Genomic DNA, 57113 nt, shown 5'->3' with positions numbered 1-57113 from the left:
GCAGTCGCCTGGATATCTGGCGCCATTTCCTGCAGCCGGCGGGCATCAGCCCACAGCTGAAAAGCGTGGATAATACGTTGCTGTTGATTCAGATGGTTGCCGCCAGAATGGGCATCGCGGCGCTGCCGCACTGGGTGGTAGAGAGTTTTGAACGCCAGGGCCTGGTGGTCACCAAAACCCTGGGAGAAGGACTGTGGAGCCGGCTGTACGCCGCCGTGCGCGATGGCGAGCAGCGTCAGCCGATCACGGAAGCGTTTATTCGCTCAACGCGGAACCACGCGTGCGACCATCTTCCGTTTGTGCGGAGCGCGGAGCGACCCAACGGCGATGTACCCACAGCGAAGCCAGGATCACCGCTCCCCCAATAAGGAAACTCGGCCAGTGGGGCTGTTGCTGCCAGATAGCAAGGTTTACCAGTAGCCCCGCGGGCACATGCACGTTGTTCATGATACCCAGCGTACCGGCGTCTACCTGAGTTGCGCCATAGTTCCACATGAAGTACCCCAGCCCCGAGGCCACCACGCCCAGCCAGACCAGAATGCCCCACTGCACGGTGGTGGTAGGTAATTTTTGCGGGTTACCCAACATAAACCAGGCTGCGACCGCGACCACCGCCGCCCCCATATAGAACCAGGCAAACGCGTTGTGCTGTGGCATCGGGCGGGTTTCCATCAGGCGCTTGTAGCCCACCATACCAATAGCGAAGCTGATGTTTGCTAACTGCACGAACATCAGGCCGGTCCAGAAGTGATCGCTCACTTTATCGTAGCGAATAATCGCCGCGCCAATCACCGCCAGCGCTGCGCTCAACAGATAGCCCCAACGCAGACGACGCCTGCTGAGCAGGTCGTAAATCAGCGTGATATAGAGCGGCGTCAGCACCGTAAAGAGCAGGAACTCCGAGACGGACAAGTAGATATACGCCCGAAAGCTGAACAGATACATGATGCCGAGCTGCATCGCTCCCACCAGCATATACAGCAAAACGGTTTGCAGGGATTGTCCGCGCGTACGCAAAAAGGGCAGGAACACCAGCGCCGCCAGCCCCACGCGCATCAGCACCGAGAAATAGCTGTCGACCGATCCGGCAAGGTATTCGCCAATCAGGCTAAAGGAGAAGGCCCACAGGATAGTGGTGATAATGAGTAGCGCCACAATGCTTGTCTCTCAGAAAGAAGGAGAGGCATTGTAGCGAACTCTTTAGTTGACAACTGAGCAATAAACAACCAAATGAAGATTATTCAAGGAACAGCTTGCGCAGATATTTTGGTACCGCATTGTCTGCGTTGGTGCCGATCACTTCCAGCTCCGGGTGCAGGTCTTTCAGGCGCTGGTGCGCGTTCTGCATGATGCAGCCTTTACCCGCCATCGAGAGCATCTCAGCATCGTTCATGCCATCACCAAAGGCGATACAGTCTTTCAGCTCAAAGCCCATGCGTTTGGCCACCGCTTCCAGAGCGTGCCCCTTGGAAACGCCACCCGCCATCACTTCCAGGCAGGTCAGCGTTGAGAAGCTTACGTTGACGCGATCGCCCCAGCGGGCGTTGATTGCCTGCTCCAGCGGCAGCAGTTCTTCGTGACTTTCGCAGGTAAAGAAGACTTTGCTGATCCCTTCCGGCTCGAGCAGACCTGGCTCATACAGGGAGTAGTTAAACACCGCTTCTTTGAAGAAGCGCATCTCTTCCGGACGGTGGCGGTTCATGAACCAGTCATCGTCGCGGTAAACGTTCGTGACGATAGCCGGATTATTATGCACCACACCGAACAGATCGGCGGCAATATCGCGATCCAGGTTGTGGGTAAAGATCAGATTGCCATCGGTGTCGTGAACACGCGCACCGTTGGAGGTGATCATGTACGATTTAATCTCAAGATTATCGCGGATCTGCCCCACATCCACGTGGTGGCGCCCGGTGGCAAACACAAAGTGCACGCCACGGGCAGTCAGCAGCTTTAAGGTCTCTTTCGCGTACGGCGACAGGGTGTGGTCGGGGGAAAGCAGCGTGCCATCTAAATCAGATGCAACAACCTGGTACATAGGAAAATTTAACCTCAATAGAAAATCAGTTATGCCGGTCGAAAAACTCGACGATGGCGTTAAGCGCGACTGAGCGCATAGCGTCCTTTTCAAAAAGGATCTCATGGTACGCGCCGTTGATGACCAGCGGTTTACCCCCTTCACAAGGGTGACCGGCGGCAGCGCGCAGTTCACAAAAACGGTCATGCATGCGGTTATCCACCACACGCTCTTCTTCAGCCTGAATCAGGAGTGTCGGCGTGTCATCATCACCTACGCCCGCCAGAACCTGCTCCCCGGCATGTATCCCCTCCCGCACCCAGTGCCAGGTGGGGCCGCCAACGCGCAAGCGAGGCTCATCGGCATAGAAGCGCAGGTTGCGGCGATAACGCTGACGGCTATGGGTTAAGACGTTGAGGGCAAACGGCAAAGCCCGCCAGCGCCCTGTTCCGATGGCGTAACCTTCACGAATGCGCTGATGGCCCTCAGCCCAGTCGAGAAGATGGCGCACCATCCAGTCCGGAAAACGTATCACAATGCCATACATCGGCGCGGTCAGCGCAATGGCATCGCACTGGTGATCGTAGCGCTGCAAAAAGAGCGTAGAGATCGCGCCGCCCATGGAGTGCGCAAGAATATAGCGCTTACGCCACGGGCCAGGCTGCACTTCCTGCTGCCAGAAGGCGGCAAGATCGTCGACATAATCGCTGAAGTTATCTACGTGGCCACGATGGGTATCCGGCAACATTCGACCAGAAAGCCCCTGCCCGCGATGATCGATAATTAACACGTCAAAACCCAGATGGAACAGGTCGTACGCCAGCTCGGCATATTTGATGTAGCTTTCGATACGCCCGGGACAGACCACAATCACCCGGTCATTTTTTTCATCACGGAAACGAACAAAGCGCACCGGGATATTCCCGACGCCCGTAAACTCATCTTCCTCACGCTGACGCCAGAAATCGGTCAGCGGCCCCATGGAGAAAGCAGCAAATGCGTTTTCTCGTGTTTCCCAGTCCTTTTTCTGCTGCAACATCGGGTTTCCACCCCCCGTCATTCAGGGAATATCGTTTTTTTCGTAACTGGTCACAAAATGACTCAACAATAGCGTATTGTGGCATAAAAACAGACGATTCGGGAGTTTCAAATGACCTTCGAGTGGTGGTTCGCTTACCTGCTGACATCCATCATCCTCAGCCTGTCACCGGGTTCGGGGGCAATTAATACCATGACAACCTCCATTAACCACGGTTATCGCGGGGCGGCAGCATCCATTGCCGGTTTGCAAACCGGACTGGGGATTCACATTGTGCTGGTGGGCGTGGGTTTAGGGACGCTCTTCTCCCGCTCGGTGCTGGCATTTGAAGTGCTGAAATGGGCCGGTGCGGCATATCTGATTTGGCTCGGTATTCAGCAGTGGCGAGCAGCAGGCTCAATTGATCTCAACACTCTTGCCCGGACGCAAACGCGCGGTCGCCTGTTTAAGCGGGCGGTGTTTGTGAATCTGACCAACCCAAAAAGCATCGTTTTTCTGGCTGCCCTGTTCCCGCAGTTTATCGTCCCGCATCAGCCGCAGGTCATGCAGTATGTAGTCCTGGGCGTGACCACCATTGTTGTCGATATTATTGTGATGATTGGCTACGCGACGCTGGCGCAGCGGATTGCAGCATGGATTAAAGGGCCTAAGCAAATGAAGGCCCTGAACAAAGTGTTTGGTTCGCTGTTTATGCTGGTTGGCGCGCTGCTTGCGTCAGCGCGTCATGCTTAGCGAGAGATAATAAGGTGAATACCAAAGCCGGCGAACAGCGCGCCGGCGAAGCCGTCAATCCACTTCGCGATGCGCTGATAGCCACGGCGCATCGCCGGTAAGGCAAACAGGCTGGCAACAACGGTGAACCACGCAAACGTCTCAACCACAATCAGCAGGAAGATACCCCAGCGTGCACCTGCCCCCACGCTGTCGCCCACGAACAGGGAGAAGACGGAACCGAAATAGATAATCGCTTTCGGGTTCGCCAGGTTGGTCAGCAGCCCTTTCACAAAGCTACGGCCGCCCGTTGCCAGCTCAATTTTTGGCTCTTGCGGTTTTTTCTCTTCTTTCTTCAGCGCCCCGCGCAGCATCTGGTAGCCCATCCAGCACAGGTACAGACCGCCACCGACCATGATGATGTTATGCAGCCACGCCATCTTCGCCAGGATGAGGTTCAGGCCAAGCAGCGCCACGGACGCCCAGACCATAACACCCATAGTGATACCCAACACCCCCATCATTGCTTCTTTGCGGGAGCGGCTGACGGCGGTTTGTGACACGAAGAAAAAGTCAGGGCCCGGGCTCATCAGCGCAACAATGTGCACCAACGCCACGGTAAGAAATAGCATTAACATAATTCGCTCGCGGGGAAATAATTCAGTGAGTCATCATCCTGGCACTTTTTTGCGCGGCTGACTACTCCTCATCATCACCATCGACATGTGAACGGATGAGCGCCATGAATTCTTTACCAAAGCGCTCCAGCTTGCGCGTGCCCACGCCGTTGACGCTGAGCATTTCGCTGGCGCTGAGCGGCATCTGCTCGGCCATCTCGATCAGCGTCGCGTCGTTGAAGACCACATATGGCGGAATGTTCTCTTCATCGGCAATCGCTTTACGCAGCTTGCGCAGTTTGGCAAACAGCTTGCGGTCGTAGTTGCCGCCGTAGGATTTCTGCATCACCCGCGGTTTCAGGGCAACTACGCGCGGCACGGCGAGCTTGAGTTCAACATCCCCACGCAGCACCGGGCGCGCGGCTTCGGTGAGCTGAAGCGCGGAGTGCTGGGCAATGTTCTGTGTGGCAAAACCGAGGTGAATCAACTGACGAATAATGCTGACCCAATGCTCGTGGCTCTGGTCTTTGCCAATACCGTAGACAGGCAGCTTATCGTGGCCCATGTCGCGGATACGCTGGTTATTGGCGCCGCGCAGCACTTCCACCACGTAGCCCATCCCGAAGCGCTGATTAACACGGTAAATGGTCGAAAGCGCCTTACGCGCGTCCATCAGGCCATCGTACTGCTTTGGCGGGTCGAGACAGATATCGCAGTTGCCGCACGGCTCCTGACGCCCTTCACCAAAGTAGTTGAGCAGCACCAGACGACGGCAGGTCTGCGCTTCCGCAAACGCGCCCATGGCGTTGAGTTTGTGACGCTCGATATCCTGCAGCTGTCCCTGCGGTTTCTCTTCAAGGCAGCGGCGCAGCCACGCCATATCGGCCGGATCGTAAAACAGCATCGCTTCCGCAGGCAGGCCATCACGGCCTGCGCGGCCGGTTTCCTGGTAGTAGGATTCGATATTTCGCGGAATGTCGAAGTGCACCACAAAGCGGACGTTGGGCTTGTTAATGCCCATGCCGAACGCCACCGTCGCCACCACAATCTGCAGGTCATCACGCTGGAATTTTTCCTGCACGTCGGCGCGGATGTGGTTTTCTAACCCGGCATGATAGGCCGCCGCGCTAAAGCCGCGGTTTTGCAGACGCGCAGCGGTGTCTTCCACCTTCGCGCGGCTGTTGCAGTAGATGATGCCTGACTTGCCGCGTTGCTCCTGCACATAGCGCAGAAGCTGATCCAGCGGCTTGAATTTTTCCATCAGCATATAGCGGATGTTCGGGCGGTCGAAGCTGCTGACCTGGATCAGCGGGTCGTTCAGCCCCAGCAGGCGGACGATATCCAGCCGCGTGGTGTCATCTGCCGTGGCGGTCAGCGCCATAAACGGCAGTTCAGGGAAGCGCTGACGCAGCTGACCAAGTGCCGCATATTCCGGGCGGAAATCGTGGCCCCACTGCGAGATACAGTGTGCTTCATCAACGGCCAGCAGAACGGGATTCCAGTGCGCCAGATGGTCGAGGAAGTTATCCAGCATCAACCGTTCTGGTGCGATATACAGCAAGCGAACCTGTCCGGTACGGCAACCGGCCATCACCTCTTGCTGCTGCTCGCGGGTTTGCGTGGAGTTAAGACAGGCCGCCGCCACGCCGTTGGCGAGCAGCTGGTCAACCTGGTCTTTCATCAGAGAAATCAGCGGCGATACCACGACCGTCAGGCCATTAAGTACCAGCGCGGGCACCTGATAGCAGAGCGATTTACCGCCACCGGTCGGCATTACCACCAGGCAATCACGGCCTTCCAGCACGGTTTCAATGATGGTTTCCTGGCCAGGACGGAACTGCTGGTAGCCAAAGGTTTCATGCAAAACCTGTTTAGCCAGCGACTCCTGATTCAATACTTCCACCTGCGCCACGTTAACCCCATATGCCAGAAATGAAACAGGCGCTATTTTCAGCGCCTGAGAGAGAAACTTCAACGTTTAACGCAAAAACATTCGAGCGTCTTAGAAAATATCGTTCAGCATTACGCCGACACCCACGCGGGTCTGATTGAAGTTGTAATCGATGAGCGACTCGCCGTAACCGCTGTAGACCTGCGTATAGATACGCACGTGTTTGGTCATCGGGTAGCTTAAGCCCACTTCTGCGCCGCCGTAACCGGTGTTCCAGTTGTACTGGCCCCTGGCGCTCAGCACCGCATCACCCAGCTGATAGCCAATCCTGAGCTGATAGTAGCCCATATATTTGGTGATATCCGGGTTGTCATCGGTGCTGCCCACCACGTACCACGGCTTCACTTCCACCATCATATTACCGTTTTGCGCCATCAGGCGCGTATAGGCGCGGTTCCAGCTACGTGAGGTTGGATCGGAACGGCCGTTGGAGTCATGGTTGAAGCCCACTTCAACGTCACGCAATGTCCAGCCTGCAAACTCATAATCCGTGGCGAAACCCAGGAACAGCTGGGGCTCATAGTTGGTTTCACGAAACGGTGAAGATTCACCGCTGTTGGAAAGCTGCCACCAGGATTTCTGGGTATAAGACGCACCGAGAACCGAATTCGGCCCCAGAATGCCGCGCCAGAACGGAAACGCGAGGCTGAGCTGATATTTCACCTCATCTTTGCGCGCATTCTCAGCCCAGTCATAGGAGCGAATCGCCTCTTTGTTGAGATCGCTGGTCCAGGTATAGAGCACATAGTTGGTGTCGTACGGGTAGAGCGTGAAGGGATTATCATGCTCCTGCAGCAGGTTAGCGATAATGCTACCGCGAACTGCTGGCGTATCATGCACCTCTTTGACTGTCGCTTCCTGCGCATAGGCTGTGAGGGGCAGCGCAACCGCTGCCAGTAACCCTGCCAGATACGTCCGCATCGGTGGTGTTCTCCTGCAAAATGTTAAATGATCTGAATCGTTATATGGCGCACATTCTACAGACTTCTGCAGCAACTGCTGCATCCTCGTTTCTGAAAGTGGCATTCTTGCCTGTCCGGGCATAAAATCAACATTTTATTAACATTAAGGATGTGATGTCTCATGTCAGCCATGCTAACCGCCGAAGAAGCGTTAAAACTCGTGGGCGAGATTTTTGTTTACCATATGCCGTTTAACCGCGCGCTGGGACTGGAGCTGGAGCGTTACGAAAAAGACTTTGCCCAGCTCAGCTTTAACAACCAGCCGATGATGGTAGGCAACTGGGCACAGAGCATTTTACATGGCGGGGTGATTGCCTCCGCGCTGGACGTGGCTGCAGGGCTGGTATGTGTTGGCAGCACCCTGACCCGCCATGACACCATCAACGAAGACGAGCTGCGTCAGCGCTTATCCCGCATGGGTACCATCGATTTACGCGTCGATTATCTGCGTCCCGGGCGCGGAAACCGCTTCACCTGCAGCAGCAGCCTGCTCCGTGCGGGTAATAAGGTCGCCGTGGCGCGTGTTGAACTGCATAACGAAGAACAACTTTATATCGCCAGCGCAACCGCCACTTATATGGTGGGTTGAAGCTGAAAAATCGGGTAAAGTTAATTCACTTTTTTGTCACGGATTTTCCCGATGGATGCTAAACAGACGCGGCAGGGCGTGTTACTCGCCCTTGCCGCTTATTTTATTTGGGGTGTCGCACCCGCCTACTTTAAATTTATCGCTTACGTACCGGCTGATGAGATCCTCACTCACCGCGTCATCTGGTCCTTCTTCTTCATGATCGCGCTGATGAGCGTTAGTCGTCAGTGGTCTGGCGTCAAAACGCTGCTACAAACCCCGAAGAAGATCTTCCTGCTGGCACTCTCGGCAGTACTGATTGGCGGAAACTGGCTGCTGTTTATCTGGGCGGTGAATAACCATCACATGCTCGAAGCGAGTCTGGGCTACTTTATTAACCCGCTGGTGAATATTGTGCTGGGGATGATTTTCCTCGGCGAGCGCTTCCGCCGGATGCAGTGGCTGGCGGTGATCCTCGCCTTCTGCGGCGTGCTGGTTCAGCTGTGGACCTTCGGTTCACTGCCTGTTATTGCGCTGGGGCTGGCGTTCAGCTTTGCGTTCTACGGGCTGGTGCGTAAGAAGATTGCCGTGGAAGCGCAAACCGGCATGCTGTTTGAAACCCTGTGGCTGTTGCCGGTGGCCGCTATCTATCTGTTCGGCATTGCCGACAGCCCGACCAGCCACATGGGCAGCAACCCGTGGTCCCTGAATATGATGCTGATGGCCGCAGGCGTGGTGACGACTATCCCACTGCTCTGCTTTACCGGTGCGGCAACGCGCCTGCGTCTGTCCACGCTGGGCTTTTTCCAGTACATCGGCCCGACGCTGATGTTCCTGCTGGCGGTGGTGTTTTACGGCGAAGTGCCGGGTGCGGATAAGATGGTGACGTTCGCGTTTATCTGGGTGGCACTGGCGATTTTTGTCGCTGACGCGATTTATACCCAGCGCCGGGTGCGTAAAGGGCTGTGATTTTCCCCTCTCCCGGTGGGAGAGGGGGTTCGATCATAGGGCGGGTAAGCACAGCGCCACCCGCCAGATTTTTACAGCCAGTTGCGACGCTTGAAATAGAGATACGGCGCCAGCCCGGCGAGGATCATAAAGATAATCGCCCCCGGATAGCCGAAACTCCACTTCAGCTCTGGCATAAACTCAAAGTTCATCCCATAGCTGGATGCCACCAGCGTCGGCGGCAGGAACACCACGGATACCACCGAGAAGATCTTGATAATGCGGTTCTGCTCGATGTTGATAAAGCCCATCGCCGCCTGCATCAGGAAGTTGACCTTCTGGAACAGTGATTCGTTGTGCGGCAGCAGGGATTCGATATCGCGCAGGATCTCACGCGCCTGTTCCAGCTGGCCGCCCGGCAGACGCGCCTTGCGCACCAGGAAGTTCAGCGCGCGCTGGGTATCCATCAGACACAGACGCACCTTCCAGCCGATATCTTCCAGCTCCGCCAGCGTGGAGAGCGCTTCGTCGTATTCATCGCCCTGATGGCCTTCCATGATGACGCGGCTCAGTTTTTCCAGATCGCTGTAGATATTTTCAATCTCATCCGCCAGCTGCTCAATTTTGGTTTCGAACAGATCGAGCAGCAATTCGTAAGCATTGCCGTCCACCATCGCCTGGCTGCGGGCGCGCATACGATAGAGACGAAACGCCGGCAGTTCGCGCTCGCGCAGGGTAAACAGGCGACCGTCGCGAATGGTGAATGCCACGGTGGAGTTCCCCGCGTGGTCTTCGGCATCTTCAAAGAAGAAGAAGGAGTGAATGTGCAGGCCGTCTTCGTCTTCAAAAAAACGTGCGGATGCTTCGATGTCTTCCAGTTCCGGGCGAGTTGCCAGACTCTGCCCCAGCTCAGATTGTACGCGCAGGCGTTCATCGTCGTCCGGCTCGACCAGATCCACCCATACGGCATCAATGAGGGGCTGTGACTCTTCGGCTTCAAGCCGAGTCAGTCGGTTATTTTCGAGTTGAAATGCGCTCAACATGACCGGGACTCCCAATGCAAAAAATATCGGACAGTTCGGTGGGCACACAGAAACAAATTGGGTTTCAGACCATTAAACAGCCTGACTCAGCGCGACGGGAATAATGCAGGTCGCTGACAACCACTAAGGCCATCAGCAAGAGGAGATAGCCTTAGGAGTTGTTCCTGGATGACAGGGAATTGAGCCAGTATCTACTGGGTGTGTCCAAGGCGAATGTCCTCTTAGCGTAATCGTGCGCGCATGTTACGCCAGCAGCAACTGTGGCGTCAACACGCAACGAAACGCTGAAGGGCATTAATTGACCTTCAACGTATAAGGCTAGCAGATTATTACAAAATAATGATATTTTTCTGAAAGTTACACTGCTTCCAGCTTGGCATACGCGGCCACCAGCCATTTGATCCCCTGCCCCTGGAACGCCACCTGCAGGCGGCTGTGCTCGCCGCTGCCTTCCAGATTGACGATGGTGCCTTCACCAAACTTCGAATGACGCACGCGCTGGCCCAGCTTATAGCCGGTGTCGGTTTCCGCAATCGGCGAGCCCATCCGCTGATGGCTGACCGGGCGGCTGATACTGGCACGCAGACGCACCTCTTCGACACACTCTTCCGGCAATTCGCCGATAAAGCGCGACGGACGGTGATAGACCTCTTTACCGTACAAACGGCGGGTTTCAGCGTAGGTCAGCGTCAGCTTCTGCATCGCTCGTGTCACGCCTACGTAAGCCAGACGGCGCTCCTCTTCCAGACGCCCGCCTTCATCCAGCGACATCTGGCTCGGGAACATGCCCTCTTCCATGCCGACGATAAACACCTGCGGGAATTCGAGGCCTTTGGCAGAGTGCAGGGTCATCAGTTGAACCGCATCCTGCCAGGTATCTGCCTGCCCTTCGCCCGCTTCCAGCGCGGCGTGAGAAAGGAACGCCTGCAGCGGCATCAGGTCTTCGTCTTCTTCGTTGTAGCTGAACTGGCGCGTTGCCGTCACCAGTTCCTCTAAGTTCTCAATACGGGTCTGGCCCTTCTCGCCTTTCTCCTGCTCGTACATGGTGCGCAGGCCGGAGTCTTTGATTACCCGGTCAGTCTGCACGTGTAGCGGCATGTCGGCGGTTTCCTGCGCCAGCGCGTCAATTAATTCCAGGAAGCGCTGCAGCGCGCTGGCGGCGCGTCCGGCGAGGGCTTTTTCCTGCAACAGCTCGCGGCACGCCTGCCAGAGCGTAAGCTGACGATCGCGCGAGGCCTGACGCACCACGTCCAGCGTTCGGTCACCAATGCCGCGGGTTGGCGTATTCACCACACGTTCAAACGCCGCATCGTCGTTTCGGTTAGCGATCAGGCGCAGATAAGAGAGCGCGTCTTTGATCTCCTGACGTTCGAAGAAGCGCATGCCGCCGTAGATACGGTACGGCATGCTCACCTGCAGCAGCGCCTCTTCCAGCACGCGCGACTGGGCGTTGCTGCGGTAGAGAATGGCGCACTGTTCCAGCGCGCCACCGTTGTCCTGCCAGGTTTTGATGCGGTTCACCACGAAACGTGCTTCGTCGAGCTCGTTGAAGGCGCAGTAAATCGAAATCGGCTCACCGTCGACCCCATCGGTCCACAGCTTTTTACCCAGGCGCCCGTTGTTGTTTTCAATCAGGGCGTTGGCCGCGCTCAAGATATTGCTGGTCGAGCGGTAGTTCTGCTCCAGACGGATAGTTTCGGCGCCGGGGAAGTCGTTGAGGAAGCGCTGAATGTTTTCCACCTGCGCGCCACGCCAGCCGTAGATGGACTGGTCGTCATCGCCTACGATCATCACCTTGCCGGTATCCCCGGCCAGCAGGCGGATCCAGGCGTACTGGATGTTGTTGGTATCCTGGAATTCGTCCACCAGGATATTGGTGAAGCGTTCACGGTAGTGCTGCAGGATATGCGGTTTGTTCAGCCACAGCTCGTGGGCGCGCAGCAACAGTTCGGCAAAGTCCACCAGCCCGGCGCGGTCACACGCTTCCTGGTAGGCCTTGTAAACGTTCTGCCAGGTCTGCTCCACCGGGTTACCAAAGCTCTGAATATGGTGCGGGCGCAACCCTTCGTCTTTCTGGCCGTTGATGTACCACATCGCCTGACGTGGCGGCCACTGTTTCTCGTCGAGGTTCATCGCCTTAATCAGGCGTTTCAGCAGACGGAGCTGGTCTTCGCTGTCGAGGATCTGGAAATCCTGCGGCAGATTGGCGTCCATATGGTGCGCACGCAGCAGACGGTGCGCCAGACCGTGGAAGGTGCCGACCCACATGCCGCCCTGGCTGGTGCCCATCAGTTGGGCAATACGGTGGCGCATCTCCGCCGCCGCCTTGTTGGTGAACGTGACCGCCATGATGGAGTACGGAGAGCAGTTTTCCACGCTCTGCAGCCAGGCGATACGGTGAACCAGCACGCGCGTCTTACCACTGCCCGCCCCAGCCAGCACCAGCAGGTTGGTACGCGAGGCGGCAACCGCGTCACGCTGTTTGTCATTAAGGCTGTCGAGCAGGTAAGAAACGTCCATTGGCACCGTCACATAGTATTCAGGAACACAGCAAAGCGCCCGGTGGCGCTTTGCTTACCGGGCCTACAACTGCAAAAACCCTGGTAATTTATACAATATTACTGGTGATTATATCAGCGTCGTGAGGGATGCCAACCGTGAAATTTCCAGGTGCGGCAGAAGACGGCTGTCCGGGGCGATCATCAGGTCCGTCTTTTCTGGCTTGATCCAGCAGGCCTGCATACCGCAGCGGATGGCACCCGCTACGTCTGTGGTCAGGTCATCACCCACATGCAACATTTCGCCGAGCGGCAGGTTCAGCTTCTCCGCCGCCAGATGATACATATCGTTAAACGGCTTCGAGCGCCCGTGCGGACCCGCCCGCAGCACAAATTCGAAGTAATCCCCCAGACCAAACAGCTCCGGCTGCGCATTGCCATTGGTGATTGCGACCAGCGGCCATTTTTCTGCCAATTTTGCCAGCGTGTCGTGCGTTTCCTGCGGCACGTCGATACGGCTGCGCCATTTGGCGAAGTTTTCCATTGCGGCTTCAGCCCCGACGGCCGCATCCTGTGCGCTCAGCCCAGCGTTGAGCATCGCCTGCTCCACCGCACGGCGACGCCATTCGGTTACATCGTGATAAATATCCGGCTCGGTCTCACGCAGGGACTGGCGCAGCAGCTGAAAGTCCTTGTTCTGCATCGTCTTCAGCGCCGGATGGTAGTTCTGAACAAACGCCAGCGACTCCTGCTCAGTACGCAGGATCACTTCACGGTTGTCATAAAGGGTGTCATCAAGATCAAAAGTCAGGGCTGAGATGTGACCCAGTGGGCGGTAAAAACGCATTATTTCCCCCGTTTGGCGCGTGGATGCGCCGCGTCATACACCGACGCAAGGTGTTGAAAGTCTAAGTGGGTATAGATTTGGGTGGTGGAGAGATTCGCGTGGCCGAGCAGTTCCTGCACGCCACGCAGATCGCCACTCGATTCCAGCATATGGGTAGCAAAGGAGTGGCGCAGCTTATGTGGATGGACGTGGCTGTTGAGCCCCTGCTTAATGCCCCACTCTGCAAAGCGTTTCTGCACGTTACGCGCCGAGATCCGCTTGCCGAGTTTCGACAGGAACAGCGCATCCTCCTCGGCGCCAAACAGCCCGCGCAGATCCAGCCAGTGCTCAATCCACGAGACGGCATTACGGCCAATCGGCAGGCGGCGCTCTTTGCTGCCCTTACCCATCACCCACACTTCGCCGGACTCCAGATCGAGATGTTTTAAATTGAGATTAACCAGTTCGGAAAGACGCAGGCCCGCACCGTACATGACCTCCAGCATCGCGCGATCGCGCACGGCCAGCGGGTCGTTGAGGTCAATATCCAGCAGGCGGTTTACATCGTCGACGTCGATATTTTTCGGCAGGTGACGCGGGGCTTTCGGCGTGGCGATGCCTTTCGCCGGGTTGGCTTTTAAGCCGCCCTGGCTCACCAGCCAGTCGAAGAAACTGCGCAGCGCAGAAAGCCTGAGCGCCAGACTCGCCGGGCTTAGGTTTTTTTTACGGCTACGCACAACAAATCCGCGGACGGTCGCAGCGTCACATTGTTGCCAGCTTTTCAGGCCGATCTCATCGGCAATCTGCATGATGGCATCAAGCTGACGCTGATAGTTCAGCAGCGTAATGGGGCTTAGCTGACGTTCAACGCCCAGGTAGCGCAGAAAGCGCGAGACGTCAGTCGCGAGCAGGGCGTCCGTCATACACGTTCAATCCAGCGCTCCAGCAGCTCAGGCAGCATCAGGGCGATCTCCTGCAGCAGCTGCGTGCCTTGTCCCTGCTCGTAATGATGCGCGTCGCGGCTGGTAAATAACATCACCCCCAGATCGCCATCACGCCCCATCATCGACATCGCCACCGAGCCTATCGCTTTCGCCTCCGGCAGTACCACCAGCAGTTCCGGCCCGTTAAGCGGCCCAAGATAGTGATGTTCGTGGCCCAGACGCTGAATACGCAGGGGTTCAAACGCCTGGCGACTCAACGCCAGATGGTTAAAACCGGACGGCGCGCCAATGCGCCAGCGGTCAGGGAAAAGACGAATCGTTGCACCAGCCAGCCCCAGTTCACGCGCCCAGCGGTGGAAGCGGCTGAGAAATTCTTCAAGGCTGTGCGCCGAGGCCAGACGCGCCTGCAGATGCAGAAGACGATAGAACAGGCTTTCGTTCGTGTTGGCCTGCTCCATCAGCAGCGTCATGTTCTCTTCAAGCTGATTGATGTGGTTGCGCGAGCGTGCCATGTGCCATTCGACCAGCGACACGGTCCCGCGAACCGGATGCGGCACACGCATCGCTTCGACGACGCGTGCATTGCGAATAAAAAACTCAGGATTGCGCAGCAGATAATCAACAACAGCCCTGTCGTCCAGTTCCGTCACCGTTTCCTGCAGTTCTTCCCCTGGTTGTTTCATAGATGGATAAACCCGTCATAGACATGTGCCGCCGGGCCAGTCATATACAGTGGATGACCCGGTCCTTTCCAGGCGATATCAAGACGACCGCCTGGTAACTCCACGCGAACCTCTTCGGCCAGTAACCCTTGAGAGATGCCGACGGCCACCGCAGCACAGGCACCGCTTCCGCAAGCCTGCGTTTCGCCCGCGCCGCGCTCGTACACGCGCAGACGGATATGCTCACGCTTCACCACCTGCATAAAACCGATATTCGCCCGTTCCGGGAAACGTTCATGGCTTTCCAGCACCGGACCCAGGGTTTCAACCGCGGCCGTTTCCACGTTATCGACCTGAATCACACAGTGTGGGTTGCCCATCGAGACGACGCCACACAATACTGTCTGCTCGGCCGCACGCATAATATAGGTCTTTTCCGCTTTGTTTGCGCGAAACGGCACCGCAGAAGGCTCGAAGTTTGGTTCGCCCATGTTCACGCGCACCAGCTCGTCATCGGTAACGCTGAGCACCATGCGGCCATTCGCCGTGCTGACTCGGATATCGCGTTTGTTGGTCAACCCTTTCAGGCGGACAAAGCGGGCAAAACAGCGCGCGCCGTTGCCGCATTGATTCACCTCGCTGCCATCCGCATTGAAAATACGGTAGTGGAAATCGAGGTCGGGATCGTACGGCGGTTCAACCACCAGCAGCTGATCGAACCCCACGCCCAGGTGTCGATCCGCCAGGCGGCGGATCAGTTCCGGGGAGAAAAAGACATTCTGCGTTACCGCGTCGACGACCATAAAATCGTTACCAAGGCCATGCATTTTAGAGAACTGCATCATTTGCTCCATTGCGCGGGTACAGAACGTGATCGTCAGAGATTAACCTGAGTCGGGCCACCGTTGTTGCCACGATCGTTAGTGTCTGGCGTAGATGACTCAATGCCGCTGTTCACAGGTTTCGTCGGCGGCGGCGCGGTTTTATCCGCTGGCGGGAAGTACAGCGGCCCCTTCAGCCCACAGCCAGTCAGACTAAACAGCGTGATGAGAACGGCAAGCGTTCGGAAAGCGTTTTTCATTATAAAGTTGCCCGTAAGTTCAAATCTGTTTCTATCATCGCAGGAGAAGACACAAAAGCAAGAGTTTGCCGCTTTCCTGCAACGGGAATTATTTAGGGTTATACTGCCGGCATCACGAAAAACAGGAACAAAACCATGAACGACAGTGAATTCCATCGCCTTGCCGACACCCTGTGGATGACCATTGAAGAGCGCCTGGACGACTGGGAAGGCGACAGCGATATCGATTGTGAAATCAACGGCGGTATCCTGACCCTCAGTTTCGAAAACGGCAGCAAAATTATTATTAACCGCCAGGAGCCGCTTCACCAGGTATGGCTGGCGGCCAGACAGGGTGGCTACCATTTCGATCTGAAAGGGGATGAATGGGTTTGTGACCGTAGCGGCGAAACCTTCTGGGATCTGCTGGAGCAGGCTGCAACCGCGCAGGCAGGTGAAGATGTGAGTTTCAGGTAGTGTTGTTGCCCGGTGGCGGCTACGCCTTACCGGGCCTACAACGGCTCGGACCGTAGCCACCCGGCGAAAAGCATCACGAGAAATACTGCTGCAACAGCGGTGCGGTATCCTGATTCGCAGGCACGGCAGGCGTGACGGCCTGAGTACGGAACGGAATAACCTGCGCACGGCCATCGACATTCACAATCTGGTAGAACTGCGGCAGGTTGAAGTTGATGAAGCTGGAGCCGTAGGTGAAGCGGTCGTGTGATGAGGAGTAGAAGCGGCTAACGTCACGCACCAGCTCCTCTTTACTGCCTTCGCAGTGGTGATACACCTCTGCGCGGTTGGTCTCATCAAGAATATAGATGTTGAAACCGGCATCGTCTCCCGACTCTTCAAAGAAGAACTGGATAATCCCTTCACTGGCAAATCCATCCACCACCTGCGGCAACTTGACGTGGTTGGTCTCCACCTGAACCGACAGACCATGCAGTTTGTTGTGCGAAATCGCGCCGTAAAACTCAATGGCGTTCTCCAGCTTCTGCACCGACACGTTCAGGCGTTCGAAGAACAGACCCCAGGTTTGCCCTGAAACACGCAGCGCTTTAAAGCGACCGGTTTCCTGACGGGTACTGGAAAGACGCAGCTCAATACACTCTGAAACTAACTGCTGCACGCGGGTACGAATCAAACCACGCAGGTGCTGGCTGTAGCAGAACACTTCCACGCTGTCCGGCGGCGCGGCATCCTGGTGCATCTTACCTAGAATGGTTTTCAACGCTTCGATCATCGCCTGCTCGCCGTTGAAGTGCAGCGTACGCACTTCGTTCCACGAGTTGCGGTACAGCAGATCCACGCTGCCGACCAGGCAATTTTGCTGCTCGCCAAAGCTGAAGACGTCCAGCTTGCGGAAGTCAAAATGCACGACCTGATTGCGGAAGGCCGCCGTCGGGTCATATTCCAGGTTGACGATAATCGCCAGATGGCGAATTTCACACGGGCTGTAGAGCGCTTTTGGCGTGGGTGCCGGCAGACGCAGCGGGAAGTGATGGGAGACATCTGCCACCATCTCCTGCAGTTTGGCTAAATCGACCACCTCGTTGCCTTTGATAAACAGGCGTGTGCGCGAGGTCAGCAGGCCGTTAAACCAGGCCCAGGCCACCAGCTTGTTCAGGTAGCGGTTATACTCCAGCGGCTGATGGCTAATGATTGAATCCATGCTTGGGGCACGGTTATACAGATACCACCCGGTGCGGTTCGCGCGGCCCGGCGGCACATAGATAAAGGTCAGGTTTGGCTCTGACAGATCGGGCGAAATTTGCGGGTTAACCAGAGTGACTTTGCCCGGCAGCGCTTCAAACGCGGCATACAGTTTGCGGGTCAAAACCCCGATGTCCTGCGGGCTGGCGGACACGCTGAGATTGTTACGGCGCGCAAAGCGGATCAGGTTACGGTAGCTTTGCATCATCGCATCAAGCAGTTCGTTGTGCGCTTCACGCACCTGATCGATTTTCCAGTTGGCGCGATTGTCGAGCATGGAGAGACGCTCTTCGCCCCATCCCCACTCTTTGACGAGCTGAGAAACCACTTCACGACGCCAGCCCACGCAGGCGCGTTCGCGGCTCAATTTCTCACAAACTTTGAGATAGAAACATCGACGCACCAGGTCGAGACGCGTGGTGTCATCAATGGCTTTCAGGTATTCGGTAACGCGTTCCAGCATCATGCAGTAGGCATCAAGCCCAAAGGAGACAATCTCCCCGTCGTGCAGACGCTGCTTGATATCTTTCGCCAGCAGGCGTGGGGTTGGGTATTCCCAGGAATAGGCTTCGAGCAACAGCGTTTTCAGCACCGCTTTGTACGGTGAGTCGATGCTCTTATAAAGCTGCCAGAGGCTCGCGCCAAAGTACTCTTCGGCTGACAGGGAGCTCAGGCCGCCCAAATCCAGCCATTCGTTTGGCGTCAGTACGCCCTGCGCGTAGAGCGACATCACGTAATCATCGTAATGCTCTTCTTCTTCGCACGGGACCATATTCCACAGAATACGCTTCCCGGCCAGACGCACTGCCGTACGGTAAAATTCGTCCAGCAATAAGATGTGCTGCGTGGAGCCGCAGTCCTCACCACCCAGACTGCCGCTTTCGTTATGGCGGAAACGGTTTTCATCAATCAGGAAGAAGCTCACTTCCACGCCAAGCGATGCCGCCCAGCTTTCCAGCAGGCTACATTTACGCTGCAGCAACTGACGCTCTTCGTTATCGAGCCAGGATTGATGGCAGACCCAGATGTCCAGGTCAGACGAACAGCTTTGCCCTACCGAAGAGGTGCTCCCCATGGAGTAAACGCCGGTGATAGGCAGTTCACCTTTCGGGGATTCCTGCGGCGGCATGCCACGGTAGAGTTCAAGTTCGTTGAGATAATGCTGTTGGGTTTCATCAGGCGTGAAAAGGCAAATGCCCTTGGGAACGTTACCGTCAAGGTAACCCGGCATCAGCGGATGGTGATAGTGCAATAATGTCGGCAGCAGACTGTATACCTGCTGGAAAGCAGGGCCCATGGCAGCAAGCGCGCGATCCACACGCAGTTGATTGATGGCATCCAGTCTCTGTTTCAGAGTCTCAATATAGAGGTACAAGACGTATCGCCTGATGTTTCCGGGTGTCGCAAGCTATTCAAAAACCAAAATATCAGCGAGCCCGCAGTATTTCAAAAAGATAACCGTTACCCTTTTTCGCCCTTATCATTATGCTGGTACCGACGAAAAAATGGTCTAAAACGTGATCAATTTAACACCTTGCCGATTGACCGTAAAGAAAGTTGCGCTACATACAAAGTGTAGCACCGTTCTGTACGTGTAAATTCCTTAATACGGCTGTGGCTGACGAGAACTCCCGCCCTGTCCCTCTCTTCTTCATCACCGTAAAACTGCCATCCCAGAGTCAACAATGTTAGGATGGTTAGCGATTGATAATGACGGTAACAAGCATGTTAGACAATGTTTTGAGAATTGCCACACGCCAAAGCCCTCTTGCGCTCTGGCAGGCACATTATGTTAAGCAGCGCCTGGAAGCCTGCCACAGCGGCTTGCGCGTCGAGCTGGTGCCCATGGTCACGCGCGGCGATGTGATCCTTGATACGCCGCTGGCGAAAGTGGGCGGCAAAGGCTTGTTTGTCAAAGAACTGGAACTGGCATTGCTTGAGAACCGCGCCGATATCGCCGTGCATTCGATGAAAGACGTGCCCGTCGAGTTCCCGGAAGGGCTGGGGCTGGTGACCATTTGCGAGCGCGAGGATCCGCGCGATGCGTTTGTCTCTAACCAGTTTGACTCGCTTGATGCGTTGCCCAAAGGCAGCGTGGTTGGCACGTCCAGTTTACGCCGCCAGTGTCAGTTGGCTGAACGCCGTCCGGATCTGATCATACGCTCGCTGCGCGGTAACGTTGGCACGCGTCTGGGCAAGCTGGATAACGGCGATTACGATGCCATTATCCTCGCGGTAGCAGGTCTTAAGCGTCTGGGGCTGGAGTCACGCATTCGCGTCGCATTGCCACCAGAGCTCTCTTTGCCGGCCGTGGGACAGGGCGCTGTAGGTATTGAGTGCCGTCTGGATGACAGGCGTACCCGTGAACTGCTTGCGCCGCTGAATCATGACGAGACGGCCATTCGCGTCAAAGCCGAGCGTGCGATGAATACCCGCCTTGAAGGGGGGTGCCAGGTGCCGATTGGCAGCTATGCTGAATTAATTAACGGTGAACTGTGGCTGCGTGCGCTGGTTGGCGCGCCGGACGGTTCGCAGATGGTACGCGGTGAGCGCCGCGGTAAACCGCAAGATGCTGAGCAGCTTGGCATTTCGCTGGCGGAAGAGTTACTGGATAACGGTGCCCGCGAGATTCTGGCTGACGTTTACGATGGAGAGCCCCCTGCATGAGTATTCTCGTCACCCGCCCTTCTCCCGCAGGAGAGCAGTTAGTGAGCCGTCTGCGCGCACTGGGGCAGGTGGCCTGGAGTTTTCCGCTTATTGAATTCTCCCCGGGTCGGGAGCTGTCCGCGCTCGCCGACCATATGAATACCCTTCAGGAAGGCGACCTGCTGTTTGCCTTGTCGCAACATGCCGTGGAATTTGCCCATGCGCAGCTACAACAGCAGGGACTGAACTGGCCTACCGCGCCACGCTATTTCGCGATTGGCCGTTCCACCGCCCTGGCGCTGCATACCGTAAGTGGAGCAGACGTACGTTACCCGTTAGATCGGGAAACCAGCGAAGTCTTGCTACAATTACCTGAATTACAAACCCTAATCGGAAAACGTGCGCTGATTTTACGCGGTAACGGCGGACGCGAACTGTTAGGCGAAACGCTGCGTGAACGCGGAGCTGACGTCACGTTTTGCGAATGTTATCAACGCTGTGCAAAACATTACGATGGTGCACAAGAGGCGATGCGCTGGCATACGCGCGGCATTACAACGCTGGTGGTGACCAGCGGCGAAATGCTGCAGCAACTCTGGTCGCTGGTGCCGCTTTGGTATCGTGAAAACTGGTTACTCCACTGTCGGCTTTTGGTCGTCAGTGAGCGTCTGGCGAACCTCGCCCGGGAACTGGGCTGGCAAGATATTCGGATCGCTGATAACGCCGACAACGATGCGCTGCTGCGCGCATTACAATAACTCTCATAATGGGATGCCATAATGACGGAACACGACAAATCCTCCGCCGTGGTTGAAGAGACCAGGGAGACTGTGGACATGACGCCACAGTCAGAAACGACTGAGAAAACCGTTGAGAAGAAAAACGGCAGCAACAAGACCAGCCTTGCGCTGAGCGCGATTGCCATCGCCATTGCGCTGGCAGCAGGCGTCAGCCTCTACGGCCTGGTGAAACAGCAAAGCACCAATCAGACGGCAACCAGCGACGCGCTGGTTAATCAGCTCGCTGCGCTGCAAAAAGCGCAGGAGACACAAAAAACCGAGCTGGAAGGCGTCATCAAACAGCAGGCTGCCGCGCTTGCCGATGCGAACAGCAAACAGGAAGAGCTAACCAAACAGCTGGACGAAGTACAGCAAAAAGTGGCCACCATTTCCGGTACCGATGCCAAAACCTGGCTGCTTTCTCAGGCTGATTTTCTGGTGAAACTGGCCGGGCGTAAGCTCTGGAGCGATCAGGATGTCACCACCGCCGGCGCTCTGCTGAAAAGCGCAGATGCGAGTCTGGCGGACATGAACGATCCAAGCCTCATCACCGCACGTCGCGCCATTACCGAAGACATCGCCAGCCTCTCCGCCGTTTCTCAGGTGGATTATGACGGCATCATCCTCAAGGTAAATCAGCTCTCGAACCAGATTGATAACCTGCAACTGGCAGATAACAACGACGACGATTCTCCCATGGATTCCGACGGCACCGAGCTGTCCAGCTCCCTGAGCGAGTGGCGTGTAAACCTGCAAAAAAGCTGGCAGAACTTTATGGACAGCTTCATCACCATTCGTCGCCGTGATGAAACCGCCGTGCCGCTGTTAGCGCCGAACCAGGATATCTACCTGCGTGAGAACATTCGTTCCCGTCTGCTGGTCGCGGCCCAGGCCGTGCCACGTCATCAGGAAGAGACCTACAAACAGGCGCTGGATAACGTCTCCACATGGGTACGTGCTTACTACGATACCGATGATGCCACCACCACGGCGTTCCTCGATGACATAGACAAACTGAGTCAGCAGAACATCACCATGAACGTGCCGGATAAACTGGCCAGCCAGCCGATTCTGGAAAAGCTGATGCAAACGCGCGTACGTAACCTGCTGGCTCAGCCGGGCGTTCCGGCTGAGCAGACGGGTGAACCTGCACCAGCCGCTGCGCCCGCGCCTGAAAGCGCCCCACAAGGAGAGTAACGATGCTTAAAGTACTCTTACTCTTTATCCTGCTGATCGCCGGGATCGTCCTTGGGCCGATGCTTGCCGGTCACCAGGGTTACGTGTTGATCCAGACCGACAATTACAACATCGAAACCAGCGTAACGGGTCTGGTGATCATTCTGATCCTGGGCGTTGTGGTGCTGCTGGCGCTGGAGTGGATCCTGCGCCGTATTTTCCGCACCGGTGCCCATACCCGTGGCTGGTTCGTTGGCCGCAAGCGCCGTCGCGCCCGTAAGCAGACCGAGCAGGCGCTGATTAAGCTCGCCGAGGGCGACTATCAGCAGGTGGAAAAGCTGATGTCCAAAAACGCCGATCACGCCGAACAACCCGTCGTGAACTATCTGTTGGCTGCTGAAGCAGCTCAACAGCGTGGTGACGAGGCCCGTGCAAATCAGCATCTGGAGCGCGCATCGGAGATGGCGTCCGACAACCAGATCCCGGTTGAGATCACTCGCGTTCGCCTGCAGCTGGCACGTAATGAAAACCATGCGGCGCGCCACGGCGTTGACCGTCTGCTGGAAATCACTCCTCGCCACCCTGAAGTGCTGCGCCTTGCCGAGCAGGCCTATATCCGTACCGGTGCCTGGGGTTCACTGCTGGACATTATTCCTTCGATGGCGAAAGCCGACGTGGGTGATGATGAACATCGTGACGAACTCCAGCGCATGGCGTGGATTGGTTTGATGGATCAGGCGCGTGCCGATCTGGGCAGCGATGGTCTGAAAACCTGGTGGAAGAATCAGAGCCGCAAAACGCGTCAGCAGGTTCCTCTGCAGGTGGCAATGGCGGAACACCTGATTGAATGTGACGATCATGACACGGCTCAGGAGATCCTCCTCGACGGTCTGAAGCGCCAGTACGACGATCGTCTGGTCATGGTGATCCCGCGTCTGAAAACCAACAACCCTGAGCAAATCGAAAAAGTGCTGCGTCAACAGATCAAAACCGTTGGCGATCGTCCGCTGCTCTGGAGCACGCTGGGCCAGTCGCTGATGAAACACGGTGAATGGCAGGAGGCGAGCCTCGCCTTCCGTGCGGCGTTAAAACAGCGCCCGGACGCGTTTGACTACGCGTGGCTTGCCGATACGCTTGACAAGCAGCATAAACCGGAAGAAGCTGCCGCCATGCGGCGCGACGGGCTTCTGCTAACGCTACAGAACAACGGAACGCAGCAGTAATTATCAAGGAGGCCAAACGGCCTCCTTTTTTAGGCATAAAAAAACGCCTGCTTTAAAAGCAGGCGTTAAAACAGGTCTGTAAGACAACATATTTGGTGCTTCACTCAACGTTATGCCCATGGTGTCTGATGAGGCCGAAGCGACATCTGTCAGTGGACGATAAGCACCGTAAATGGCTCTGCATCATTCCTGAGTTTATGAGGCACGAAGGCGAACATAAGAGATGGAATGAGCATCTACACGTATATTATTGCACGTTACATGCCAACGTTACACGAACAAATTTTACATCGCGCAACATTTTAAGATAAAAGGAATTTCTGCTGCAAAGACCCGTCTGACGCACCATAAGATATCGATAAAAGCGCAGAAGTGTCGTCAGAAAGAGACGGTTAAGACACTTATGAAATATTAGTTTAGTTTTCAACTAATTAAGTGTCGCTGGTTCGCGACAACAGGAAACGCGTATGTCGGGGAATGGATACAGAGGTGAAAAGCCGCAGAAAACAAAAAACCCCGCCGAAGCGGGGTTCAAAATTGGTCGGCGAGAGAGGATTCGAACCTCCGACCCACTGGTCCCAAACCAGTTGCGCTACCAAGCTGCGCTACTCGCCGATGTACTGCTTTTTGAATTTTTAGTTCAATTCATTAAAGTCGTGGTGCGAGGGGGGGGACTTGAACCCCCACGTCCGTAAGAACACTAACACCTGAAGCTAGCGCGTCTACCAATTCCGCCACCTTCGCAATTCACAACTCTTCAATAATGGGGTGGCTAATGGGATTCGAACCCACGACAACTGGAATCACAATCCAGGGCTCTACCAACTGAGCTATAGCCACCACTGTATTCTTTCACGCGGTACTGACTACTTCTCAGACCACCGCAGCTCTAGCGCCGGGACTAAAATGGCGCGCCCGACAGGATTCGAACCTGAGACCTCTGCCTCCGGAGGGCAGCGCTCTATCCAGCTGAGCTACGGGCGCTTAGCGCCGTTGCGGGGCTGGATATTACGTACCTCCGACCCCGCTGTCTAGTGCTTTTTTGAAAAAAATGCGCGTTTGGTTATGGTTTGCACATTTTGCCGCTTATTCCTCCACTTTCTGCGTGGTGACGCGGCGCCCCAGCCCAAATAGCTTATAGGCTGCAGTGACTGCCGCCAGGAAGATCATCCCGACAAACAGCGACATGCGGGTATCATCATTAAAGTACATCCCGATTAATACGCAAATCAGGAACGCCATCGTCAAATAGTTCGCATACGGGAACAGAATCGAGCGGAACGGATGGCTGGCAATCGCCTGTTTATGCGCATGGCGGAAACGCAGCTGGCTAATCAGAATAACGAACCACGGCACCATCCCCGGCAGCACGCTGGCGCTGTAGACATAAACAAATACGCGCTGCGGGTTTGGAATAATGTAGTTCAGGCATGAGCCAATCAGCAGGATGGCAATCGACACCGCCACACCCGCAACAGGCACACCCGCGCGGGACACTTTACTCATTGCCGCAGGCAATTGATTGTTCTTCGAAAGCGCATAGAGCATACGACCACAGCTGTACATTCCGCTGTTACAGCCAGACAACGCCGCCGTCAGGACGACAAAGTTGATAATACCTGCTGCCGCCGTAATACCAATCTTCGCGAATGTTAAGACAAACGGGCTGCCTGTCGTGCCGATCTCATTCCACGGGAAGATGGTCACGATAACGAAGATCGCCCCCACATAGAAAATCAGGATACGCCACAGCACCTTACCCACCGCACTACGCAGCGTGACCTGCGGGTTCTTCGCTTCACCGGCTGTAATACCGATAAGCTCAACGCCCTGATAGGACGCGACAACGATACACAGCGCCGTCAGGAAGCCTTTCCAGCCACCAGCGAAGAAGCCACCGTGCCCGGTCAGGTTACCGAAGCCAATCGCGTGACCACCGTTGCCAAAGCCGAAGAAAATGACGCCGAGTCCAACCACAATCATCACGATGATGGTGGTGACTTTAATCATCGCAAACCAAAACTCGATTTCACCATAAAGGCGAACGGCTGCCAGGTTTGCCATTGCCACCAGCCCCACAGCAATCAGCGCCGGTATCCACTGGACCATATCCGGGAACCAGAACTGCACATACACCCCGATTGCGGTAATCTCCGAGATACCCACCGCCATCCACATAAACCAGTATGACCAGGCCGTCAGGTAGCCGAAGAACGGGCTCATGTAGCGGTGCGCATAGACGGCGAAAGAGCCGGTCACTGGCTCCAGGAAAAGCATTTCGCCCATCGAACGCATGATGAAGAAAACGAACAGGCCAGCAATAATATACGCCAGCAGAACGGATGGCCCGGCCCATTTGAGCGTGCTTGCAGAGCCCATAAACAGGCCCACACCAATAGTGCCGCCCAGCGCTATCAGTTCAATATGACGAGCTTCCAGCCCACGCTGTAGCTCCGGTTTTTTCTCTGCCATAGATCCTCGGTTGTGTTTGCTGTTTCCCGGCTTAATACCAGGTATTGTTTTTTAGGGGTACTAAAATACGGAGCGAATGGTTTCTTAAATTCTGCAAAATGGCAAACAATGCATTAAAAAAATAAATGCATTGCACAGTTTCGCAGCAGTTTTGCAGGGGAGTTGCAGCGCGAACAGCATATCGCGCTACATTTTGATTACATTTTCCCGGTGTAGTGCCAGGCGAGATAACGCAGCAGACGGAGCTGGCGTTTAATACGTGTTGGTTGCGACAGCAGGCGGTACAGCCACTCCAGTCCCAGGTTTTGCCATACCTTCGGCGCACGTTTTACATGGCCAGTGAAGACGTCATAGGTCCCGCCGACGCCCATATAGAGGGCATCCGGGCAAACCAGACGGCAATCACGCATCAGGATTTCCTGGCGCGGTGAGCCCATCGCCACGGTGACAATTTTCGCCCCGCTGTCGCGCACGCGGTCAAAAAGCGCCTGCCGATCCTCTGGTTTAAAATAGCCGTCCTGACTACCCACAATATTAACATTCCACTGACGCCGCAGCTTCTGCTCGGTCTGTGCCAGGACCTCAGGCTTACCGCCAATAAGAAATACGGGCGTGCCTTCTGCCCCTGCACGTGCCATCAGCTGTTCCCAGAGATCGGCCCCCGCGACGCGTGAAACATTAGCACCAGGAAACTTTTTGCGGATCGAGCGTACCACGCTGATACCGTCCGCGTATTTAAACTCGGCGGCCTCGATCAGACTTCTGACTTCAGCGTTATCTTCTACCGCCAGCATTTTCTCCGCATTGATGGCGACCAGCGTACCGGATTTCATCTGGCCACCCGCAAAGAGAAAATCCAGCGCGTGTTGCATATCGCGCCAGCCAATAAGCTGCAGGCCACGCAGCGCGTAGCGCGGTGCAGAGGTTGTGTCGGTCATGACTATCCTTACTCAGACTTGCGACAGCGTTCTGCTGCCCTGTGGCTCGCGCTTATGCACAAGCCCTGCACTGTCAAACAGCCAGTACAGCAGTTTGGCCAGCAGCAGGCAGACGCCGAAAACGACCATAAAGAAAACCACGCGCGAGACGAAGGAATCCAGCCCCTCGCGCGCCAGAACGATCATATTGAAAATGGCACCAAAGCAGAAACTGTGCAAAATGGCGGCCTTGTAGCGGTTAGTCTCTTCGTTGCCGAGCACATAGAGCCAGTCAAACCATTTGATAATCAGCCCTACCACAACCGCGCCCGGCAGAATAAACCAGCTTCCGCCCATTACCACCAGCGAACCAATCAGCGTAGGGGAAATGGCCAGACCTGAATGGTTGTTCAGCACTTCCCAAGTGAAGTAGTTCGCTGTGTTGAGCACGGCACCCGGGCGGTCAGGCCACAGCCACGACGGGATAAACACATAGAAGTCACGCACAATGGGCGCCAACCCCTGGAAATCGATCTTGTCGTAGTTTTGCAGCAGTAAAGCGAGGTTTTCCCACGGCGAGAAGGTGTCGCGCGTGAGATACAGGAAGGTGTAAAACGCTTCGTCACCGGCCACGTTCAGTCCATAGCGCTTAAGAGCCAGCCAGAACATCCCCACAATGCCAAACACGCCCGCTGCCGCCAGCATCCACAGGGAGATCCACCCGCGAATGATGCCGATAAACAGGAAGATCGCAAAGGCGATAATAATGTTGGCGCGCGTCCCACCCACAATCATGTAGGTCAGGAAACCAAAGGCGACCGTGCTCACCAGGAAGAAGAGCCAGGCCTTACTGTCCTGGCGCAGGAAAAAGATCACCAGCATTGCCGGGATGAAGAAATAGAAGAAGCGCTTAAGCGCCACGCCCGAAACTTCGGCAGAAAAAATCTGGCTGTAGGAGTGCAGCTTAAACAGCAAAAAGCCGTTATGCATGAAGAAGATCCCCACGCTGACCAGCGCGATGGTCATCAGCATTACCCACGTCAGATGGGTCTCTACCCGGTTCATGGTGAACAGCGGACGACGCGGCGCACTCGCTTTCACCGCACGCAGACGCGTTTTATAGGTGACGTAGTACACCGCATAGAAGCAGGTCGCCGACAAGAGTGCCTGGAGCAGGATTTCCGGCGGCGCGACGCTCACGTCAAAACGGAAAACCAGAATACTGGTCAGCGGAAAACCGAAGAAGAAGGTCAGAAGAAACAGTAACGAGAAGAAGACGTTAAAGTTAAAACGCACGCGGCGGAACTCAAACCAGGTCAGAGTGGCGATAAATAGCGTGCTCAGAAGCCATACCACTAACAAGCCGCTGAATTGCAACTGGCTCATGCGTTGTCTCCTGAAGCGATACGCAGCGCACGATGCCACGGCGTAAGATAGTTCGGGCTAAAGAAATCGATGGTACTTTTATCCACCAGCGCCAGTTGACGCTGAGCTTCGCGTACCACCTCCACGTTCAGGGTATCCGTGGTGAACAGCACCGGAATGTGTTGTTCAGCCATATCCTGCCAGAACGGATTATCGCGATTAAGCACACAGGGAACGCCTGCCTGAATCAGCAGGCACAGCGTGCCAATTCCCTGCTGGCGGGCAAAGATGAAATAGCCTAGATCGCACTGGCGAAGCAGCGCCAGATATTCATCAAATCCCAGCTTATCGCGCAGGATGTTCACATTCTCCGGGCTAAACAATCCCAAGGCCTGCTGGCGAACGTCATTGATGTAAGCATCATTATTGGCCGGATAGCCCATCGGCACAACGACATTCACCGTGTCACCAAACTGCTGATGTACCGCCTTCAGCGCAGCAATATGCTCATTGCTGCGATCGCCAGAGTTACCCACCAGGATCGTCAGCTTACCCTCACGCGGCGTATCGTTTGCCATGTTATTCAGCGCCGGGTTCATGCGTGTCGGGAAATAGAGCAGCTCACCGCGAACGTTGGGGTGCTGTTTCGCGAAGTAATTGAGATCGCCACGGGTGGCGAAAACACAGCCAACCCGCCCCTGCGCCATACGCCGTAGCGGGTAGAAGAGTCGGAACTTCCAGCCGCGGGAGACTTCATAGAGATCGGCTCCCCAGATATGCCAGCTGCACTGGGAAGGTTTAATCCCGCCGCTCAGGAGAGCCAGCCACAGACCGGTATTAAATTGCCCATGGAAGAAGAAGCGCTGCTCACGATCCGCTTTCGCTTTCGCGACAACTGCCTTCGCCAGGGCGGCTTTATCCGGCCAGAAGGTAAGCGTCAGCGCCGGACACATCTCGCTAAGCCCCCTGTCCTGGCCTGCAACCATAAACTCGCGTGCATCGGGATTGTCCGGGGCCAGCTCATCGTTGAAGAACCGCAAAACGGTCTGGTTATGGTGTGGGATATCCGATCCCAGTATGTGAATCAGTGCAGTCATGCGCGTTTACGCCAAAGTAAAAATACGCCGCAACAGGCAGCGAAATAAACGATATAGGTTGCCATATAGGCCTGAGCCGCCCCCAGTGCACCGTGTGCCGGGATCAGCCAGTGTGAGAACGCCGTCAGGAGCGTAAACTGGCTTATCTCTGCCAGGATATACAAACGCAGCGAGGCTTTCGCAATCACCAGATACCCGAATACGTAAGCGCCTACTTTCAGTACATCCCCCACCAGCTGCCAGGCAAACAGATCGCGCATGGCGATGAATTTCGCCGAAAAGAGCAGCCAGATGGCGACATCGCGCAATAACCACACGGTAAAACTGGCCGCCGCCACGGCGGGAAGTACAAAACGCAGCGAGCGGGTAATCTCGCGGGTAATATCCTGTCGGGAGCTCAGACGCGATAAGGTTGGCAGCAACCAGACGCTAAAGGAAGCCGTTATAAATTGGAGGTAGGCGTCAGAAATGCTGCTTACGCCCTGCCAAATTCCCACCTCATCCCAGCTGTAATGCGCCGCCAGCAGGTTTCGCATCATTACGTAAGCCACCGGCAGCGTTACGGAGGTAATAAGCGCCATCAGGGTAAATTTACCCAGTTGACCCGCCAGCCCCTTGTCCCACTGCGGTTTCAGGTAGCTTAAGGGGATAACGCCACGACGCATGAGCATAAACGCCGCCGGAACGACCACTAACGCAGGTACCAGCGCCAGACCCAGCAGCGCGCCTTCATACCCGCCCAGGCGATAGCAGAAGTAATAGGCGATAACACCTATAACGCTGCCCAGGATCAGCGCAAGCGCGTTCCCGGCTGCATCACGAAATCCTTTCATCAGCGCCAGTAGCAGGTTAGCCCACGCGATCCCCATCTGAACCAGAGCGACCAGACGCACCAGCCCTTCATAATGCGTGTGTCCAAACAGCCCCTGACTAATGGGGGCCGCCGCCAGCAGAAACACCGCGGCCAGCAGAGTAGAGAAACCTAACACCATCGCCGACGATGTGCCGACGACTTTGCGCAGCTGCGCTGCGTCATCCTGATGCTGTGCAACGTATTTCGTAACGCCGTTGAAGATCCCGGCGCCGGCCAATACCCCAAGGACGGTGACAAGCTGGCGGAAATTGCCCGCCAGACCCACCCCAGAAGGGCCGAATGAGACGGCCAGCAGCTTGACGACCAGCAGCCCGGCGCCAATTTTGACAAGCGTGGACGCGGCGGTCCACACCGATGCTTTTGCCAGAGACATATCAGCCGAAATAGCTCAGAAGGGTATTAATCACCGTACGCTGGTTAACCGGCGCGAGGTTGTAGAACAGTGGCAAGCGAAGCAAACGCTCACTTTCTTTCGTGGTATAGCGGTCTTCACCCGCGAATGTCCCGAACGCTTCACCGGCCGGGCTGGAGTGCAGCGGAATGTAGTGGAATACCGCCATAATCTCAGCCTCTTTCAGCCAGGCAATCAGCTTGCTGCGATCGTCGTTATCGCGCAGTTTGATGTAGAACATATGGGCATTGTGGACGCAGTCTGCCGGAATGGTCGGCAGCGCAATACGCCCGGCTTTTGCCAGCGGTGCCAGCGCGTCGTAATAGGTCTGCCACAGGGACAAACGCTGCAGGTTAATGCGCTCTGCCGCCTCCAGCTGTGCCCACAGATACGCCGCCTGCAGATCCGCCATCAGATAGCTTGAGCCAATATCGCGCCAGGTATACTTATCAACCTGGCCACGGAAGAACTGGCTGCGGTTGGTGCCTTTTTCGCGGATCACTTCCGCACGCTCAACCAGCGCGCGGTCGTTAATCAGCGTCGCGCCGCCTTCACCACCTGCGGTGTAGTTTTTGGTTTCGTGGAAGCTAAAGCAGCCGATATGGCCGATGGTGCCGAGCGCGCGTCCTTTGTAAGTGGACATCACGCCCTGAGCGGCATCTTCCACCACAAACAGGTTATGCTTTTTCGCGATCGCCATAATGGTGTCCATTTCACAGGCCACGCCCGCGTAATGGACCGGAACAATCGCCCGCGTTTTATCAGTGATCGCCGCTTCAATCAGCGTTTCATCGATATTCATGGTGTCCGGACGAATATCCACAAAGACGATTTTCGCCCCGCGTAACACAAACGCGTTTGCCGTGGAGACGAAGGTGTAGCTCGGCATAATCACTTCATCACCGGGCTGAATATCGAGCAGCAGCGCAGCCATTTCCAGCGACGCCGTACAGGAAGGGGTCAGCAGCACTTTAGCGCTGTGAAAACGCTGTTCCATCCACTGCTGGCAGCGACGGGTAAACCCACCATCACCGCAGAGTTTGCCGCTGCCCATAGCAGACTGCATATAGTCGAGTTCGGTTCCCACGACGGGTGGTGCGTTAAATGGAATCATCTTGTCACCTGTATAACCAGTAGGCGGTGGCGTCGATGTTGGCACCACTCGCAATATAACGTTTAAGCGCAGCGGTGTTGCCCATCTGGGTTGCCACCCGCAGCGTCGAGACCTGTTGCTGCTGCGCCCAGTGTAGCGCCGCCTGCATGAGTTTCTCGCCCATACCCCGGCCAGCTAATAAGCCGATACGCGCCTCGCGCTCGTTGAGCTTGCGAAGCGAAACAAAACCCTGGATCTGGCCGTCCGCCGCGCGGAACACCAGACAAACATGATCGAACGTCCCTTTTACCGCATTCTCAATCCACTGGGCATAGAAACGTCCGCTGTCCTCAGGTGCATACCAGGGGGCACGAAAGCGGCTGCGGGCAAACGCCTGCGCTGCCATTTCGCGCAGCACCGGGATATCCTGCTCAGCGGCAACTTCCGCGCCTGGCGCCTCATGCCGGGTTAGCGTAATGGCAAGATCCACTTCGCCTTCCACCAGCTGAAAACCGTGTTGCTGAAGCGCATCAAGCAGGTCGGCGCGGTCCGCCGGGATCTTCGCCTGTACCCGCTGCCAGACGCGAAAGTCGGCGTCAGTCAGTGCCGGTGCAGTTTCGCGCAAACGCAGAATGGCTGAAGGCAGGCCAAAAAAATGGCTCTCCCACTCAAGGGACTCAAGCGTCCCGTTCAGGTTGCTCAACGCCAGACACCTTTGGTATCAACAATGTAACGCTGCTGTACGGCATCAGCGGGGGTCGCTTTAAACTCTTTATGATCCACCAGCAGCACCAGTACGTCCGCCGTGGCCAGCGCGTCATCCAGCGCGGTAAGCGTGCAGTTCCCCGCCAGTTTTGCCGGCAGTTCATGAATATTCGGCTCGACTACCAGCGTTTCGCCCGTGTGCCATTGGGCAATCATCTCAGCAATTTCCATCGCCGGGCTTTCGCGCAGATCGTCGATGTTAGGTTTGAATGCCAGGCCAAAACAGGCAATTTTCAGTTCGCTGGCCCGTTTGCCACTCTCAGCCAGACAATCTGCCACCGTGGTTTTAACCTGGTTGAGAACCCAGTGTGGCTTGCTGTCGTTAACTTCGCGCGCGGTGCGGATCAGGCGTGCCTGATCGGGGTTTTGCGCCACGATAAACCATGGATCGACGGCGATACAGTGACCGCCCACGCCCGGGCCTGGCTGCAGAATGTTAACGCGCGGATGACGATTCGCCAGGCTGATTAATTCCCAGACGTTAATCCCCTGATCGGCACAAATGAGCGACAGTTCGTTGGCAAAAGCGATGTTCACGTCGCGGAAGCTGTTTTCCGTCAGTTTGCACATTTCTGCGGTACGGGAGTTCGTCACCACGCATTCGCCTTCGAGGAAAATCTTGTACAGCGCGCTGGCACGAGCGGAACAAACAGGCGTCATCCCGCCAATCACGCGGTCGTTTTTAATCAGTTCGACCATCACCTGCCCCGGCAGCACGCGCTCCGGACAGTAGGCAATATTGATATCGGCCTGCTCTCCCGCCTGCTGCGGGAAGCTTAAATCCGGCCGGGCTTCTGCCAGCCACTGTGCCATCTGCTCGGTTGCGCCAACCGGAGAAGTGGACTCCAGGATCACCAGCGCCCCTTTCTTGAGCACAGGTGCAATAGATTTCGCAGCGGCCTCGACGTAGACCATGTCGGGTTCATGGTCGCCTTTGAATGGCGTCGGCACAGCAATGAGATAAGCATCGGCTTCAACCGGCGTGGTACTGGCGCGCAGGTATCCCCCATCAACGGCCTCTTTGACCACGCGGTCGAGATCGGGCTCCACAATATGGATTTCGCCACGGTTAATGGTTTCCACCGCGCGCGCATTGATGTCCACGCCTACAACCTGTTTTTGACGAGAGGCAAATGCTGCCGCAGTAGGCAAGCCAATATAGCCAAGACCAATGACAGAGATGGTAGTAAAACTCATAGCGATACCCGATTGTGTTTAAGTGCATGCAAAATACGGCCACAAGCCAGCCCATCACCGTACGGGTTATGGGCCCGGCTCATCGCCTGATACGCTTCTTCGTCGTGCAGCAGGTGTGTCACTTCATCGACGATACGCTGCTTATCCGTGCCGACCAGACGCACCGTGCCCGCTTTTACCGCCTCCGGGCGCTCGGTGGTTTCACGCATTACCAGCACCGGCTTGCCGAGTGAAGGTGCTTCTTCCTGAATACCGCCTGAATCAGTGAGGATCAGCCAGGCATGATTCATAAGCCAGACAAACGGCATGTAGTCCTGCGGCTCAATCAGAAGGACATTTTCAACATGTCCCAGAATGCGGTTGACCGGCTCGCTGACGTTAGGGTTGAGATGCACCGGATAGACAATCTGCACATCTTCGTTTTGCGCGGCGATTTCAGCCAACGCATGACAGATTTGCTCGAAACCCCGGCCAAAGCTTTCACGACGGTGGCCGGTCACCAGAATGGTTTTTTTGCCGTTGTTCAGGAACGGGTAACGCGCAGCGAGTTCTGCCTGAAGTTCATTGTTAGCCAGCACACGGTCACGCACCCAAATCAGGGCATCAATAACCGTATTGCCGGTCACAAAGATTTTATTGTCGGCGATATTTTCACACAGCAAGTTCTGGCGCGAATTTTCGGTGGGTGCAAAGTGGTACATCGCCAGATGCCCGGTAAGCGTGCGGTTGGCTTCTTCCGGCCACGGCGAGTAAAGATTGCCGGTGCGTAGGCCCGCTTCAACGTGGCCGACAGGAATACGTTGATAAAACGCAGCCATGCTGGCCGCCACAGTAGTGGTGGTGTCGCCATGCACCAACACAACATCCGGCTTAAAGGATTCCAGAATGGGCTTAAGCTCTTGCAAGATACGGCAGGTAATCTCCGTTAATCCCTGCCCCGGCTTCATAATATTCAGATCGTAGTCCGGGACGATGGAAAAGAGCGTTAAAACCTGATCGAGCATCTCCCGGTGTTGCGCCGTAACGCACACTTTCGCTTCAATATCAGGATCGCTGGCCAGCGCATGCACCAGAGGCGCCATCTTGATGGCCTCCGGCCTGGTACCAAATACGGTAAGTACTTTCACATCGATTCTCTTCGATTAGGCGATGAAGGCCGTGGCCTTCATCGTCAATGGCGTTCTTAATTTGTGCGACGACGTGTTAACGCCACGCCAGCGCCCGTCAGTGCGCCTACAATCCCCCACATGATCATCAGGAATGCACGACGTGGGCTATCGCGTTTTACAGGTTCTTCAGGCGTTCGCAAATAACGATAGGTCTGAAAACGCGGGTCCAGCGTTGGACCTACATTCAGGGTGTTGAGCATGGCGCGGTTTTGATCGTAGTCGAGGTCAAAATCAGGGCCAACGGCCTGCAGGTTTTCCAGACGAGCCTGCAGCATCGGACGACCAAGCAGGAACATTTCAGAATCAGGCAGTTCATCCGCCGGAACGTCCGTTTCGCTGCGAGAAATATTGTGCTGTTCCGCAATTTTGAGTGCCTGTTCAATGTTATGAACACGGCGGGAGAATATGGCTTTAGCCACCTCTTCCTGACGTTTTACCTGCGCTTTCATCTGGATGGTACGGGCCGCCCAGGCGCCTTTTAGTTCTTCATTAAGATGACTTGCGGCGCGCTGGCTGGCAAAAGCGACATACTGGCGCAACAGGTTATTGGCATCCGGCGCCGTCTCTGCAATCAGTTTGACGCTGTCATTAACATTACGCAGCGCATCGCCCGGCATAAACTGAATGTTGTTAATCAGGTCATCCAGCAGCGCGGCATCGGCTTTGCTGTTGCCCACCATGCGTTGCTTGTAATAATCCGTCTGGCTCCAGAAATCACGACGCGTGTCCCAGGAGGCCAGTTGCATGACAAACTCTTTATACGCCTCATCCATGACGGAAGCCTGATCGGGCGTCGCCAGATTTGCCTTGATATCCAGGTTGCGCAGGAACTGCTGCTGGGAATAGTATCCCCCCAACATGTTAACAGTGGGTTTGTCAGTTATCGCCGTTGCACTCCATTCCTGTTTTGCAAAAAAGGTATACGCGAGTGCAACTAATGCGAAGCCCAGTGCAATGCCTGCAATCCACAGTTTTCCGGCCCATAAAGTGCGAAACAAGCCACGTATATCCAGCTCATTCTCGGTCATCTCTGATTTTGCTCCCACCAACGGTTGAGTCATCACAATCCCAGTTTATTTAGTTAAAGTTGGATTATTACCACTATTTCGACGCATCCTGCGTTTTACACGCTTAATGAAACGAGCGACTTTCCATGCGCGTTTAATGCAATAGCCATACAGAGAAAACGCTAGCAAGAACAGTACCAACATAACCCACTCAGGTACAAACTGTGCGTATTCAGCTGCCACACCAATTCCCGCCAGAATAGCAGCAGCCAGTGTAATAAGCACAAATGCCTGACGGGAAGTGAACCCGGCTCGCATGATTAAATGATGAATATGCTGGCGGTCAGCGGAGAACGGACTCATCCCTTTACGCAATCGGCGATACATAATCGCAACCATATCCATCAATGGGATGGCAATGATCCATAACGCGGTTACCGGGCTAATGGGATGGACTTTACCTTGTGTGGTTTCCAGCAAGATCCAGATGATTGTAAAGCCGATCAGAGTGCTACCGGCATCACCCATAAACACTTTATATCGGCGGCCTAACGCTCCCAGATTTAATAAGATATAAGGAAGGATGGCCGCGATCATGGCAAAACACCACATGGCCAGGCTGTATTGACCGTCAAACCATAAAATGAAACCGATAGCAGCAAATGAGACGCAGGACAATCCACCGAGCAAGCCATCTATGCCGTCCACCATGTTGAATGCGTTTATTGCAACCCATACAGCAAATAGTGTCAGGAAATAGCCAAACGGGCCCAGTAACATCTCCCACGACCCAAAAATATAGCCGAGGCTGCTTAGATGAAGCTTTGCGAACACCATCATAGCAATGCCGACCGCGGCCTGAACGATAGCGCGAATTTTGACACTGATGTCGTAACGATCGTCGAGCGCCCCAACCAAAACCAACACCGTCGCACACATCAGGTACAACTTAACATGCGGAACATAGTAGTCAGCAATGGTGAAGGTGAAGCAAAGGCCAGCAAAAACAGAGATTCCCCCTACAAGAGGGATCATCCCCTGATGGCGCTTCCGGAAGTTGGGTTTATCCACTAACCCCAGATATTTCGCCACCTTACGTGCAAAAAACAGAAAGCAGGTGGTGAATAAAAAAATACTGGTTAGTTCAGTAAACGTATCAAGTAGGTCCACAATGGATGTTCTCAACAAATGTTAGTCGCGGAAGTATAACCATGAAGGCGCAAAGCCTGAAGGCATAAAGCAAACCTCTAACAACCCCATTTGTTTATTATTCAGACAATTAATGTTTTTACTGTGCCAATAGTCTTAATTGTCGCACCGACCGGTCAAAATTGGGAGTGTGTGGTAATAGCGTATAGTCCATAAAAGAAAAACGCCACGTAAAAACGTGGCGTTCACTGGCTTTATTTGCGTTACGAGCGCTTCATCATGTCGAAGAAATCGTCGTTGGTTTTGGTCATCGCCAGTTTGTTAATGAGGAATTCCATGGCGTCGATTTCACCCATTGGGTGGATAATTTTGCGCAGGATCCACATTTTCTGCAGCTCTTCCTGAGTGGTGAGCAGCTCTTCCTTACGGGTACCGGAACGGTTGTAGTCGATAGCCGGGAAGACACGTTTTTCTGCAATCTTACGAGAGAGGTGCAGTTCCATGTTACCTGTCCCTTTAAACTCTTCGTAGATCACTTCGTCCATTTTGGAGCCGGTATCGATAAGAGCCGTCGCGATGATGGTCAGGCTACCGCCCTCTTCCACATTACGTGCAGCACCGAAGAAGCGCTTCGGACGATGCAGGGCGTTGGCATCTACACCACCGGTCAGTACTTTACCGGAAGCCGGAACCACGGTGTTGTAGGCACGCGCCAGACGGGTGATGGAGTCGAGCAGAATGATAACGTCTTTCTTGTGCTCAACCAGGCGTTTCGCCTTCTCAATAACCATTTCCGCAACCTGAACGTGACGGGATGCTGGCTCGTCAAAGGTCGACGCCACAACTTCACCTTTCACCAGACGCTGCATCTCGGTCACTTCTTCCGGACGTTCGTCAATCAGCAGTACCATCAGCACGCAGTCAGGGTGGTTGTAGGCAATGCTCTGCGCGATGTTCTGCAGCAGCATGGTTTTACCCGCTTTTGGCGGTGCCACAATCAGACCACGTTGACCACGACCAATTGGCGAAGCCAGATCCAGCACGCGCGCGGTTAAGTCTTCGGTAGAACCGTTACCACGCTCCATACGCAGACGAGAGTTCGCATGCAGCGGCGTTAAGTTCTCGAAGAGGATCTTGTTACGCGAGTTTTCCGGTTTGTCGTAGTTAACTTCGTTAACTTTCAACAGCGCAAAGTAGCGTTCACCCTCTTTTGGAGGACGAATCTTACCTGAAATGGTGTCACCAGTGCGGAGGTTGAAACGGCGGATTTGGCTGGGGGATACGTAGATGTCGTCAGGGCCGGCGAGGTAGGAACTGTCTGCAGAGCGGAGGAAACCAAATCCGTCTTGCAATATCTCCAGCACACCGTCGCCAAAGATATCTTCGCCACTCTTAGCGTGCTGCTTCAGGATGGCGAAAATGATGTCCTGCTTGCGCATACGAGCCTGGTTTTCCAGTCCCATATTTTCGCCGAGAGTGATCAGCTCAGAAACCGGCGTATTCTTTAATTCGGTAAGATTCATAATGGTGTGGGTTCTTAAACTCGGGGTGATTCTCGAACTTAATGTTGTGAATGGTATGGCAGGGTCATCCATGCCTGTTTAGCGGCCATCAACTCATGTCTGTTCGCTGTCTGGTCACAGGGAAAGAACGCAGATCTGAAACGACAAGACGGATTGAGTGACAAGCCCGGAATTTAGCCACTTCACGCACTGTTTAAGTTAACAACGGGAAGTTTCGGGTAAAACAAGATTCAAACAACAAGATATGTTTAAAACGAAGTCATAGCTAACTTAGCACGACTTAAGCCGGGCGTCCAGAGTTGCACATCATTTTGGCCTCTGGACGCGCAGCGGAGAAACCTTACGCCAGGTTAGCGTCGAGGAACTCTTTCAGTTGACCTTTGGACAGTGCGCCCACTTTGGTCGCCGCCACTTCGCCGTTTTTAAACAACAGCAGGGTCGGGATGCCACGGATGCCGTATTTTGGCGCGGTACCCGGGTTCTGGTCGATGTTCAGCTTGGCAACGGTCAGTTTGCCCTGATATTCGTCAGCGATCTCATCCAGAATCGGGGCGATCATTTTGCAAGGACCACACCATTCAGCCCAGAAATCGACGAGGGTCAGCCCGTCAGCCTTAAGTACGTCCGTGTCAAAACTGTCGTCAGTCAGGTGAATAATTTTATCGCTCATATATAACTCCACAGGAATAAGCCTGGTGCGTTGGTTTCGCCTTCATCAACGACGTGTTGATGTCGCATTAACCAACTAAAGGTTGACTTTATTTCACCGGATACGCTTTCGTAAAGCAATAGTAAGCTGATATTCTACCACACTATGAGCAAAACACATTTAACAGAACAGAAGTTTTCCGACTTCGCCCTGCACCCAAAAGTGATTGAAGCCCTTGAAAATAAAGGCTTTCATAACTGCACGCCCATTCAGGCTCTCGCCCTGCCGCTGACGCTGGCCGGTCGTGACGTAGCAGGGCAGGCGCAAACCGGTACTGGCAAAACGATGGCGTTTTTAACGTCAACGTTTCATTATTTACTTTCTCATCCAGCGATTGCAGACCGCAAAGTTAACCAGCCGCGCGCGCTTATCATGGCTCCGACGCGAGAACTGGCGGTACAGATCCACGCAGACGCTGAACCTCTGACGCAGGCGACCGGCCTGAAGATTGGCCTGGCTTACGGCGGCGATGGCTACGATAAGCAGCTGAAAGTACTGGAAAGCGGCGTGGATATCCTGATCGGTACCACTGGCCGTCTTATCGATTATGCAAAACAGAATCACATTAACCTCGGCGCAATCCAGGTTGTGGTGCTGGATGAAGCCGACCGTATGTACGATCTGGGCTTCATCAAAGACATCCGCTGGCTGTTCCGTCGCATGCCTCCGGCGAACCAGCGTCTGAACATGCTGTTCTCCGCTACCCTTTCTTATCGCGTACGCGAGCTGGCGTTCGAGCAGATGAACAACGCCGAATATGTGGAAGTGGAGCCGGAGCAGAAAACAGGTCACCGCATTAAAGAAGAGCTCTTCTATCCTTCCAATGAAGAGAAAATGCGCCTGCTGCAAACGCTGATCGAAGAAGAGTGGCCAGATCGCGCCATTATCTTCGCGAACACCAAACACCGCTGTGAAGATATCTGGGGCCATCTGGCTGCGGATGGTCACCGTGTGGGTCTGCTGACCGGCGATGTGGCACAGAAAAAACGCCTGCGTATTCTCGACGAATTTACCCGTGGCGATCTCGATATTCTGGTCGCAACCGACGTGGCCGCGCGTGGTCTGCACATTCCCGCCGTCACGCACGTCTTCAACTATGACCTGCCGGATGACTGCGAAGACTACGTACACCGCATTGGTCGTACCGGTCGTGCAGGCGCAAGCGGTCACTCCATTAGCCTTGCGTGTGAAGAATATGCGCTGAATCTCCCGGCGATTGAGGCCTACATTGGTCACTCTATTCCACAGAGTAAATACAATCCGGATGCGCTGTTAAGCGAACTGCCGCCGCCTAAGCGCCTTACCCGCGCCCGCTCCGGCAATGGCCCGCGTCGTTCTGGCGCACCGCGTAATCGTCGTCGTTCAGGTTAAGAAAATATGCTCAGCTCCACCTCGCTTTATGCGGCAATTGATCTCGGTTCGAATAGTTTTCATATGCTGGTTGTGCGCGAGGTGGCGGGAAGCATACAAACGCTGACGCGCATTAAGCGCAAGGTCCGCCTCGCGGCGGGCCTGAGCAGCGATAATTATCTCTCCCCCGAAGCCATGGAACGTGGCTGGCAGTGTCTGCGTCTCTTTGCCGAACGCCTGCAGGATATTCCCCATTCGCAAATTACCGTTGTCGCCACCGCGACGCTGCGCCTGGCAGTCAATGCCGTGGATTTTATTGCCAAAGCGCAGGAAATTCTCGGGTGCCCGGTTCAGGTTATCAGCGGTGAAGAAGAAGCACGTCTGATCTATCAGGGTGTTGCGCACACGACGGGCGGCGACGATCGCCGTCTGGTCGTCGATATCGGGGGTGCCAGCACCGAGCTCGTCACCGGCACGGGCGCGCAGGCGACCTCGCTGTTCAGCCTGTCGATGGGCTGTGTGACCTGGCTTGAGCGCTACTTTGCCGATCGAAATCTCGGTAAAGAGAACTTCGACGAAGCGGAAAATGCCGCCCGCGAGGTGTTACGTCCGGTAATGGACGAACTGCGCTATCACGGCTGGAAAGTCTGCGTGGGTGCGTCAGGTACCGTGCAGGCGTTGCAGGAAATCATGATGGCCCAGGGGATGGACGAGCGGATCACGCTTACCAAGCTCCAGCAGTTAAAACAGCGCGCGATTCAATGTGGTCGCCTGGAAGAGCTGGAAATAGAAGGCCTGACGCTGGAACGCGCGCTGGTCTTCCCGAGCGGCCTGGCCATTTTGATCGCCATTTTTACCGAGCTGAACATCCAGTGTATGACGCTGGCCGGTGGTGCGCTGCGTGAAGGGCTGGTCTACGGAATGCTGCATCTTTCGGTTGATCAGGACATCCGCACCCGAACCCTGCGTAACGTACAGCGTCGCTTTATTGTCGATACCGATCAAGCGCAACGGGTAGGTCAGCTGGCATCACTGTTTGCCGATCAGGTAAAAAATAGCTGGGATATTGACCCGTTGAGCCGCGATCTGCTGCTAAGTGCCTGCGCGCTGCATGAAATTGGGCTGAGCGTCGAGTATAAGCAGGCGCCGCTGCACGCAGCCTGGCTGGTGCGTAATCTCGATCTGCCGGGCTACACGCCGGCACAAAAGAAGCTGCTGGCAACGTTACTGTTGAACCAGACCAACGCCGTTGACCTCTCCTCGTTACATCAGCAAAACGCTGTGCCGCCACGCGTGGCCGAGCATCTGTGCCGCCTGCTGCGTCTGGCAATTCTGTTTGCCAGCCGACGTCGCGATGATTTGCTGCCCAATATTCATCTGGTGGCGGATGACGAAAGGCTGTCTCTGACGCTGCCGGAAAACTGGATTGATAATCACCCGCTTGGGGCAGAGATGATTGAGCAAGAGTGCCAGTGGCAGAGCTATGTCCACTGGGCGCTTGAAGTGAAGTAACACGCTGTGCATTGCCGGGCGGCGGCTTCGCCTGACCCGGCCTGCAAGTTTTTATCCCTTCTCTTTGGCTTTTGCCAGCATGGCGCGAATGTTCGCGACGTTAGCCTGACCTTTGTGCATCCGTTCTTCAGCGGTAATCACCTTGCGCTCCTGCTCCCAGATCAGGTCATCCTGCGGCAACTCCAGCAGGAAACGGCTCGGCTCAGGGCGAACCAGTTCCCCATACTGACGGCGCTCTTTACACAGCGTAAATGTTAATTCTTTCTGCGCGCGGGTAATGCCCACATAGGCCAGACGACGCTCTTCATCGACGTTATCTTCATCAATGCTGCTCTGGTGCGGCAGTAAGCCCTCTTCCATGCCGACCAGGTAGACATACGGAAACTCCAGCCCTTTAGACGCATGCAGCGTCATCAGTTGAACCTGATCGGCTTCCTCTTCGCTCTCTCCGCGCTCCATCATGTCGCGTAGCGTAAAGCGGGTAACGACCTGGGTCAGGGTCATCGGCTCGTCGATTTCTGAGCCTTCCAGCATTTCCGTCATCCAGCTGAATAGCTGGTTAACGTTTTTCATCCGCATCTCTGCCGCCTTCGGGCTGGCAGAGGTTTCATACAGCCAGGACTCATAGTCGATGCCGTGGATCAGATCGCGAACGGCAGCAACCGGTTCGCGCTCCGCCAGACGCTGGACTTCGCCAAGCCAGTGGGTAAAGCGGGTTAAGGAATCATAACCGCGCCCGGTTAACGTCTGGCTCAGCCCCATATCGAAGCTGGCGGTGAACAGGCTTTTGTTGCGCGTCATCGCCCATTCACCGAGCTTTTGCAGCGTCGCCGGGCCGATTTCACGTTTCGGCGTGTTCACGATACGCAGAAAGGCGCTGTCGTCATCCGGGTTGGTGAGTACACGAAGATAGGCCAGCAGATCTTTGATTTCAGGGCGCGAGAAGAAGGAGGTTCCGCCGGAAATTTTGTAGGGGATGCGGTTCTGCATCAGCATCTTTTCAAAGACGCGCGACTGGTGGTTGCCGCGATAGAGGATCGCGTAATCTTTATATTCCGTTTTATTGACGAAGTGGTGCGCAATCAGCTCGCCCGTCACGCGCTCCGCTTCATGCTCTTCATTATTGGCACTGAGCACTTTGAGCTCCGTGCCATAGCCAAGTTCCGAGAAAAGGCGTTTTTCGAAGACGTGCGGGTTATTGGCAATCAGGATATTTGCCGCTTTCAGGATGCGCCCGGATGAGCGGTAGTTCTGTTCCAGCTTGATCACCTGCAGCGCCGGAAAATCTTTGCTCAGCAGCACCAGGTTTTGTGGGCGCGCACCGCGCCAGGAGTAGATAGACTGGTCATCATCGCCTACCACGGTGAAACGCGCGCGCTGTCCCACCAGCAGCTTCACCAGCTCATACTGGCTGGTGTTGGTGTCCTGGTATTCATCCACCAGCAGATAGCGTATTTTGTTCTGCCAGCGTTCACGCACCTCTTCATTACGCTGCAACAGCAGCGTGGGCAGCAGGATCAGATCGTCAAAATCCAGCACGTTACACGCTTTCATATGTGCATCGTACAGACCGTAGCAGTGAGCGAAGATGCGATCCCGCTCACCTTTGGCGCTTGCCGCCGCCTGAGCGGGGGTCATCAGATCGTTTTTCCAGTTGGAGATCGTCGAGATCAGCTGCTGCAACAGCACTTTGTCATCTTCGATCAGCCCCTCGGTAAGCTCTTTAAGCAATGCCACCTGATCGGTGTCGTCGAAGAGCGAGAAGTTAGACTTCATCCCCAGCGCCGCGTATTCACGTTTGATGATATCCAGCCCCAGCGTGTGGAACGTGGAGATCATCAGGCCTCGCGCCTCTTTACGCCCCAGCGTCTGGCCGACACGCTCTTTCATTTCGCGCGCCGCTTTGTTGGTAAAGGTCACCGCAGCGATATGCCGGGCCTGATAGCCGCAGCCGCGGATCAGGTGGGCGATTTTGTTCGTGATCACACGCGTTTTGCCGGAGCCAGCCCCCGCCAGCACCAGACACGGTCCGGTGACAAATTCGACAGCTTGTTGTTGTCCGGGGTTTAAACGCATAAATGATCACTCAATGAAAGTCAGGAGGGGAGAATAACAGCGTGGTAGTATAGCGAGCCTAATCCATACCACTCAAGGCACGATCATGGCAAAAACAGCAGCAGCACTGCATATCCTTGTTAAAGAAGAGAAACTGGCTCTGGATCTTCTGGAGCAGCTCAAAAACGGCGCCGACTTCGGCAAGCTGGCGAAGAAGCACTCCATTTGCCCGTCAGGCAAACGCGGCGGTGACTTAGGGGAATTCCGTCAGGGTCAGATGGTTCCGGCGTTCGACAAAGTGGTCTTCTCCTGCCCGGTACTGGAGCCGACTGGCCCGCTGCACACGCAGTTCGGCTACCACGTGATCAAGGTCCTCTATCGCAAATAAAAAGCCGGGTGGCGGCTGCGCCTTACCCGGCCTACGTCTTAGCGTTTTGTAGGTCGGGTAAGCGAAGCGTCACCCGACAAGGTTGTTAACCCGCTACCGCGATACGTTTCATATCGGTCATGTAGCCACGCAGTTTGTGACCTACTTTCTCGATCTGGTGGCTGCGAATCGCTTCGTTCACATCGCGCAGTTGCGCGTTGTCTACCGCACCTTCCGCAATGGCTTTGCCCAGATCGCCCGACTGCAGGGTAGTCATGAACTCTTTCAGCAGCGGTACGCATGCATAAGAGAACAGGTAGTTGCCGTACTCAGCGGTATCAGAGATAACCACGTTCATTTCGTACAGACGCTTACGGGCGATGGTGTTCGCGATCAGCGGCAGCTCGTGCAGAGATTCGTAGTACGCAGACTCTTCGATGATGCCGGAATCCACCATGGTTTCGAACGCCAGCTCAACACCTGCTTTTACCATCGCGATCATCAGTACGCCTTTGTCGAAGTACTCTTGCTCGCCGATTTTACCTTCATACTGTGGCGCAGTTTCGAACGCGGTCTTACCGGTCTCTTCACGCCAGGTCAGCAGTTTCTTATCATCATTCGCCCAGTCAGCCATCATGCCGGAAGAGAACTCGCCGGAGATGATGTCATCCATATGTTTCTGGAACAACGGCGCCATAATGGTTTTCAGTTGTTCGGACAGCGCGAAAGCACGCAGTTTCGCCGGGTTGGACAGACGATCCATCATCAGCGTGATACCGCCCTGCTTCAGCGCTTCGGTGATGGTTTCCCAGCCGAACTGAATCAGTTTTTCTGCGTATGCCGGGTCGGTACCCTCTTCCACCAGCTTATCGAAGCACAGCAGTGAACCGGCCTGCAGCATGCCGCACAGAATGGTCTGCTCGCCCATCAGGTCAGATTTCACTTCAGCCACGAAGGAAGATTCCAGAACGCCCGCACGGTGGCCACCGGTAGCCGCTGCCCATGCTTTAGCGATCGCCATCCCTTCGCCTTTCGGATCGTTTTCCGGGTGAACCGCGATCAGCGTCGGCACGCCGAAGCCACGCTTGTACTCTTCACGGACTTCTGTACCCGGACACTTCGGAGCCACCATCACTACGGTGATGTCTTTACGGATCTGCTCGCCCACTTCAACGATGTTGAAGCCATGAGAGTAACCCAGCGCCGCGCCGTCTTTCATCAGCGGCTGAACGGAGCGCACAACATCAGAGTGCTGTTTGTCTGGCGTCAGGTTAACAACCAGATCCGCCTGCGGGATCAGCTCTTCGTAGGTACCCACTTTGAAGCCGTTTTCGGTCGCTTTACGCCAGGAAGCGCGTTTTTCAGCAATTGCTTCTTTGCGCAGGGCGTAAGAGATATCCAGCCCGGAGTCACGCATGTTCAGGCCCTGGTTCAGACCCTGCGCGCCACAACCGACGATGACCACTTTTTTACCCTGAAGGTAGCTCGCGCCATCAGCAAATTCATCGCGCGCCATGAAGCGGCATTTGCCCAGCTGCGCCAGCTGCTGGCGCAAGTTCAGTGTATTAAAGTAGTTAGCCATGGGTGATACCTCGTGATGTTGTGTGTCTTATTGTTCGGTTCGCGTTTCAGCGAGAATGTACCCACATTACAACAGGAAATTTATTGCGGAAATTGATATATTCACAACGTCACGTTGCAATATCTGCAATGTAAAAAGGGGGAGTGGAATCCGTGGATTTACGCGATCTGAAAATGTTCCTGCATCTGGCGGAAAGCCGCCATTTTGGCCGTAGCGCCCGGGCCATGCACGTCAGCCCGTCCACGCTTTCGCGCCAGATCCAGCGCCTTGAAGAGGACCTCGGCCAGCCGCTGTTTGTGCGGGATAATCGCACCGTTACCCTCACGGAAGCGGGCGAAGAGCTGCGGGTCTTTGCTCAGCAGACGTTGCTGCAGTATCAGCAGCTACGACACGCCATCGATCAGAAAGGGCCGTCTTTATCCGGCGAGCTACACATTTTCTGTTCCGTAACGGCCGCCTATAGCCATCTTCCTCCTATCCTTGACCGCTTCCGCGCGGAGCATCCCTCGGTTGAAATTAAGCTCACCACCGGCGATGCCGCCGATGCCATGGAAAAAGTCGTCACAGGCGAAGCCGATCTGGCCATTGCCGGGAAGCCCGAAACCCTGCCGGGCGCGGTGGCGTTCTCTATGCTGGAGAATCTGGCGGTGGTGCTGATCGCCCCGGCGCTACCCTGCCCGGTGCGTAATCAGGTGTCGGTGGAAAAGCCGGACTGGTCATCGGTGCCGTTTATCATGGCCGATCAGGGTCCGGTGCGACGCCGTATCGAACTCTGGTTCCGTCGTCAGAAAATCAGTAATCCGTCGATTTACGCGACGGTGGGCGGACACGAGGCGATGGTCTCGATGGTGGCGCTTGGCTGCGGCGTGGCGCTGCTGCCGGAAGTGGTGCTGGAAAACAGCCCGGAACCGGTGCGCAATCGCGTGATGATTCTGGAGCGCAGCGACGAAAAGACGCCGTTCGAGCTTGGCGTGTGTGCACAAAAAAAGCGGCTGCATGAGCCGCTTATTGATGCGTTCTGGAAGATATTGCCGAACCATTAAAGTCGGGTGGCGCTACGCTTACCCGACCTATACGCAGACCTCCCCTTAGCCCGCGAGGAAGAAGCGGAACGCCGGGTTGTGCGTTTCATCATGGCACTCATAGCCCAGCTCGTTCAGACGCGTTTCGAAATCCGGCTCGTGCTCGGCCAGTTCAAACGCGGCCAGCACGCGGCCATAGTCGGTGCCGTGGCTGCGGTAGTGGAACAGCGAGATGTTCCAGTGCGTGCCCAGCGTATGCAGGAACTTCAGCAACGCGCCCGGGGATTCCGGGAATTCAAAGCTGTAAAGACGTTCTTTAAGCGGCTTCGACGGACGACCACCGACCATATAACGCACGTGCAGCTTCGCCATCTCATCGTCAGAGAGATCGACCACGCTGTAGCCGCCTTCGTGCAGCAGGTGGAGGATCTCTTTGCGCTCTTCCAGACCGCGGCTTAAACGCACGCCGACAAAAATACAGGCGTCTTTCGCATCGGCAAAACGGTAGTTGAACTCCGTTACCGAACGGCCGCCAAGCAGCTGACAGAACTTCAGGAAGCTGCCCTTCTCTTCCGGAATGGTCACCGCCAGCAGGGCCTCACGCTGCTCACCCAGCTCGCAGCGTTCAGAAACGTAACGCAGACCATGGAAGTTGACGTTAGCGCCCGAGAGCACGTGCGCCAGGCGCTCGCCGCGAATGTTGTGCTGGGCGATGTATTTTTTCATTCCAGCCAATGCCAGCGCGCCGGACGGTTCCGCCACCGCACGCACATCCTCGAAGAGATCTTTCATCGCCGCACAGATCGCATCGCTGTCGACGGTGACGATGTCGTCAAGATACTCCTGGCACAGACGGAAGGTTTCGTCGCCAATACGTTTCACCGCCACGCCTTCGGCAAATAGCCCAACGCGCGGAAGATCGACCGGATGACCCGCATCCAGCGCGGCCTTCAGGCAGGCTGAATCTTCCGCTTCCACGGCAATCACTTTGATCTGCGGCATCAGCTGTTTGATCAGCACCGCCACGCCTGCGGCTAAGCCACCGCCGCCCACCGGAACAAAAACGCGGTCAAGATGGGCATCCTGCTGCAGCAGTTCCAGCGCCAGGGTACCTTGTCCTGCAATCACCATCGGATGGTCGAACGGCGGTACCCAGGTAAAGCCCTGCTGCTGCGCCAGCTCGATCGCTTTGGCTTTTGCTTCGTCAAAGTTAGCGCCGTGGAGCAGCACTTCGCCGCCGAAGCCACGCACCGCATCCACTTTGATATCTGCCGTGGCAACCGGCATCACGATCAGCGCTTTCAACCCCAAACGGGCAGACGAGAACGCCACACCCTGCGCGTGGTTGCCCGCCGACGCGGTAATCACGCCGCGTGCTTTTTGCTCGTCGGTCAACCCGGCCATCATCGCGTAGGCCCCGCGCAGCTTGAAGCTGTGCACCGGCTGACGGTCTTCGCGCTTCACCAGAATCACGTTGTCGAGGCGCGAAGAGAGTTTTTCCATTTTCTGCAGCGGGGTGACCTGCACTGCTTCATAGACCGGCGCGCGTAGCACTGCCCGGAGATATTCCGCCCCCTCAGGGGCGGCGGATAAGGGTTGTGACTCGGCCATCATTAGCCCCCAAGTTTCGATTTATCGCGTACCGCGCCTTTGTCTGCACTGGTCGCAAGGCTCGCGTAAGCGCGCAGGGCGAAGGAGACTTCACGCTGGCGGTCCTTCGGCGTCCAGGCTTTATCGCCGCGCGCTTCCTGTGCTTCACGACGAGCCGCGATCTCCTGATCGCTCAGCTTGAGCTGGATCCCGCGATTCGGAATGTCGATTTCAATCAGGTCACCGTCTTCGATGATCGCAATGTTGCCGCCACTCGCTGCTTCCGGTGATACGTGGCCGATGGAGAGACCGGACGTACCGCCCGAGAAACGTCCGTCGGTGATCAACGCACAGGCTTTACCGAGGCCCATCGATTTCAGGAAGGTGGTTGGGTAGAGCATCTCCTGCATGCCTGGACCGCCTTTCGGCCCTTCGTAACGGATGACCACCACGTCGCCTTCCACAACTTTGCCGCCCAGGATGGCGTCTACCGCCTCGTCCTGGCTTTCGTACACTTTGGCCGGGCCGGTGAATTTCAGGATGCTGTCATCCACGCCCGCGGTTTTTACGATGCAGCCGTTTTCCGCAAAGTTGCCGTACAGCACGGCCAGACCGCCGTCTTTACTGTAGGCGTGCTCCAGCGAACGGATGCAGCCTTCGGCGCGGTCATCATCCAGGGTGTCCCAGCGACAATCCTGAGAGAAGGCCTGCGTGGTACGAATACCGGCCGGACCCGCGCGGAACATGTTTTTCACCGCCTCATCCTGAGTCAGCATCACGTCATATTTATCCAGCGTCTGCGGCAACGTCAGACCGAGAACGTTCTTCACATCGCGGTTCAGCAGCCCGGCGCGATCCAGCTCGCCAAGAATACCGATGACGCCACCCGCACGGTGTACGTCTTCCATGTGGTATTTCTGGGTGCTTGGCGCGACTTTACACAGTTGCGGCACTTTGCGGGACAGCTTATCGATATCGCTCATGGTGAAGTCGATTTCCGCTTCCTGCGCCGCAGCCAGCAGGTGCAAAACGGTGTTAGTAGAACCGCCCATGGCGATATCCAGCGTCATGGCATTTTCGAACGCCGCCTTGCTGGCGATGTTGCGCGGCAGCGCGCTGGCATCGTCCTGCTCGTAGTAACGTTTGGTCAGTTCAACAATGCGCTTACCGGCGTTGAGGAACAGCGCTTTACGGTCAGCGTGCGTCGCCAGCAGCGAACCGTTGCCCGGCTGAGAGAGGCCCAGCGCCTCGGTCAGACAGTTCATGGAGTTGGCGGTGAACATCCCGGAACAGGAGCCGCAGGTTGGGCACGCGGAGCGTTCCACCTGGTTGCTCTGCTCGTCAGACACTTTTGGATCCGCGCCCTGGATCATCGCATCGACCAGGTCGAGCTTGATGATTTTGTCAGAAAGCTTGGTCTTGCCCGCTTCCATAGGACCACCGGAGACGAAAATCACCGGAATGTTCAGACGCAGGGAAGCCATCAGCATCCCTGGGGTGATTTTGTCGCAGTTGGAGATACAGACCATGGCATCCGCACAGTGAGCGTTAACCATGTATTCCACCGAGTCGGCAATCAGCTCGCGCGACGGCAGTGAATAGAGCATGCCCCCGTGCCCCATTGCGATACCGTCATCCACCGCAATGGTGTTGAATTCTTTCGCCACACCGCCCGCAGCTTCAATTTGCTCAGCAACCAGTTTGCCGAGATCGCGCAGGTGCACATGGCCCGGCACAAACTGGGTGAAGGAGTTCACCACGGCGATGATAGGTTTACCGAAATCAGCGTCGGTCATCCCAGTGGCGCGCCACAGTGCGCGGGCACCCGCCATGTTACGGCCGTGGGTGGTGGTGGCGGAACGATACTTAGGCATGCTTTATTTACTCCCGTCTGACTATTAAATGGGACGGTGCGTGCCGTCCCATATTTATGCTTATTGATTAACCTGATCCAACCAGCCGTATTTATCTTCTGTTTCGCCGGTGAAGAGGCCGAAGAAGGCTTGCTGAATACGTTTGGTAACCGGGCCACAGCGGCCTGCGCCCACCTGAATACCGTCTACACTGCGAACCGGCGTGATCTCAGCCGCCGTACCGGACATAAAGACTTCATCGGCCAGATACAGGGATTCGCGAGACAGAACCTGTTCACGCACTTCGATACCCAGATCTTTCGCCAGCTTAATGATGGCGTCACGGGTAATACCCGGCAGGGCTGAAGAGGTAAACGGCGGGGTGAACAGGATACCGTCTTTCACTTCAAACAGGTTCTCACCTGCACCTTCAGAGATATAACCGTTCACATCCAGCGCGATGCCTTCCTGGTAGCCGTGGCGGCGCGCTTCGCTGCCGACCAACAGTGAGGAGAGGTAGTTACCGCCCGCCTTGGCCGCAGTTGGGATGGTATTAGGCGCCACGCGGTTCCAGGACGAGACCATTGCGTCGATCCCTTGCTCCAGCGCTTCTGCACCCAGGTACGCCCCCCACGGGAACGCAGCAATGATCACGTCAGTGGTGTAACCGGCTGGCGGGTTTACGCCCATGCCCACGTCACCCACGAAGACCAGCGGACGAATATAGGCGCTGGTCAGGTTGTTCTTACGAATCACCTCGCGGCAGGCTTCCATCAGCTCATCAACGCTCTGAGAAACCGGGAAACGATAAATTTTGGCTGAGTCATGCAGACGCTGCATATGTTCACGATGACGGAACACCACTGGCCCTTTGTGAGAGTCGTAGCAACGGATGCCTTCAAACACAGACGTACCGTAGTGCAGCGCATGGGACATCACGTGGACCTTCGCGTCCTCCCAACGAACCATCTCACCATTGAACCAAATGTAATCAGCTTTTTTTGTCGTCATTTTCTCTTCCTGTCACGCTCAGGCGCGGATTTGTTGTGATGTGGTTGTGCTCTGGCAGATGGCAACATGGGCAACATCCACCAGCTTTGATAACTGACTAAACAGTAAGTCGACCGGGCGCGGGCTGGCAACGGTTAATTCGATACTGATGTTTTGGGCGTCAGTGGCCGTCTCCATATTCATAGAGCAAATCTGAAAGCCACGATGACGGACCACGCGCAAAACGCGTTCTAATGTCTCTGGATTGAAGCGAGCCTGAACGGCGACCTGATGTTGCATCATGATAATTTCTCCAGCATTTGTGAGTTACTGGCACCTGGCGGTACCAACGGCCAGACGTTCTCAAGCTCGTCGATTGAGACATGAAGCAGGTAAGGCCCTTCGCTTGACAGCATGGTGTCGAGTGCCGCTTCAACCTGGTCTTTACGGGTGATGTGCTGTCCAGGAATGCCAAAGGCGCTGGCCAGAGTGAGGAAATCGGGGTTATCAGTCAGGGTGGTTTCGCTGTAGCGCTCCTCGAAGAACAGCTGCTGCCACTGGCGAACCATCCCTAAACGCTGGTTATCGAGCAACACGATCTTCAGCGGCAATTGTTTACGCTTAACGGTGCCCAACTCCTGAACGTTCATCATGAAGGAGCCGTCACCGGAGATACAGATGACCGTATCGTTTGGACGGGCAACCTGAGCACCCACCGCGGCAGGCAGGCCGAAGCCCATCGTGCCTAATCCGCTGGAGGTGATGAAGTTTTCCGGGCGGGTGTAGGTCATGTGCTGCGCAGACCACATCTGGTGCTGGCCGACATCGGTCGTCACTACGCTGTCTGCCGGTTTACGGTCAGACAACTGCTTCAACAGCAGCGGCGCATAGATGGCCTCACCCGGATGGTCGTAACGCCAGGCGTGCTCGGCACGCATTTCAGCCGTGTGCTGGCGCCACTCGCCGATATTCAAAGGCTGCTGTAACGCCGGCAGCAGCGTGTTGAGATCGCCCTGCAGCGCAACATGCGCCTGACGCAGCTTGTTCATTTCCGCCGGGTCGATATCCATATGGATAACTTTGGCGTTTGGCGCGAAGGTATTCAGCTTGCCGGTCACGCGATCGTCAAAACGGGCACCGACGGCAATCAGCAAATCACACTCCTGCACCGCCAGGTTTGCCGCTTTGGTGCCGTGCATCCCCAGCATGCCCAGGTAGTATGGGTAGTCAGCATCCACTGCGCCCAACCCTTTCAGCGTGCAGGTGGCAGGCATTTGCGTTACCGCGATAAATTCGCGCAGGGCCGGAACTGCCTGTGCCATGCCGACGCCGCCGCCGACGTACAGCATCGGCTGGGCTGCCTGCGCCAGCATCCGACGCGCCTCTTCGACTGCCGCATGCGGGAACGCATCGTCACTCTCAACGGTGGAGAAGTGCGGTTCCAGCTCGCCGAGTGCGACCTGAATATCTTTCGGGATATCCACCAGAACCGGGCCAGGACGGCCAGAGCTGGCAATACGGAACGCTTCCGCCATCACGCCTGGCAGTTCTTCGAGGGACTGCACGAGGAAGCTGTGTTTGGTGCAGGCCAGCGACAAGCCGAGCACATCGACTTCCTGGAAGGCATCGGTACCGATGAAGGGTGAGGCCACCTGGCCGGTGATCGCCACCACGGGAACGGAATCGAGCAGCGCGTCAGCCAGACCGGTGATCAGGTTTGTGGCGCCCGGTCCAGACGTTGCCATGCAGACGCCCGTTTTACCGGTGGCACGTGCATAGCCAATGGCCGCCATGGCTGCGCCCTGCTCGTGTCGGCACAAGAGGTGTTCCACGCCGCCGTCATACAGTGCATCGTAAATCGGCATAATTGCGCCTCCCGGATAACCAAAGACGGTTTCGACTCCCTGTGCGCGCAACGCATGTACTACCCACTGTGCCCCATTCATAGTTAGTTCCCCGTCATAAATCGGGAGAAACAGAATTTTGTGCTATTTGTCATTCTCTGCTCCTCGTTTAAGTTTTTTAGTCATAAAAAAACCCCCGGACCTTTCGGTGCGGGGGTCTTAGTTCGTTAAGGCTTGATTTCTAAGCCTTTCCTCGTCCAAGTGCAGCCCCGCACGGTGGGATAATAATCACCACCACGCTAATCACGACCAGGCTAATCACTAGTAGAAGGGCTGTCATTTTCAGTTCTTTGTGCATCTTGTTCGAAGGAATGCCTAAAGAGTTATCACAGTTATCAAACCAAACACAAGATTTATTTATGACGGATTTGATTAGCAGGCAAATCATATTCCTGAAAAGCTTTGTTTTATATAAGGAAATTAGATAGTGAATATTTTTCATTTTTTTGGCGTGTTTTAGCGCTCTGCAACGTTCCGTCCTTCTCTTTGCGAGATAGCTTCCGAATGAGTGAAATAGTTACACTATGTCGCTAAAAAGCAGGAATGAGCGTCGTAAATCAGCCAACTGACGCTCAACAGGCAAAATCAATACTGACATAGTGACTCACTGAGGAGGTGCTTATGTCACTGTCAGTTGTTTACACGCGCGCGGCTATCGGAGTAAAGGCACCGCTTATTTCTGTGGAGGTTCATCTGAGTAATGGGCTCCCTGGGCTAACGCTTGTCGGCTTGCCAGAAACCACGGTCAAAGAAGCCAGAGATCGGGTTCGCAGCGCAATTATCAATAGCGGTTATACCTTCCCCGCCAAGAAGATCACGATCAACCTTGCTCCCGCAGATCTGCCCAAGGAGGGCGGACGATACGATTTACCTATCGCTATTGCGCTTCTCGCAGCCTCTGAGCAGATCAACACTGCGAGGCTAGGCTCGTACGAGTTCATTGGCGAACTGGCGCTTACAGGCGCGTTAAGAGGCGTTCCTGGCGCCATCTCTGGTGCGCTGGAAGCCATTCATGCCGGTCGACAAATTATTGTAGCCAATGAAAATGCCTCAGAAGTGAGCCTGATTGCCGAGAAAGGATGCCTGGTCGCGGGGCATTTACAGGAAGTCTGCGCGCACCTTGAAGGCCGACATACGCTCTCCGAGCCAGAGGAAACCGGAGATATCCTGCCTGAAACCCCGGACGACCTCAGCGATATTATCGGGCAGGAGCAGGGGAAGCGGGCACTGGAGATCACCGCAGCCGGAGGACATAACCTGTTGCTGATTGGCCCGCCGGGAACAGGGAAAACCATGCTGGCGAGCAGGCTGAATGGGTTATTGCCACCACTCAATAATCATGAGGCACTTGAAAGCGCAGCGATATTTAGCCTGGTGAGCTCTGCATCATTGCAAAAACAGTGGCGACGACGCCCTTTTCGCTCTCCCCATCACAGTGCCTCCCTGACGGCCATGGTCGGAGGGGGCTCCATTCCGGGGCCGGGAGAGATCTCGCTGGCACACAATGGCATCCTGTTCCTTGATGAACTGCCTGAGTTTGAACGCCGCGTACTGGATGCCCTGCGGGAACCTATCGAATCTGGCGAGATCCATATCTCCCGCACGCGCGCCAAAATAAGCTACCCGGCACAGTTCCAGCTGGTTGCTGCCATGAACCCCAGCCCATCAGGCCATTATCAGGGAAATCATAATCGCTGCACGCCTGAGCAGACGCTGCGCTATCTGGGGAAGCTGTCAGGCCCTTTCCTCGATCGTTTTGATTTATCCCTGGAGATCCCCTTACTGCCCCCTGGTTTGCTCAGCCAGACAACGATACGCGGTGAGAGCACAGCGAAGGTTCGCGAACGGGTTATCACCTCACAGGCCCGACAGTACGCTCGTCAACATAAGCTAAATGCGCGTCTGGATAATGCTGAGATTCGGCAGTTTTGCCATCTTAAGGCTGAGGATGCCTGCTGGCTTGAAGAGACATTGACGCGATTTGGGCTCTCGATCCGTGCATGGCAGCGCCTGCTGAAAGTGGCTCGCACTATTGCCGATGTGGAAGGAGACCCAGAGATTGAAAGACACCATCTGCAGGAAGCGCTGAGCTATCGCGCCATAGATCGGTTGTTGCTGCACCTGCAAAAATTACTGGCATAAAAAAAGGAGCCGAAGCTCCTTTTCTCATCAACTTAGTCGTCAGACTCGGTGTAGTCTTCAGCACCTTCCATCTGCGGCTTACCGCCAGACAGCGTATGGAAACGCTTTGGACGCTTGATGCGTGCCATGTACTTGATCCATACACGTTCTGCTTCAGACTGCGGCTCACGCTCACCGCGACAAACAGCAACAAACTGTTTTTCGTCTTCAGTCGCAGGCTCACGTTTACCCAGATCCAGCTCGTTAAAGGCATAACCATGACGCTCAAGCAATTGCGCCTCTTTGATGGTGAAATCGCCGTGACGAGAGAACCCGCGTGGATAATTTTTATTGTCGAAAAAACGATTAGTCGTCGTAAAGCTTTCCGCCATCCTACACGCTCCTAATTCTTTGGCCGAGCTATTTATGGCGCGGAGTATTAGTTACGCTTGACAGAGTGTAAAACAAAACATTTAAATCATAACGACAAATAATTTTGTGGAGAAAGATGTGGATACGGAATTGCTAAAAACTTTCCTTGAAGTGAGCAGGACACGCCACTTCGGGCGAGCAGCTGAAGCCCTCTATCTGACGCAGTCAGCGGTCAGTTTTCGTATTCGACAGCTGGAAAATCAATTGGGTGTGAATCTATTTACCCGTCACCGCAACAATATCCGCTTAACGCCGGCCGGTGAGAAACTGCTCCCGTATGCAGAAACGTTGATGAATACCTGGCAGGCGGCCCGTAAAGAGGTGGCTCATACGTCCAGGCACAATGAGTTCTCGATTGGGGCCAGCGCCTCTCTGTGGGAATGTATGCTCAGTCAGTGGCTTTCGCGGTTATACCATTCGCATGGGCATTTGCAATTCGAGGCCAGAATTGCGCAACGCCAGTCGCTGGTTAAGCAACTTCACGAGCGCCAGCTTGATCTGCTGATCACCACTGAAGCCCCCAAGATGGACGAATTTAGCAGCCAGATTGTCGGACAGTTTGGTCTGGCTCTGTATGCTTCTGAGCCTGCGATGATGAAGTCCGATCTAACCTATCTGCGGCTTGAATGGGGCCCCGATTTTCAACAGCATGAAACCGGTTTGATCGCCCCTGACGATGTTCCACAGCTAACAACCAGCTCAGCGGAGATCGCCTGCCAACAGCTTTCCTTGCTAAAGGGCTGCACGTGGTTACCCGTCTGCTGGGCAGACAGTAAACCGGGACTCCATACCGTACTGGATTCCACTACGCTTTCCAGGCCGCTGTATGCAATCTGGCTGCAGAACAGCGATAAGCAATCGCAGATAAAAGATCTATTAAAAATCAATATTATGGAATGATTGACCAGCCAGCATAATGGCTGGCTGCAGTTTTTGATTAGGAAGGGATTTTGGCCTTGTTGAAGGCAAAAAAAATCCTTTGCCGAAGCAAAGGATTCTATATGGCAGGGGCGGAGAGACTCGAACTCGCGACACCCGGTTTTGGAGACCGGTGCTCTACCAACTGAGCTACGCCCCTAAAGTTTTTTGCCATTAAGCCTGACGACAAGGCAGGCTTAATGTCTTAATAAGTGGCGGAACGGACGGGACTCGAACCCGCGACCCCCTGCGTGACAGGCAGGTATTCTAACCGACTGAACTACCGCTCCACCGAAGACT

The 57113-nt window shown here is 55.4% G+C and carries 53 protein-coding genes and 6 tRNA genes (1 of these 59 running past the window's edge); 15 read left to right on the top strand and 44 right to left on the bottom strand.

What is annotated here, in order from left to right:
* Positions 1-368, top strand: the 3' end of a protein-coding gene (gene metR / locus ACOTZF_RS20365) for an HTH-type transcriptional regulator MetR (protein ID WP_013099245.1). The gene continues 586 nt to the left of window position 1, outside the view; only the last 368 of its 954 coding nucleotides appear in the window; the start codon falls outside the window, past its left edge; the stop codon is at positions 366-368.
* Here metR and ACOTZF_RS20360 read toward each other — a convergent pair.
* The 3 genes from ACOTZF_RS20360 to pldB form a co-directional block, all read right to left on the bottom strand.
* A complete protein-coding gene (locus tag ACOTZF_RS20360; protein ID WP_023621553.1) occupies positions 256-1155 on the bottom strand; it encodes a carboxylate/amino acid/amine transporter in 900 nt (299 codons plus the stop codon). The genes metR and ACOTZF_RS20360 overlap by 113 nt on opposite strands.
* Positions 1156-1237: 82 nt before the next feature.
* The gene (yigL, locus tag ACOTZF_RS20355; protein WP_013099247.1) at positions 1238-2038 is read right to left on the bottom strand and encodes a sugar/pyridoxal phosphate phosphatase YigL; all 801 of its coding nucleotides are present in this window, start codon (positions 2036-2038) and stop codon (positions 1238-1240) included.
* A 25-nt stretch (positions 2039-2063) separates the two neighbouring features.
* Positions 2064-3056 carry a lysophospholipase L2 gene (pldB, locus tag ACOTZF_RS20350; protein WP_013099248.1) on the bottom strand — a complete coding sequence of 331 codons (993 nt, stop codon included), beginning with the start codon at positions 3054-3056 and terminating at the stop codon, positions 2064-2066.
* A 111-nt stretch (positions 3057-3167) separates the two neighbouring features.
* Here pldB and rhtB point away from each other — a divergent pair, with 111 nt between their 5' ends.
* The gene (rhtB, locus tag ACOTZF_RS20345) at positions 3168-3788 is read left to right on the top strand and encodes a homoserine/homoserine lactone efflux protein (RefSeq protein ID WP_013099249.1); all 621 of its coding nucleotides are present in this window, start codon (positions 3168-3170) and stop codon (positions 3786-3788) included.
* Here the strand turns inward: rhtB and rhtC are convergent.
* The 3 genes from rhtC to pldA form a co-directional block, all read right to left on the bottom strand.
* Positions 3785-4405 carry a threonine export protein RhtC gene (gene rhtC, locus ACOTZF_RS20340; protein ID WP_129317591.1) on the bottom strand — a complete coding sequence of 207 codons (621 nt, stop codon included), beginning with the start codon at positions 4403-4405 and terminating at the stop codon, positions 3785-3787. The two genes, rhtB and rhtC, sit on opposite strands and share 4 nt — an antisense overlap.
* Before the next feature lie 61 nt (positions 4406-4466).
* Positions 4467-6296 (bottom strand): ATP-dependent DNA helicase RecQ, encoded by a 1830-nt coding sequence (recQ, locus tag ACOTZF_RS20335; protein WP_129253125.1) that lies wholly within the window; start codon positions 6294-6296, stop codon positions 4467-4469.
* Positions 6297-6386: 90 nt separating this feature from the next.
* The gene (gene pldA, locus ACOTZF_RS20330) at positions 6387-7256 is read right to left on the bottom strand and encodes a phospholipase A (protein WP_013099252.1); all 870 of its coding nucleotides are present in this window, start codon (positions 7254-7256) and stop codon (positions 6387-6389) included.
* Between the two features lie 162 nt (positions 7257-7418).
* Here pldA and yigI point away from each other — a divergent pair, with 162 nt between their 5' ends.
* Positions 7419-7886 (top strand): acyl-CoA thioesterase YigI, encoded by a 468-nt coding sequence (gene yigI / locus ACOTZF_RS20325; RefSeq protein WP_013099253.1) that lies wholly within the window; start codon positions 7419-7421, stop codon positions 7884-7886.
* A gap of 51 nt (positions 7887-7937) precedes the next feature.
* Positions 7938-8834: an EamA family transporter RarD gene (rarD, locus tag ACOTZF_RS20320; RefSeq protein ID WP_129253124.1), complete on the top strand. Its 897-nt coding sequence runs from the start codon at positions 7938-7940 to the stop codon at positions 8832-8834.
* A gap of 71 nt (positions 8835-8905) precedes the next feature.
* Here rarD and corA read toward each other — a convergent pair whose 3' ends face one another.
* The 8 genes from corA to lptM form a co-directional block, all read right to left on the bottom strand.
* Entirely contained in the window at positions 8906-9856 is a 951-nt protein-coding gene (gene corA / locus ACOTZF_RS20315; RefSeq protein ID WP_008501540.1) for a magnesium/cobalt transporter CorA, read from the bottom strand.
* A 151-nt stretch (positions 9857-10007) separates the two neighbouring features.
* The gene (ysgD, locus tag ACOTZF_RS20310; RefSeq protein ID WP_212743980.1) at positions 10008-10064 is read right to left on the bottom strand and encodes a YsgD/CorL family protein; all 57 of its coding nucleotides are present in this window, start codon (positions 10062-10064) and stop codon (positions 10008-10010) included.
* 149 nt (positions 10065-10213) lie between these two features.
* Positions 10214-12376 carry a DNA helicase II gene (gene uvrD, locus ACOTZF_RS20305; RefSeq protein ID WP_013099255.1) on the bottom strand — a complete coding sequence of 721 codons (2163 nt, stop codon included), beginning with the start codon at positions 12374-12376 and terminating at the stop codon, positions 10214-10216.
* 108 nt (positions 12377-12484) lie between these two features.
* A complete protein-coding gene (gene yigB, locus ACOTZF_RS20300) occupies positions 12485-13201 on the bottom strand; it encodes a 5-amino-6-(5-phospho-D-ribitylamino)uracil phosphatase YigB (protein WP_013099256.1) in 717 nt (238 codons plus the stop codon).
* Positions 13201-14103, bottom strand: coding sequence for a tyrosine recombinase XerC (gene xerC / locus ACOTZF_RS20295; RefSeq protein ID WP_129317593.1), 903 nt, complete (start codon positions 14101-14103; stop codon positions 13201-13203). Before xerC ends, yigB begins: the two co-directional genes overlap by 1 nt.
* Positions 14100-14807 (bottom strand): DUF484 domain-containing protein, encoded by a 708-nt coding sequence (locus tag ACOTZF_RS20290; RefSeq protein ID WP_129253122.1) that lies wholly within the window; start codon positions 14805-14807, stop codon positions 14100-14102. The genes xerC and ACOTZF_RS20290 overlap by 4 nt, the downstream gene beginning before the upstream one ends.
* Positions 14804-15628 carry a diaminopimelate epimerase gene (gene dapF, locus ACOTZF_RS20285; protein ID WP_013099259.1) on the bottom strand — a complete coding sequence of 275 codons (825 nt, stop codon included), beginning with the start codon at positions 15626-15628 and terminating at the stop codon, positions 14804-14806. The genes ACOTZF_RS20290 and dapF overlap by 4 nt, the downstream gene beginning before the upstream one ends.
* A gap of 35 nt (positions 15629-15663) precedes the next feature.
* Positions 15664-15867 carry an LPS translocon maturation chaperone LptM gene (gene lptM, locus ACOTZF_RS20280; protein WP_013099260.1) on the bottom strand — a complete coding sequence of 68 codons (204 nt, stop codon included), beginning with the start codon at positions 15865-15867 and terminating at the stop codon, positions 15664-15666.
* Positions 15868-16002: 135 nt separating this feature from the next.
* Here lptM and cyaY point away from each other — a divergent pair, with 135 nt between their 5' ends.
* Positions 16003-16323, top strand: a complete 321-nt coding sequence (gene cyaY / locus ACOTZF_RS20275; protein ID WP_013099261.1) for an iron donor protein CyaY — start codon at positions 16003-16005, stop codon at positions 16321-16323.
* A gap of 73 nt (positions 16324-16396) precedes the next feature.
* Here cyaY and cyaA read toward each other — a convergent pair whose 3' ends face one another.
* Complete coding sequence (gene cyaA / locus ACOTZF_RS20270) at positions 16397-18940, bottom strand: class I adenylate cyclase (RefSeq protein ID WP_013099262.1); 2544 nt, start codon at positions 18938-18940, stop codon at positions 16397-16399.
* Between the two features lie 350 nt (positions 18941-19290).
* Between cyaA and hemC the strand changes: the two genes are divergently transcribed.
* Genes hemC through hemY form a run of 4 tightly spaced genes read left to right on the top strand, consistent with a single transcriptional unit; the run spans position 19291 to position 23389 of the window.
* Positions 19291-20232, top strand: coding sequence for a hydroxymethylbilane synthase (gene hemC, locus ACOTZF_RS20265; RefSeq protein ID WP_058683738.1), 942 nt, complete (start codon positions 19291-19293; stop codon positions 20230-20232).
* A complete protein-coding gene (gene hemD, locus ACOTZF_RS20260; protein WP_029883127.1) occupies positions 20229-20969 on the top strand; it encodes a uroporphyrinogen-III synthase in 741 nt (246 codons plus the stop codon). The genes hemC and hemD overlap by 4 nt, the downstream gene beginning before the upstream one ends.
* Before the next feature lie 21 nt (positions 20970-20990).
* On the top strand, positions 20991-22187 hold the full coding sequence (hemX, locus tag ACOTZF_RS20255; RefSeq protein ID WP_129253119.1) for a uroporphyrinogen-III C-methyltransferase: 1197 nt from the start codon (positions 20991-20993) through the stop codon (positions 22185-22187).
* A 2-nt stretch (positions 22188-22189) separates the two neighbouring features.
* Entirely contained in the window at positions 22190-23389 is a 1200-nt protein-coding gene (hemY, locus tag ACOTZF_RS20250; protein WP_013099267.1) for a protoheme IX biogenesis protein HemY, read from the top strand.
* Between the two features lie 538 nt (positions 23390-23927).
* Here the strand turns inward: hemY and ACOTZF_RS20245 are convergent.
* From ACOTZF_RS20245 to trxA, 17 genes are all read right to left on the bottom strand, one after another.
* Positions 23928-24004: transfer RNA gene (locus ACOTZF_RS20245), tRNA-Pro, on the bottom strand.
* Positions 24005-24046: 42 nt separating this feature from the next.
* Positions 24047-24133 (bottom strand) — tRNA-Leu (locus tag ACOTZF_RS20240).
* Positions 24134-24153: 20 nt separating this feature from the next.
* Positions 24154-24229 (bottom strand) — tRNA-His (locus ACOTZF_RS20235).
* Between the two features lie 67 nt (positions 24230-24296).
* Positions 24297-24373: transfer RNA gene (locus ACOTZF_RS20230), tRNA-Arg, on the bottom strand.
* A 102-nt stretch (positions 24374-24475) separates the two neighbouring features.
* The gene (gene thrP, locus ACOTZF_RS20225; protein WP_038985266.1) at positions 24476-25861 is read right to left on the bottom strand and encodes a bifunctional threonine/serine APC transporter ThrP; all 1386 of its coding nucleotides are present in this window, start codon (positions 25859-25861) and stop codon (positions 24476-24478) included.
* Positions 25862-26058: 197 nt separating this feature from the next.
* A complete protein-coding gene (wecG, locus tag ACOTZF_RS20220) occupies positions 26059-26799 on the bottom strand; it encodes a lipopolysaccharide N-acetylmannosaminouronosyltransferase (RefSeq protein ID WP_013099269.1) in 741 nt (246 codons plus the stop codon).
* A gap of 12 nt (positions 26800-26811) precedes the next feature.
* A complete protein-coding gene (gene wzyE, locus ACOTZF_RS20215; RefSeq protein WP_014833719.1) occupies positions 26812-28164 on the bottom strand; it encodes an ECA oligosaccharide polymerase in 1353 nt (450 codons plus the stop codon).
* The gene (locus ACOTZF_RS20210; RefSeq protein ID WP_102752783.1) at positions 28161-29240 is read right to left on the bottom strand and encodes a TDP-N-acetylfucosamine:lipid II N-acetylfucosaminyltransferase; all 1080 of its coding nucleotides are present in this window, start codon (positions 29238-29240) and stop codon (positions 28161-28163) included. Before ACOTZF_RS20210 ends, wzyE begins: the two co-directional genes overlap by 4 nt.
* Complete coding sequence (gene wzxE / locus ACOTZF_RS20205; RefSeq protein WP_038985272.1) at positions 29237-30487, bottom strand: lipid III flippase WzxE; 1251 nt, start codon at positions 30485-30487, stop codon at positions 29237-29239. Before wzxE ends, ACOTZF_RS20210 begins: the two co-directional genes overlap by 4 nt.
* A 1-nt stretch (position 30488) precedes the next feature.
* The gene (gene rffA, locus ACOTZF_RS20200; protein WP_014833721.1) at positions 30489-31619 is read right to left on the bottom strand and encodes a dTDP-4-amino-4,6-dideoxygalactose transaminase; all 1131 of its coding nucleotides are present in this window, start codon (positions 31617-31619) and stop codon (positions 30489-30491) included.
* 4 nt (positions 31620-31623) lie between these two features.
* The gene (rffC, locus tag ACOTZF_RS20195; protein ID WP_029883123.1) at positions 31624-32301 is read right to left on the bottom strand and encodes a dTDP-4-amino-4,6-dideoxy-D-galactose acyltransferase; all 678 of its coding nucleotides are present in this window, start codon (positions 32299-32301) and stop codon (positions 31624-31626) included.
* Positions 32298-33560 carry a UDP-N-acetyl-D-mannosamine dehydrogenase gene (wecC, locus tag ACOTZF_RS20190; protein WP_013099275.1) on the bottom strand — a complete coding sequence of 421 codons (1263 nt, stop codon included), beginning with the start codon at positions 33558-33560 and terminating at the stop codon, positions 32298-32300. The genes rffC and wecC overlap by 4 nt, the downstream gene beginning before the upstream one ends.
* On the bottom strand, positions 33557-34687 hold the full coding sequence (gene wecB / locus ACOTZF_RS20185; protein ID WP_038985275.1) for a non-hydrolyzing UDP-N-acetylglucosamine 2-epimerase: 1131 nt from the start codon (positions 34685-34687) through the stop codon (positions 33557-33559). The genes wecC and wecB overlap by 4 nt, the downstream gene beginning before the upstream one ends.
* A 56-nt stretch (positions 34688-34743) precedes the next feature.
* Entirely contained in the window at positions 34744-35790 is a 1047-nt protein-coding gene (wzzE, locus tag ACOTZF_RS20180) for an ECA polysaccharide chain length modulation protein (protein WP_038985276.1), read from the bottom strand.
* A 12-nt stretch (positions 35791-35802) separates the two neighbouring features.
* A complete protein-coding gene (gene wecA, locus ACOTZF_RS20175) occupies positions 35803-36906 on the bottom strand; it encodes a UDP-N-acetylglucosamine--undecaprenyl-phosphate N-acetylglucosaminephosphotransferase (RefSeq protein WP_013099278.1) in 1104 nt (367 codons plus the stop codon).
* Between the two features lie 242 nt (positions 36907-37148).
* Positions 37149-38408 (bottom strand): transcription termination factor Rho, encoded by a 1260-nt coding sequence (gene rho, locus ACOTZF_RS20170; protein ID WP_001054528.1) that lies wholly within the window; start codon positions 38406-38408, stop codon positions 37149-37151.
* A 340-nt stretch (positions 38409-38748) separates the two neighbouring features.
* Entirely contained in the window at positions 38749-39078 is a 330-nt protein-coding gene (gene trxA, locus ACOTZF_RS20165; RefSeq protein ID WP_004386384.1) for a thioredoxin TrxA, read from the bottom strand.
* Between the two features lie 144 nt (positions 39079-39222).
* Between trxA and rhlB the strand changes: the two genes are divergently transcribed.
* Positions 39223-40488 (top strand): ATP-dependent RNA helicase RhlB, encoded by a 1266-nt coding sequence (gene rhlB / locus ACOTZF_RS20160; RefSeq protein ID WP_013099279.1) that lies wholly within the window; start codon positions 39223-39225, stop codon positions 40486-40488.
* Positions 40489-40494: 6 nt separating this feature from the next.
* Positions 40495-41979, top strand: coding sequence for a guanosine-5'-triphosphate,3'-diphosphate diphosphatase (gene gppA, locus ACOTZF_RS20155; protein WP_013099280.1), 1485 nt, complete (start codon positions 40495-40497; stop codon positions 41977-41979).
* A 51-nt stretch (positions 41980-42030) separates the two neighbouring features.
* Here the strand turns inward: gppA and rep are convergent, their stop codons facing one another.
* Entirely contained in the window at positions 42031-44055 is a 2025-nt protein-coding gene (gene rep, locus ACOTZF_RS20150) for a DNA helicase Rep (protein WP_013099281.1), read from the bottom strand.
* Positions 44056-44140: 85 nt separating this feature from the next.
* On the opposite strand from rep, the gene ppiC reads away from it, so the two are divergent.
* On the top strand, positions 44141-44422 hold the full coding sequence (gene ppiC, locus ACOTZF_RS20145) for a peptidylprolyl isomerase PpiC (RefSeq protein WP_013099282.1): 282 nt from the start codon (positions 44141-44143) through the stop codon (positions 44420-44422).
* 85 nt (positions 44423-44507) lie between these two features.
* On the opposite strand, the gene ilvC is transcribed toward ppiC, so the two are convergent.
* Complete coding sequence (gene ilvC, locus ACOTZF_RS20140; RefSeq protein WP_129317595.1) at positions 44508-45983, bottom strand: ketol-acid reductoisomerase; 1476 nt, start codon at positions 45981-45983, stop codon at positions 44508-44510.
* A gap of 152 nt (positions 45984-46135) precedes the next feature.
* Between ilvC and ilvY the strand changes: the two genes are divergently transcribed.
* On the top strand, positions 46136-47026 hold the full coding sequence (ilvY, locus tag ACOTZF_RS20135) for an HTH-type transcriptional activator IlvY (RefSeq protein ID WP_013099284.1): 891 nt from the start codon (positions 46136-46138) through the stop codon (positions 47024-47026).
* 45 nt (positions 47027-47071) lie between these two features.
* On the opposite strand, the gene ilvA is transcribed toward ilvY, so the two are convergent.
* The 7 genes from ilvA to ilvL form a co-directional block, all read right to left on the bottom strand.
* A complete protein-coding gene (gene ilvA, locus ACOTZF_RS20130) occupies positions 47072-48616 on the bottom strand; it encodes a threonine ammonia-lyase, biosynthetic (protein ID WP_029883119.1) in 1545 nt (514 codons plus the stop codon).
* Between the two features lie 2 nt (positions 48617-48618).
* On the bottom strand, positions 48619-50469 hold the full coding sequence (gene ilvD / locus ACOTZF_RS20125; RefSeq protein WP_013099286.1) for a dihydroxy-acid dehydratase: 1851 nt from the start codon (positions 50467-50469) through the stop codon (positions 48619-48621).
* Between the two features lie 60 nt (positions 50470-50529).
* On the bottom strand, positions 50530-51459 hold the full coding sequence (ilvE, locus tag ACOTZF_RS20120; protein ID WP_013099287.1) for a branched-chain-amino-acid transaminase: 930 nt from the start codon (positions 51457-51459) through the stop codon (positions 50530-50532).
* An 18-nt stretch (positions 51460-51477) separates the two neighbouring features.
* Positions 51478-51741, bottom strand: a complete 264-nt coding sequence (gene ilvM / locus ACOTZF_RS20115) for an acetolactate synthase 2 small subunit (protein ID WP_003860184.1) — start codon at positions 51739-51741, stop codon at positions 51478-51480.
* Positions 51738-53384: an acetolactate synthase 2 catalytic subunit gene (ilvG, locus tag ACOTZF_RS20110; RefSeq protein ID WP_038985284.1), complete on the bottom strand. Its 1647-nt coding sequence runs from the start codon at positions 53382-53384 to the stop codon at positions 51738-51740. Before ilvG ends, ilvM begins: the two co-directional genes overlap by 4 nt.
* A 2-nt stretch (positions 53385-53386) precedes the next feature.
* Positions 53387-53437, bottom strand: coding sequence for a peptide IlvX (gene ilvX / locus ACOTZF_RS20105; protein WP_102046757.1), 51 nt, complete (start codon positions 53435-53437; stop codon positions 53387-53389).
* Positions 53438-53523: 86 nt separating this feature from the next.
* Positions 53524-53622: an ilv operon leader peptide gene (gene ilvL, locus ACOTZF_RS20100; protein WP_023620831.1), complete on the bottom strand. Its 99-nt coding sequence runs from the start codon at positions 53620-53622 to the stop codon at positions 53524-53526.
* 341 nt (positions 53623-53963) lie between these two features.
* Between ilvL and ACOTZF_RS20095 the strand changes: the two genes are divergently transcribed.
* Positions 53964-55484, top strand: a complete 1521-nt coding sequence (locus tag ACOTZF_RS20095; RefSeq protein WP_310825373.1) for a YifB family Mg chelatase-like AAA ATPase — start codon at positions 53964-53966, stop codon at positions 55482-55484.
* A gap of 32 nt (positions 55485-55516) precedes the next feature.
* On the opposite strand, the gene ACOTZF_RS20090 is transcribed toward ACOTZF_RS20095, so the two are convergent.
* Positions 55517-55855 carry a DUF413 domain-containing protein gene (locus tag ACOTZF_RS20090; protein ID WP_013099290.1) on the bottom strand — a complete coding sequence of 113 codons (339 nt, stop codon included), beginning with the start codon at positions 55853-55855 and terminating at the stop codon, positions 55517-55519.
* A 118-nt stretch (positions 55856-55973) separates the two neighbouring features.
* Here ACOTZF_RS20090 and hdfR point away from each other — a divergent pair, with 118 nt between their 5' ends.
* Complete coding sequence (gene hdfR, locus ACOTZF_RS20085; RefSeq protein WP_020685959.1) at positions 55974-56795, top strand: HTH-type transcriptional regulator HdfR; 822 nt, start codon at positions 55974-55976, stop codon at positions 56793-56795.
* A gap of 102 nt (positions 56796-56897) precedes the next feature.
* Here the strand turns inward: hdfR and ACOTZF_RS20080 are convergent.
* Both ACOTZF_RS20080 and ACOTZF_RS20075 read right to left on the bottom strand, forming a co-directional pair.
* Positions 56898-56973 (bottom strand) — tRNA-Trp (locus ACOTZF_RS20080).
* 53 nt (positions 56974-57026) lie between these two features.
* Positions 57027-57103 (bottom strand) — tRNA-Asp (locus ACOTZF_RS20075).
* Positions 57104-57113 lie beyond the last annotated feature (10 nt).

It is taken from the genome of Enterobacter cloacae complex sp. SHL021, assembly GCF_049237765.1.
GTDB lineage: Bacteria > Pseudomonadota > Gammaproteobacteria > Enterobacterales > Enterobacteriaceae > Enterobacter > Enterobacter cloacae.
The sequence above is the reverse complement of the archived record's forward strand: the minus strand, read 5'-3'. Positions and strand labels throughout refer to the sequence as shown.

Bases quoted from the DNA above. Each gene is read 5' to 3' on its own strand.
- ACOTZF_RS20090 (WP_013099290.1), bottom strand. From the start codon at position 55,855: ATGGCGGAAAGCTTTACGACGACTAATCGTTTTTTCGACAATAAAAAT.
- pldA (WP_013099252.1), bottom strand. From the start codon at position 7,256: ATGCGGACGTATCTGGCAGGGTTACTGGCAGCGGTTGCGCTGCCCCTC.
- hemC (WP_058683738.1), top strand. From the start codon at position 19,291: ATGTTAGACAATGTTTTGAGAATTGCCACACGCCAAAGCCCTCTTGCG.
- wecC (WP_013099275.1), bottom strand. From the start codon at position 33,560: ATGAGTTTTACTACCATCTCTGTCATTGGTCTTGGCTATATTGGCTTG.
- ilvL (WP_023620831.1), bottom strand. From the start codon at position 53,622: ATGACAGCCCTTCTACTAGTGATTAGCCTGGTCGTGATTAGCGTGGTG.
- pldB (WP_013099248.1), bottom strand. From the start codon at position 3,056: ATGTTGCAGCAGAAAAAGGACTGGGAAACACGAGAAAACGCATTTGCT.
- rep (WP_013099281.1), bottom strand. From the start codon at position 44,055: ATGCGTTTAAACCCCGGACAACAACAAGCTGTCGAATTTGTCACCGGA.
- rarD (WP_129253124.1), top strand. From the start codon at position 7,938: ATGGATGCTAAACAGACGCGGCAGGGCGTGTTACTCGCCCTTGCCGCT.
- ppiC (WP_013099282.1), top strand. From the start codon at position 44,141: ATGGCAAAAACAGCAGCAGCACTGCATATCCTTGTTAAAGAAGAGAAA.
- ilvE (WP_013099287.1), bottom strand. From the start codon at position 51,459: ATGACGACAAAAAAAGCTGATTACATTTGGTTCAATGGTGAGATGGTT.
- ilvD (WP_013099286.1), bottom strand. From the start codon at position 50,469: ATGCCTAAGTATCGTTCCGCCACCACCACCCACGGCCGTAACATGGCG.
- rho (WP_001054528.1), bottom strand. From the start codon at position 38,408: ATGAATCTTACCGAATTAAAGAATACGCCGGTTTCTGAGCTGATCACT.
- wzxE (WP_038985272.1), bottom strand. From the start codon at position 30,487: ATGTCTCTGGCAAAAGCATCGGTGTGGACCGCCGCGTCCACGCTTGTC.
- thrP (WP_038985266.1), bottom strand. From the start codon at position 25,861: ATGGCAGAGAAAAAACCGGAGCTACAGCGTGGGCTGGAAGCTCGTCAT.
- gppA (WP_013099280.1), top strand. From the start codon at position 40,495: ATGCTCAGCTCCACCTCGCTTTATGCGGCAATTGATCTCGGTTCGAAT.
- ilvG (WP_038985284.1), bottom strand. From the start codon at position 53,384: ATGAATGGGGCACAGTGGGTAGTACATGCGTTGCGCGCACAGGGAGTC.
- ilvM (WP_003860184.1), bottom strand. From the start codon at position 51,741: ATGATGCAACATCAGGTCGCCGTTCAGGCTCGCTTCAATCCAGAGACA.
- yigB (WP_013099256.1), bottom strand. From the start codon at position 13,201: ATGCGTTTTTACCGCCCACTGGGTCACATCTCAGCCCTGACTTTTGAT.
- rhlB (WP_013099279.1), top strand. From the start codon at position 39,223: ATGAGCAAAACACATTTAACAGAACAGAAGTTTTCCGACTTCGCCCTG.
- lptM (WP_013099260.1), bottom strand. From the start codon at position 15,867: ATGAAAAACGCTTTCCGAACGCTTGCCGTTCTCATCACGCTGTTTAGT.
- yigI (WP_013099253.1), top strand. From the start codon at position 7,419: ATGTCAGCCATGCTAACCGCCGAAGAAGCGTTAAAACTCGTGGGCGAG.
- xerC (WP_129317593.1), bottom strand. From the start codon at position 14,103: ATGACGGACGCCCTGCTCGCGACTGACGTCTCGCGCTTTCTGCGCTAC.
- wecG (WP_013099269.1), bottom strand. From the start codon at position 26,799: ATGACCGACACAACCTCTGCACCGCGCTACGCGCTGCGTGGCCTGCAG.
- dapF (WP_013099259.1), bottom strand. From the start codon at position 15,628: ATGCAGTTCTCTAAAATGCATGGCCTTGGTAACGATTTTATGGTCGTC.
- yigL (WP_013099247.1), bottom strand. From the start codon at position 2,038: ATGTACCAGGTTGTTGCATCTGATTTAGATGGCACGCTGCTTTCCCCC.
- rhtC (WP_129317591.1), bottom strand. From the start codon at position 4,405: ATGTTAATGCTATTTCTTACCGTGGCGTTGGTGCACATTGTTGCGCTG.
- ACOTZF_RS20290 (WP_129253122.1), bottom strand. From the start codon at position 14,807: ATGAAACAACCAGGGGAAGAACTGCAGGAAACGGTGACGGAACTGGAC.
- wzzE (WP_038985276.1), bottom strand. From the start codon at position 35,790: ATGACTCAACCGTTGGTGGGAGCAAAATCAGAGATGACCGAGAATGAG.
- wzyE (WP_014833719.1), bottom strand. From the start codon at position 28,164: ATGAGCCAGTTGCAATTCAGCGGCTTGTTAGTGGTATGGCTTCTGAGC.
- cyaY (WP_013099261.1), top strand. From the start codon at position 16,003: ATGAACGACAGTGAATTCCATCGCCTTGCCGACACCCTGTGGATGACC.
- ACOTZF_RS20210 (WP_102752783.1), bottom strand. From the start codon at position 29,240: ATGACTGCACTGATTCACATACTGGGATCGGATATCCCACACCATAAC.
- ACOTZF_RS20095 (WP_310825373.1), top strand. From the start codon at position 53,964: ATGTCACTGTCAGTTGTTTACACGCGCGCGGCTATCGGAGTAAAGGCA.
- rhtB (WP_013099249.1), top strand. From the start codon at position 3,168: ATGACCTTCGAGTGGTGGTTCGCTTACCTGCTGACATCCATCATCCTC.
- hemY (WP_013099267.1), top strand. From the start codon at position 22,190: ATGCTTAAAGTACTCTTACTCTTTATCCTGCTGATCGCCGGGATCGTC.
- corA (WP_008501540.1), bottom strand. From the start codon at position 9,856: ATGTTGAGCGCATTTCAACTCGAAAATAACCGACTGACTCGGCTTGAA.
- hemD (WP_029883127.1), top strand. From the start codon at position 20,229: ATGAGTATTCTCGTCACCCGCCCTTCTCCCGCAGGAGAGCAGTTAGTG.
- hemX (WP_129253119.1), top strand. From the start codon at position 20,991: ATGACGGAACACGACAAATCCTCCGCCGTGGTTGAAGAGACCAGGGAG.
- ilvC (WP_129317595.1), bottom strand. From the start codon at position 45,983: ATGGCTAACTACTTTAATACACTGAACTTGCGCCAGCAGCTGGCGCAG.
- trxA (WP_004386384.1), bottom strand. From the start codon at position 39,078: ATGAGCGATAAAATTATTCACCTGACTGACGACAGTTTTGACACGGAC.
- uvrD (WP_013099255.1), bottom strand. From the start codon at position 12,376: ATGGACGTTTCTTACCTGCTCGACAGCCTTAATGACAAACAGCGTGAC.
- ilvA (WP_029883119.1), bottom strand. From the start codon at position 48,616: ATGGCCGAGTCACAACCCTTATCCGCCGCCCCTGAGGGGGCGGAATAT.
- rffA (WP_014833721.1), bottom strand. From the start codon at position 31,619: ATGATTCCATTTAACGCACCACCCGTCGTGGGAACCGAACTCGACTAT.